This window comes from Pseudomonas sp. nanlin1, from assembly GCF_045571515.1.
Classification (GTDB): domain Bacteria; phylum Pseudomonadota; class Gammaproteobacteria; order Pseudomonadales; family Pseudomonadaceae; genus Aquipseudomonas.
Map to the genome: position 1 here is coordinate 4,858,906 of NZ_CP124218.1, position 55,162 is coordinate 4,914,067.

Below are 55,162 nucleotides of genomic sequence, written 5' to 3' on the forward strand. Positions count from 1 at the left end.
GCTCAACAGCCAACGCGCCTGCTGGCGCCAGCGTTCGAACAAGCCGTCGCAGTCAAGGCAAATCACCCCCATAACCCCATCTGCTGGGGTTGCGGGCGGTCGCGCAGTTGTTCGCGCAGAATCGGGCTGCTGCTTTCACTTTGCGGCGGGTGATAGTCGCTGGTAATGAAAAATGGCTTGGCTTTGGCCAGTACGCAGCGCATACGCGTGAGGTCTTCGTAGCGGATCCGACGCTGGCGCCTCAGTTCCACGAGCCGCTGGGTAGTACGGATGCCTATTCCGGGAATGCGCGCGATCAATGCGGGCTCGGCAAGGTTGAGGTCGAGCGGGAACACTGACCGGTTGTCCAACGCCCAAGCCAGCTTGGGGTCGATGTCCAAGGCCAGATCGCCGGGCCCCTTGAGCAGTTCGCCGGCCCGGTAGCCGTAACTGCGCAGGAGGAAATCGGCCTGGTACAGGCGGTGCTCGCGCATCAACGGGGGCGCTGCCAGGGGTACACTTTTGGGACTGTTGGGTATGGGGCTAAAAGCCGAGTAATAGACGCGCTTGAGACGAAAATTGCCATACAGCGACTCCGCACTGAGCAGGATGGTGCTGTCGTCGGTGTCGTCGGCGCCCACGATGAGTTGCGTGCTTTGCCCCGCAGGGGTGAAGCGCGGCGCCCGCGGCTCGTTCAATACCGTTTGCTGGCCGGTATAGATGGTTTGCATTGCCTGCTTGATCGATGCGACATTCTTTTCCGGCGCCAGGGCTTGCAGCCCGGCGTCGGTGGGCAACTCAATGTTCACGCTGAGGCGGTCGGCATAGCGGCCGGCTTCGGCGATCAACAGTGGATCGGCGTCCGGTATGGTCTTGAGGTGAATGTAACCGCGAAACTCGTGTTTTTCCCGCAGCAGCTTGGCGACTCGATTCAACTGCTCCATGGTGTAGTCGGCCGAGCGGATGATGCCGGAGCTCAGAAACAGCCCGCTGACACAGTTACGCCGATAGAAATCCAAAGTCAGTTCGACTACTTCTTCCGGGCTGAAACGCGCTCGTGGCACGTCGCTGGAGCGCCGATTGACGCAATACTGGCAGTCGTACAAGCAGAAGTTGGTGAGGAGGATCTTCAACAACGAAACGCAGCGGCCGTCGGGGGTATAGCTATGGCAAATGCCCATACCGTTGGTCGAGCCAAGGCCAGCCTTGCCTTGGGAGCTGCGCTTGGGCGCCCCACTACTGGCGCAGGAGGCATCATACTTGGCGGCATCGGCGAGAATGCCGAGCTTTTCGATCAACTGCATCAGGGCAACCCTATACTGTTTTTTTGTACAGTATAGAGTTAAGCTCCAGCGCTCAAGACCCGCCGTGCGAATAGAATCACCATTGGTCGGCGGTTCTTATAGCGGTGCGAAATCGCGCCGCGAAGTTGCCTTGTATTTGCCCGCGCTTACAGGCTCTGCTAGTGTCGCGCGGTTTGAACATCTGTAGAGACCGCTGCCATGGCCCGCAAGAAAGTGACCCCGGATTTCGAGCAGTCCCTCGCCCAGCTGCAGACATTGGTCGAGCGCCTGGAAAACGGCGAGCTGTCGTTGGAAGACTCCTTGACTGCCTTCGAGCAAGGCATCGGCCTGACTCGCGACTGTCAAAGCGCGCTGGCTCAGGCCGAGCAAAAGGTGCAGATACTGCTCGAGCGCGATGGCGAGCTGGCCGAGGAACCCTTGGATGTGGACTTGCCTGAATGATCGCTGCCTACCAGGCCCGCTGCCAGGCCAGGGTTGATCTGGCCCTGGAAAACCTGTTCGTCGCCCCTTCCGAAGAATTGCAGCGCCTTTACGAGGCAATGCGTTACAGCGTCATGAATGGCGGCAAACGTGTGCGCCCGCTGCTGGTGTACGCCGCCTGTCAGGCGCTGGGAGTCGAGCCAGAGCGGGCCAACGGCGCGGCCTGCGCTGTCGAGCTGATCCACGCCTATTCCCTGGTGCACGATGACCTGCCGGCCATGGACGACGATGACCTGCGCCGCGGCCAGCCGACCACCCACAAGGCTTTCGACGAAGCGTGCGCGATCCTCGCGGGCGACGGCTTGCAGAGCCTGGCTTTCAGCGCTTTGCTAGACCCTACGCTGAGCCCGCAAAGCGAAGCGATTCGCCTGCAGATGGTCCAGGTACTGGCCAAGGCCGCAGGTCCGGCGGGCATGGTGGGCGGCCAGGCGATCGACCTGGGTTCGGTGGGCAAAAAACTCGACCAGCAGGCTCTCGAGTTTATGCACAGGCATAAAACTGGGGCGCTGATCGAGGCCAGTGTGCGCCTGGGCGCCCTCGCCAGTGAGCAGGCCGAGAACGACGAACTCAAAGCCCTGCAGACCTACGCCCGTGCCGTGGGCCTGGCATTTCAGGTGCAAGACGACATACTTGACGTAGAAAGCGACACCGCAACCTTGGGTAAACGCCAGGGCGCCGACATTGCCCGAGACAAGCCTACCTACCCAGCGTTATTGGGCCTGGAAGCTGCCAAGCTGTATGCGTTGGAGCTACGCGACCAGGCCTTGCATGCCCTGCGCCCCTTCAACTCGGCGGCTGAGCCGCTGCGTGACCTGGCGCGCTTTGTGGTTGAACGACGCAGCTGAAATACCGAGGGGCGGCGGCTTTGCCCCTTCACCCGCTAGACCGATGGCCCGCCCTACTCGCTACAGCAGCTTGCGCAGCAATGAGGTAAACTGCTTTTTCTTCAAGCCTAAGATGATCGACTTCGCCTGATGCCCACGACGTTTCAAGAGATTCCCCGCGAACGCCCCCTGACGCCCCTGCTGGACAGCGCCGACACGCCAGCGGGCTTACGCCGCCTGGGTGAAGCGGAGCTGGAAACCCTGGCAGACGAACTGCGCCTGGAACTGCTCTACTCAGTCGGCCAGACAGGCGGGCACTTCGGTGCTGGGCTGGGTGTCATCGAGCTGACCATTGCCCTGCACTACGTCTTCGATACCCCCGACGACCGGCTGGTATGGGATGTCGGTCATCAGGCATACCCGCATAAAATCCTCACCGGTCGCCGCGCGCGCATGTCGACGCTGCGTCAGAAAGACGGTGTGGCCGCTTTCCCACGGCGCGCCGAGAGCGAATACGACACCTTTGGCGTAGGCCATTCCAGCACGTCCATCAGCGCTGCGTTGGGCATGGCGATTGCGGCCCGTTTACAGGGCAGCGAGCGCAAGTCCATCGCCGTGATCGGCGACGGCGCCCTGACCGCCGGCATGGCCTTCGAGGCGCTGAACCACGCGCCCGAGGTCAACGCCAATATGTTGGTGATCCTCAACGACAACGACATGTCGATCTCACGCAACGTCGGCGGGCTGTCGAATTATCTGGCGAAAATTCTTTCCAGCCGCACCTACGCAAGTATGCGCGAGGGCAGCAAGAAGGTGTTGTCGCGCCTGCCCGGGGCTTGGGAAATTGCCCGCCGCACCGAAGAGTACGCCAAAGGCATGCTGGTGCCAGGCACCCTGTTCGAGGAGCTGGGCTGGAACTACATCGGCCCCATCGACGGCCACGACTTGCCCACCCTGGTCGCGACGCTGCGCAATATGCGCGACCTGCCGGGGCCACAGTTTCTGCACGTGGTCACCAAAAAAGGCAAAGGTTTCGCACCCGCTGAAGTCGACCCCATTGGCTACCACGCCATTACCAAGCTGGAACCCTTGGACGCCCCGCCGCCCAAGCCGGCCAGCGGCCCCAAGTATTCGTCGGTGTTTGGCCAGTGGCTGTGTGACATGGCCGCGGCCGACTCGCGCTTGGTCGGCATCACGCCGGCCATGAAGGAAGGCTCGGACCTGGTCGCGTTCAGCGAGCTTTATCCAGAACGCTACTTCGATGTGGCAATCGCCGAGCAGCATGCCGTGACGTTCGCCGCGGGTATGGCGTGCGAAGGCGCCAAACCGGTGGTGGCGATCTACTCCACGTTCCTGCAGCGGGCGTATGACCAATTGATCCACGATGTCGCCGTGCAGAACCTCGATGTTCTGTTCGCCATCGACCGCGCCGGCTTGGTCGGCGAAGACGGCCCAACCCATGCCGGCAGCTATGACCTTTCGTACCTGCGCTGCATTCCGGGCATGCTGGTGATGACCCCTAGCGACGAGAACGAATTGCGCCGCCTGCTCAGCACCGGGCATTTGTACAACGGCCCTGCCGCCGTTCGCTACCCCCGCGGCACGGGCCCGAACGCCCCTATCGAAGGTGGCCTGGAGCCACTCGACATCGGTAAGGGTGTGGTACGTCGGCAGGGAACCCGGGTCGCGATCCTGGCGTTTGGCGTGCAATTGGCCGACGCTTTAGTCGTCGCAGCCGAGCTGGATGCGACGGTGGTCGACATGCGCTTCGTCAAGCCTCTGGATGAGGCGTTGGTCAGGCAATTGGCCAATGACCATGAGCTGCTGGTGACCATTGAAGAGAACGCGATCATGGGGGGCGCTGGCTCCGCAGTGAGCGAGTTCCTGGCCCGTGAAGGCGTGCTCAAGCCCATGCTGCATCTGGGCTTGCCCGACAGCTACGTCGAACATGCCAAGCCTGCGCAGATGCTGGCAGAGTGTGGTTTGGACGCCCAGGGCATTGGCGCGGCGATCCGCCAGCGGTTGGCTCGGCTCTGAGTCAGGCGGCGGCATCAAACTGCGCTGGGATGCGGTAAAGGTAAAGCAGGAACGCGCTGCACAGCGCCAGCATGCATTGCCCCAATGGGTGCAGGCCGCAGAACACCGCCAGTGCGGCCACCCACGCGGGCAAGCCGGCGCATAAAAAGCCCAGGCGCCGCACCCTTGCCAGGTTGATCCAGGCGGCCGGTTCGTCAGCAGTATCGAGAGCCTTTCCAGTAGTCGCCAGTGCCTCTTTGAAGGCTGCGAGCCGCGCCAGGCTAAGGAATATCGAGGCCACCCCGGCGACGAATAAAGGTAGCGCCAGCACCGGAATGCTAGGCTCGGTGCCGCCAAATGCCCAACTGATCACAAAGAGCGGCAGCAGGGTCAACGCCAATTGCTGCCACCAGGCAACCGCCAGCCGACGGTGTACCTGAGAGCGGGTCACGCCGGCCCGACCTCACTCTGGTGTTCGCTACCCATCATATGCCCCAGCTTGCCGGCTTTGGTCGCCAGGTAATACTTATTGTGCGGATTATGCCCGGTATGCAAAGGCACCCGCTCGGCGACCGTGATGCCCATGGCAGCCAAGGCTGCCACCTTGCGTGGGTTGTTGGTCATCAAACGCAGTGCCTTGACCCCCAGGTGCTCGAGCATGGGTAGGCAGATGCCATAGTCGCGTTGGTCCGCGGCGAATCCTAGGCGTTCGTTGGCTTCGACGGTATCAGCCCCGCCGTCCTGCAATTCATAGGCGCGAATCTTGTTCAGCAAACCAATGCCGCGCCCTTCCTGGCGCAGGTACAACAGCACGCCGCGGCCCTCACGGGCAATGGCCTGCAAGGCCGCTTCCAGTTGCGAGCCGCAGTCGCAACGCTGGCTGAACAGGGCGTCACCGGTCAGGCACTCTGAATGCATACGGCCTAACACCGGCGCGCCGTCGCCCACATCACCCAGGCTTAGCACGACATGTTCGCGGCCGGTGGCCTGGTCGAGAAAACCGTGCATGGTAAATACAGCGAAGGGTGTAGGCAGCTGAGAAGCGGCGACGAAAACGACGGGCACCGGGTGCTCCTGATTCTGTGAACGAGGCAAGGGTTGCATTGTAACAGCAGGTTCCTGCAGACGCTTAGGCTGAATTTCCAGGGATAAAGATCGTTCGGTTCGATCGTTCGATCAGGCGAACATCCAGACCAGCCCTTGCATGGCCAGCCAGGCGAACACACCCGCCAGCACGTCATCGAGCATAATCCCGACGCCACCATGCACGTGCTTGTCGATCCAACGAATCGGCCACGGCTTGAGGATGTCGAAGAACCTGAACACCAGGAACCCCACGAGCAGCCAGTACCAACCCTCAGGCACCAGCCACAGGGTGATCCACATGCCGACCATTTCGTCCCAGACGATGCCTTCATGGTCATGCACGCGCAGGTCATCGGCGACTTTTCCGCATAGCCAGAAGCCAAACAACATGGTGATGCCAAGCATCAGCCAGTAACCCCAGTCGGGCAACATCTGCCACAGCGGGATAAATGGCACTGCCACCATGGAGCCCCAGGTGCCCGGTGCCTTGGGCAGGGTGCCGGAACCAAAACCGAACGCTATGAAGTGCCAGGGATTACGCCAGACCGACGGCGGGACAAATTCCGCTGGGACCTGGTTGGGATGATCTGTCACGGTGTCTCCCGAAAATGTTGATAGCCCCGTACCGGCGGGGTGATGTCTTGGCCTCGCTCGTCGATCAGGCTGACGCCGTGACCCACTACAGCACAGCCGACCACGGTAATGGGCCAACCAGCCGCTTGCAGCGCGGATAAATGGTGTGGCGGCAGGGTAAACGCCAGCACGTAGTCGTCGCCACCGGTCAACGCAGCGTCGCGTGCCGCATCCAGCCCTAGAAAGGCGACTAATGCATTCGACAGTGGCAGGCGGGCGCGTTCAACTTGCAAGGCCAGCCCTGAGGCCAGGGCGATATGCCCACAGTCGGCCAACAGGCCGTCGGAAATATCCAACGCGGCGCTGGCTAAGCCGCGCAAGGCGCAGCCCAGCGCAAATTGGGGTGCGGGTGACCAGTAGCGGGCCAATAGCGGCTCGGCCACTTCAGCGCCAGCGCTGCGCTGGCCAAGGACCAGAGGCAAGGCACCGGCCGCGTCCCCCAAGGGACCACCCACGCACAGCAAATCCCCTGCACGTGCGCCGCCGCGGGTTAGCGCCGCGCCTGCGGGCGTGCTGCCGAATACCGTTAGGGTGATGCTGAGGGGGCCACGGGTGGTGTCGCCCCCTACCAAGCGCAATGGCCCGCCGGCCGCCATTTGCCCGAGGCCGGCACTGAAGGCTTGCAACCACGACGCCGCAAACTGCGGCAACGTGAGCGCCAGGGTAAAGCCGATGGGTGTAGCCCCCATGGCGGCCAAGTCGCTGGCCGCCACTGCCAGGCTGCGCTGCCCCAGTAGAAAAGGGTCGCAGCCAACAGGGAAGTGGACGCCTTCGACCAGGGTGTCGGTGGACACTGCCAGGTGCTCCCCGGCCCCCAGCGCCAGCAGCGCGCAATCGTCGCCGATGCCCAGCGCCACGGCACCACCGGGCTGCGCACAAGGCGCCGCAGCAAAGTAATGACGGATCAGCTCGAACTCGCCCATGGCGGCTTGGCGCTCGATCAGCGCTTGTAGGCCTTCACTTCCGCCGACCGCAAGCTAGGCGCCAGCTTGTCGAGCACACCATTGACGAATTTATGACCATCGGTGGAACCATACACCTTGGCCAACTCGATGCCTTCGTTGATCACCACACGATAGGGCACATCGACGCGCTTGAGCAGTTCGAAGGTCGACAGGCGCAGGACAGCCAATTCCACTGGGTCGAGTTCTTCCAGTGTTAGGTCCATGCAGGGCTTGAGCGCGGCGTCGATCTCGGCCTTGTTGGCCGGTACGCCGTGCAACAACTCTTTGAAATAGGCGCCATCGACGTCGCTGAAGTCGTTGTCGACGCGAAACTGCGCTTCGACTTCATTCAGTGAATGGCCGGCCATATGCCATTGGTAAAGCGCCTGAGTCGCCAATTTGCGCGCTTCGCGGCGCTTGGCGCTTTTACCCTTTGCGGCCTGCGGGTCCTGGGGGTCGCGGGGGTTGAAGCGATCGCTCTCGTCGTTGATCACTTGGCCTCCAACTGCGACAGCAGGCTGACCATTTCCAGGGCCGACAGCGCCGCTTCAGCGCCTTTGTTGCCGGCCTTGGTGCCGGAGCGTTCGATAGCCTGCTCGATGGAATCGACCGTCAGCACGCCGAAGGCGACCGGCACACCGAACTCCATAGAGACTTGGGACAAGCCCTTGGTGCATTCACCGGCTACGTATTCGAAATGCGGCGTGCCGCCACGGATGACCGCCCCCAGGGCGATAATTGCGGCGAACTCGCTCATCTGCGCGACTTTTTGCGTCACCAGCGGGATTTCGAATGCGCCAGGGGCACGGATGATGGTGATGTCGTCTTCGCTCACGCCATGGCGGACCAAGGCATCGATGGCACCGCTTACCAGGCTTTCGACGACAAAGCTGTTGAAGCGGCCTACCACTAGGGCATAGCGACCTTTGGGGGCGACGAAGTTACCTTCGATGGTCTTCAGGGTCATTCGTGTGAGTCTCATCTTAAAGAGCCAGGCCGCCCGAGAGCAGCCTTTGGGAATAATGAATCGCGAATAATGCCAGCGGATCGCCGCGTACGGCGACCCAAAAACACCGGTATTTATTCGGAGGGCACGTATTCTACAACTTCCAGATCGAATCCGGATATCGCATTGAACTTCATCGGCGAACTCATCAGGCGCATTTTGCGTACGCCCAGGTCGCGCAGGATCTGCGAGCCAGCGCCAACAATGCTGTAGGTGCTCGGCGTTTTCGGCGCTGTATGCTCAGCCGTTTCCCGAATATGCGCCAACAGCACGTCACCATCGAGGGGGTGCCCCAGTAGCAGCACCACCCCGCTACCGGCCTCGGACACCGCGCGCATCGCCGCGCGCAGGCTCCAGCGGCCAGGCTGCTTGATCATCAGTAAGTCGCGCAGCGGGTCCATGTTGTGTACCCGCACCAGGGTCGGCAGGTCACCGCGCACAGTCCCCAGGGTAAGGGCCATGTGTACGTCGCCCTCGACCGAGTCGCGGTAAGTCACCAGGTTGAACTGGCCCAGTTCGCTGTCCAACGGCTGTTCGGCGATCCGCTGAACGGTACGTTCGTGGATCATCCGGTAGTGGATCAAGTCGGCGATGGTGCCGATTTTGATGTCATGCTCAGCCGCGAAAGCTTCCAACTCGGCGCGCCGCGACATGGTGCCGTCGTCGTTCATCACTTCGCAAATCACCCCGCAGGGTTCGAAGCCGGCCATGCGCGCCAGGTCGCAGGCGGCCTCGGTGTGCCCGGCGCGCGCCAGGGTGCCGCCGGGCTGGCCCATCAGCGGAAAAATATGGCCCGGGCTGACGATGTCTTCGGCCCGAGCATCGCGGGCGGCAGCCGCCTGTACGGTACGCGCGCGGTCGGCGGCAGAAATGCCCGTGGTCACGCCCGTCGCCGCTTCGATCGACACGGTGAACTTGGTGCCGAAACCGGAACCGTTGCGTGGCGCCATCAGCGGCAGCTTGAGGGTTTCGCAGCGCTCGCGGGTCATTGGCATGCAGATCAGGCCGCGGGCGTAGCGCGCCATGAAATTGATGTGCTCGGACTGGCAGCACTCGGCGGCCATGATCAGGTCGCCCTCGTTTTCGCGGTCCTCGTCATCCATCAGGATGACCATCTTGCCCTGGCGAATGTCTTCCACCAGTTCTTCGATATTGTTGAGCGCCACGCGGCACCCTCCTTGAAATCAGGATTTAAGGTAGCCGTTCTCGGCCAGGAAACTTTCGCTGATGCCGCCCTTGGCCATCGACTCAGCGGCCTTGTCGCCCAATAACAGGCGCTCCAGGTAGCGCGCCAGCAGGTCGACCTCAAGGTTGACGGCACGGCCGACCTGATAGTCGGCCATGATGGTCTCGCTCAAGGTGTGCGGGATAATGGTCAGTTCAAACTCGGCGCCATCGACCAGGTTGACTGTCAGGCTGGTGCCATCGACGGTAATCGAGCCCTTGTGGGCGATGTATTTGGCGAGTTCTTTGGGGGCGCGAATGCGGAACTGCACGGCGCGAGCGTTTTCTTCACGGCCGACGACTTCGCCCACCCCATCAACGTGGCCGCTGACCAGGTGGCCGCCCAGGCGAGTGGTGGGGGTCAGGGCTTTTTCCAGGTTGACCCGGCTGCCCGTTTTGAGCTGGTGGAAGGCCGTGCAGTCAAGGGTCTCGCGGCTGACGTCGGCGTAAAAGCCGTTGCCTGGCAGCTCAACGGCGGTCAAGCAAACGCCATTGACGGCGATGCTGTCGCCCAGCTTGACGTCGCTGAGGTCCAGTTTGCCCGTGTCGACCTGCACCCGAACGTCGCCACCCTTGGGGGTCAGCGCACGGATGCTGCCGATGGATTCGATGATGCCGGTGAACATGGGGCCTCCTAGAGGTGCAACTTGCGCCAGGCGCAAACAATGAATTATACGCGCTGAGCGGGCGCAGGTATTGCGATGACGCGCCAATCATCGCCCACCGCGCGCATTTCGATGATTTTCAGCGCGGCCGCGTCGGCCATGTGCGCCAGCGGCCAGTCCAGCAGGGGCCGAGCGGTCGAGCCCATGAACTTGGCCGCGATAAACAGCTGGTACTCATCCACCAGGCCTTGCTGGGCAAAGGCGCCAGCCAGCCGCGGACCGGCTTCGACAAGCAATTCGTTGACGCCGCGCTCGCCCAGCTCGCGCAGTAGGCGCGGCAGGTCGACCTGGCCGCTGCCGCTGGGCAGTTCGAGCAACTGATGGCCCTGCCCCTCATAAGCGGACCGCTGTGCGCCAGCCGTGCAGCACACCGCCAAGGCCGGGCCCGCTTGAAAAAACGGGGCATCCAAGGGCACTCGCAAGCGCCCGTCGACCAGCACACGCAGCGGCTGGATACGGCTGGCCAACTCGGCGGCATCGGGCGCAAGGCCTAGTTCGCTGGGGCGGACCGTCATGCGCGCGCCGTCGGCGAGCACGCTGTCGGCTCCGGTCAGCACAGCGCTGGAACGGGCCCGCAAACGCTGAACGGCCGAGCGCGCCGCCGGCCCGGTGATCCACTGGCTTTCGCCACCGGCCATGGCGGTGCGGCCGTCCAGGCTCATGGCCAGCTTGACCCGCACGTACGGCAGGCCCTGCTCCATACGCTTGATAAAACCGACATTCAACGCCCGCGCCGCGCTTTCCAGCACACCGCACTGCACCTCAATACCGGCGGCTTGCAAACCTTGCAAACCACGGCCTGCCACCTGGGGGTTGGGGTCTTGCATGGCGGCGACGACCCGGGCGACCCCAGCGTTTAGCAACGCTTCGGCGCAGGGCGGCGTGCGCCCGTAGTGGCTGCAGGGTTCGAGCGTGACGTAGGCGGTAGCACCGCGTGCGCGCTCACCGGCCTGGCGCAAGGCGTGCACTTCAGCATGGGGGCCGCCAGCCTGGATATGCCAGCCCTCGCCGACGACCTCGCCTGACTTGACGATGACACACCCCACTCGCGGGTTAGGGTGGGTGGAGTACAAGCCCTTGCGGGCTAATTCCAGGGCGCGGCTCATGTAGTGGGCATCGAGTACCGCTTGCTCGCCAGCCATGTTCACTCCTTGGCCGGTTCGCGCGCCAGGCGGTCGATTTCGACGCGAAATTCGTCCAGGTCCTGGAAGCGGCGATACACCGAGGCGAAACGGATATAGGCGACTTCGTCGAGGTTCTGCAATTCGCCCATGACCAGCTCTCCGACCACCAGCGACTTGACTTCACGCTCGCCCGTGGCCCGTAGCTTGTGCTTGATACGCACCAGCGCCGCTTCCAGGCGCTCGATGCTGACCGGGCGTTTTTCCAGCGCCCGCTGCATGCCGGCGCGCAGTTTTTCTTCGTCGAAGGGTTGGCGGCTGCCGTCCTGTTTGATCAGGCGCGGCAATACCAGTTCGGCGGTTTCGAAGGTGGTGAAACGCTCACCACAGGCCAGACATTCGCGACGGCGACGGACTTGCTCGCCCTCGGCGACCAGTCGCGAGTCGATGACCTTGGTGTCGTTGGCACCGCAGAAGGGACAGTGCATGGTGGCAGGCAACAAAAAATGGGAGGGCCATGGTAGCGCATCCGGCTGGCAAGACAAGACAAAGGGATTACGGTATATAGACGATCTTTATCTTTCGAGTATGCCCCATGCTGTTGCGTCGCCTCGTTTTGCTCAGCCTCGTCAGCCTGCTCGCCGCGTGCAGCAGCGAAGCCACCAAGCCGCCCGCCGCTACCCCAGCCGTTGCGGTGAAGCCGGTGGCCAAGGCGCCTCAGGGCCCCGGCCCGCTGCCGGCCCACCAGCGTGAGCTGAGCGGCACCCTCCAGGGGGTGCCCGCCGGCGCCGAAGTGGAAATGGCATTATTGGTGATCGATGCCAACGGCCGCCCGCAAAAACTGCTGGCGAGCAACAAACTGACCGGTACTGGCCAGCCATTGGCGTTCCAGCTGCGCTTCAACCCTGAGGCATTTCCCGTGGGCGCACGGGTAGAGATGCGCGCACGGGCGAGCCAGTCCGGGCAATTGATTCAGCACTTGCCCGCCGTGCTGATCCAGCAGCCCACCACCCAGGCCCTGGGTGCCCTGGAAATGAACAAGGCCCCCTGATCAGCCGGCGCGGTGCCCTTTCAGGGGACTGCGCCACGCTTTATAGTCGACCTAATTTACGTTTGATCGGAAATCGTCATGAGCCAAGCCTCGCCTTATGTATTCGACGCCACTGTTGCCGACTTCGACCTGCGGGTCATCCAGGGCTCGTTTGTGCAACCGGTCCTGGTGGATTTCTGGGCCGAGTGGTGCGCCCCCTGCAAGGCGATGATGCCTGTACTACAGAAGCTTGCCGAGGAGTATCAGGGCAATCTGCTGCTGGCCAAGGTCAATTGCGACATCGAGCAGGAGGTGGTGACACGCTTTGGCATTCGAAGCCTGCCCACCGTGGTGCTGTTCAAAGACGGCCAACCGGTGGACGGTTTTGCCGGCGCCCAGCCCGAATCGCAGATCCGCACGTTCCTTGAACCCCATGTGCAAGTGCCCGCGCCTGCTGCCGTCGACCCGCTGGAGTTGGCCCAAACGATGTACCACGAGGGCTATTACGCCGAAGCCGAAGCCACCCTGCAAACGTTGCTGAGCAGCGACAACAGCAATGCGGGCGCGCTGATTCTTTACGCCCGCTGCCTGGCAGAGCGCGGCGAGTTGGGCGAAGCACAGACGATTCTGGATGCGGTTCAGGGCGACGAACACAAAACCGCCCTGGCAGGCGCCAAGGCTCAACTGACCTTTCTCGGCCAAGCCGCCAGCCTGCCTGATGCGGCCGTGTTGAAAGCGCGCCTGGCGCAGGACCCTACAGACGACGAAGCCAGTTACCAGCTCAGCATCCAGCAACTGGCCCGCCAGCAATACGAAGCGGCCCTCGAGGGTTTGCTGAAACTGTTCATGCGCAACCGCAACTATAGCGAAGGTTTGCCCCACAAGACGCTACTGCAGGTGTTCGACCTGCTGGGCAACGACCATCCATTGGTCACCGCCTACCGGCGCAAACTGTTCGCCGCGCTGTACTGACCCTACCCCAGCCAGCAATAGAGCGGCGCATCGGCACCGCTTTGCACCCTCACCTGCGGGTTATGGCGCAGGCGCACCAACAAGCGCTTGCCCGCTGCGGTGCTGCCTGCCAGGCCCTCAAGCTGGGCCAGCAGCGCCGGCCCCTCAATCTGCCCAGCGGCTTGCAAGACGCTCAGGGCCGCCTGCCACAAAGCGTCGTTTGCCCCAGACGGCTTAGCCTGAGCTTCGGCCGCGGGCTGTACCTGCAGCTGCGCACCTAATTGAGCCCAATCGCCGGCTTCCATTTCGACAGTCAGGTCCACCGGCAGCTCGCCAATGGTTCCGCGAATTCGCAACATGTGTATGACCCTCATCGACAGGCCGCTGTTGTATCAGCTGCGGGGCGGCATCGTCAAAACACGGCTTGGATGAAATCTACCGGAGAAGTAGTGAACCCAATGAAAAATTGTTATAACATTTCAATTATTCAGCCCCCGCTCAGGACCTCTCTATGCGCCGCCTTATGTTCGCCCTGCCCTTTGCCCTCCTCCCCCTGGTCGCTGCCCAAGCCCATGAGCAAGGTCATGACCACGAACACGGTAGCCTCGGCGCTCATGAACATGGGGTTGCCCGCGTGAACGCGGCGCTTGACCAGCAGACCCTTGAGCTGGAATTGCAAAGCCCGGCCATGAACCTGGTGGGTTTTGAGCACGCGGCGACCAGTGACGCCGATAAGGCCAAGGCGGCGGCGGTCCATAAGCAGTTGGAACAGCCCCAAGCCCTGTTCAACTTGCCAGCGGCTGCCGGCTGCAAATTGACGGACGTCGACCTGGACAGCCCTCTGTTTGGCGACAAACCTGACGCCGATGACCACGATCATGACCACGATCATGACGACGAAGACGGCGACGATCACGCCCAAGGCGAAGCTCACCATCATGAGCATAGCGAAATCCACGCTCAATACAGCTTCACTTGCAGCAACCCAACAGCGCTCAAGCAAGTGGACCTGAGCCCTACGTTCAAACACTTCCCGGCGACCCAGAAAATCCAGGTGCAGCTGATTTCCCCTAGCGGTCAGAAGGGCATGGACGCTACCCAAAGCAATAGCCAGCTGGCGTTCTGACCAATGGCCGCTGCGTTGATCGAACTGGCCGGCCTGGGCTTTGCCTGGCCCGGCCAGCCTGAGTTGCTGGACATCCCGGCGTTCCAACTACAAGCCGGAGAAACGCTGTTCCTCAAAGGCCCCAGCGGCAGCGGCAAGACCACCTTGCTGGGCTTGCTCGGCGGCGTGCAAAAACCGCTGCGCGGCAGTGTACGCGTACTTGGCCAGGAACTGACCGAGTTGAGTTTCGCAGCCCGTGACCGCTTTCGAGTCGAACACACCGGGTACATCTTTCAGCAATTCAACCTGCTGCCGTTCCTCTCGGTACGGGAAAACGTCGAACTGCCCTGCCGTTTTTCGAAACGGCGGGCGGAACGTGCCTGCCAACGGCACGGCAGCGTCAGCGAAGCGGCCAGGCAGTTACTGAACCACTTGGGGCTGACTGACCCGGCACTGTTGTCGCGCCGCGCCGAGCGACTTTCCATCGGCCAGCAACAGCGGGTCGCCGCCGCCAGGGCATTGATTGGCCAACCCGAGTTGGTGATCGCCGACGAGCCAACCTCTGCCTTGGACGCGGACTCACGGGAAGCTTTTATTCGGCTGTTGTTCGCAGAGTGTCGCGCGGCCGGCGCCAGCCTCTTGTTTGTCAGCCATGATCAGAGCCTGGCAGCGCTGTTCGACCGCAGCCTGTCGCTCGGCGACCTCAACCGCGCGGCCCCTGCACCTGCCCTTGAGGTGTCTTGATGTATCTGTTGCGTCTGGCCTTGGCCAGTTTGGCCAATCGCCGTTTCACCGCCTTCCTTACGGCTTTTTCCATCGCCCTGTCGGTCTGCTTGTTGCTGACGGTGGAGCGTGTGCGCACCGAGGCACGCGCCAGCTTTGCCAGCACCATCAGCGGTACCGATCTGATCGTGGGCGCCCGCTCAGGCTCGATCAACCTGCTGCTTTACTCGGTATTTCGCATCGGCAACGCCACCAATAACATCCGCTGGGACAGCTACGAGCATTACGCCAAGGCCCCGCAGGTGAAATGGGCGATTCCGATTTCCCTGGGTGACTCGCACCGGGGTTATCGGGTCATGGGTACTAACCAGAGTTACTTCGAGCATTACCAATACGGGCGCAAGCAGAACCTGCAACTGGCCGTAGGCCGTGCCTTTGCCAGCGACCCCTTCGAGGTGGTGCTGGGCGCGGAGGTCGCGGACAGCCTGCACTATAAACTTGGCGATAAACTGGTGCTGGCCCACGGCGTAGCGGCGGTCAGCCTGGTCAAGCATGACGACAAGCCCTTCACCGTGGTGGGTATCTTGCAGCGTACGGGAACGCCCGTGGATCGCACCCTGCACATCAGCCTTGGCGGGATGGAAGCGATCCATATCGACTGGCAGAACGGCGTGCCAGCCCGCGGCGCCGGGCGGGTCAGTGCCGATCAAGCGCGCAACATGGACCTGACCCCCACCGCGATCACCGCCTTCATGCTGGGCCTGAACAACAAGATCTCGACCTTCAGCCTGCAACGCGATATCAACGAGTTCCGCGGTGAACCGCTGCTGGCCATTCTCCCTGGGGTGGCGCTACAGGAACTGTGGAGCATGATGGGCACGGCCGAGCAGGCGTTGTTCATCATCTCGTTGTTCGTGGTGCTGACCGGGTTGATCGGCATGCTGACCGCGATCCTCACCAGCCTCAATGAGCGACGTCGGGAGATGGCCATCCTGCGCTCGGTGGGGGCCCGGCCTTGGCACATCGCCGGGTTATTGATCCTGGAAGCGTTCGCCCTGGCGTTGGCGGGAGTGCTGGCCGGGTTGGGCCTTCTGTACATCGGTATTGCTGCCACTCAGGGCTATATACAGGCAAACTACGGGCTGTTTCTGCCCCTGGCGCTGCCGAGCGCCTATGAATGGTCGCTGTTGGCGGTGATCCTCCTGGCGGCGCTGGCCATGGGTACCGTCCCCGCCTGGCGCGCCTATCGGCAGTCGCTGGCCGACGGTTTGTCGATCAATGTATGAGGTAAGCCCCATGTTTCGAGCGTTGCTGGCGCTGCTGATGTTCGTCAACTTATCCGCAGCCGCCGAGCCCCTGCGCGAACTGACATGGGAAGCGCTGATCCCGCCGGACGCGCCCAAACTCGCGCCGCAAATGGCCCCCATGCACGACCTGTCAAAAATGGGCACTGCCCTGGCCGAGGCGGGGCCCGCCGCCGCCCAGCAAGCGCCCCATGCCCCCGTGGTGAAGAGCCTGGACCAGCAGCAGGTGCGCCTGCCCGGGTACATCGTGCCCCTGGAAGTGAACGAGCAGGGCCGCACAGTGGAGTTCCTGCTGGTGCCCTATTACGGCGCGTGCATCCATGTACCGCCACCGCCCTCGAACCAGATCGTGCACGTCACCAGCGAATTGGGGGTGAAGGTGGAAGAGCTGTACCAGCCCTATTGGATCGAAGGGCCGATGCAGGTGAAGCCGATCAGCAGCGAACTGGCCGAAGCCGGCTACCAGATGAGTGCAGAAAAAATCTATGTTTACGAATTGCCTGATTGACTCAAACGGCTTTCATTGAGCTGAGTCAACAGCAATGACAGGCTGCCTCCTTACCATTGGCGCAATCTTTTCGACTTAGCCCAATGGAGCCCCAATGAACAAGCCTCTGCTCAGTGCGTCGCTGATTGCCCTGGCCCTCGCCAGCCCTCTGGCCCAGGCCTATCAGGCCGGTGACTTCATCATCCGCGCTGGCGCCGCCACCACTGCGCCTAATGAGCGCAGCGGCGAATTGAAGATCGACGGGGCGAAAGTGGCTGGCACCAAGGCCACTCTGGACAGTGACACGCAATTGGGTTTGGCCTTTGCTTACATGCTGACCCCACACATCGGTGTCGAACTGCTGGCAGCGACCCCGTTCCAGCACACGGTGGGCGTGAAAGGTGCAGGCCTGGACGGCAAATTGGCCGACATCAAGCAACTGCCACCGACCTTGTCCCTGCAGTACTACCCCCTGGATAGCAGCTCGCGCTTCCAGCCCTACGCCGGGGTGGGCGTGAACTACACGCTGTTTTATGACGAAGACTTGAGCAGTGCCCGTAAAGCCCAGGGCTTCAGCAACCTGGACCTGAAAAACTCGGTGGGTCTGGCGGGGCAATTGGGTTTCGACTACCTGCTGACCGATCACGTCTTGCTCAACGCAGCGGTCTGGTATGTCGACATCGACACCCAAGCGACGGTCGACGGGCCTACCGCGCTGGGGGTTAGCCGGACCAAGGTGAATGTCGAGGTTGACCCGTGGGTGTACATGGTTGGGGTGGGTTACAAATTCTGAAACCGGTGGTGGGCATTGAAGAGATCGGGGGCGAGCCCCCTCCTACGAACAGCGAATATGCCGCCAACCGTAGGAGGGGGCTCGCCCCCGAGCTGTTAACAGGCTAACCCAACAACCGCGCCAGCCCAACTTCCAACGGCGTCGGCTCACCCCGCTCGAAACGCTCCAGCAAGCGCCGGTCGCTGGCTCGGGAGTGGCGGATGTCACCCGCTCGGGCAGGCCCGTAACTAACGGCGGGTAGCTCACCCAGTACCACCTTCAGCGCCGCCAGCAACTGGTTCAGCGTCACCACGTCATTCAAACCCACGTTCACCGCCCCTGCTTCGACCTGGGATTTTTCCAGGGCCTGCAACAGCAGGCGGACCAGATCACCGACGTAGTAAAAGTCCCGTGTCTGTTCGCCATCGCCGAACACAGTGATGGGCAGCCCTTGCCGGGCGCGCTCGGTAAAGATACTGATCACGCCCGAATAGGGCGAAGAAGGGTCTTGGCGGGGGCCATAAATGTTGAAAAAGCGAAAAATGGCCGGCTCCAGGCCATGCTCGCGTTGGTAAAACTCCAGGTAATACTCACTGGCCAGTTTGTCCGAAGCATAGGGGGTCAGCGGCGCCTTGGGAGTGGCCTCGTCGATTGCCTCGCCCTGGCCATTATTGCCGTACACCGCTGCGCTAGATGCAAATAGCACGCGGCGCACGCCTGCCTGGCGCATGGCCTCGCAGACATTCAAGGTGCCGACGAAATTGCTTTGGTGAGTTTTGACCGGGTCATCCACTGAGGCCTGCACTGAGGCCACGGCGGCCAAATGCACCACTGCCTTGCAGCCGGTGACCGCTTGGCGAACCAAAGCGGCGTCGGCGACATCGCCTTCGATGCATTCAAGCCTCGGGTTGCTCAGCGCCAGGTTGCTGCGCTTGCCGGTAGAGAAATTATCCAGCACCCGCACGCTATGGCCCAGTGCCAATAACGCATCCACCAGGTGCGAACCGATAAATCCGGCACCGCCGGTGATCAGGATAGGGGCATCAGCCATGACGGTAATAGCGGTCCAATAGGCTCGGCAAACCCGCACGCCAGGCACGCGGTTTGATACCGAAAGTGTGGAGGATTTTTTTGCAAGCCAGCACCGCATGTTGTGGCTCGTCGGCCGCGTCAGGCCGAGCGGCGTGGGCTTGGGCCGTCGGTACTGTGACAGCAAGCGCATGTCGCGTGGCGGCTTCGGTGAGCACTGCCTGGCCCAACGCTAGTGGCGTAGTCGCCTCATTGCCAGCGTAGTGGTAGGTACCCCACAGAGGAGCATCGCAATCGAGCTGCTTGAGCACCGAGATGATGACCCGGGCCGCGTCGTCTACCGGCGTCGGGTTACCTCGGCGGTCATCGGCCAGTAACAGTTCCTGTGGCAGGCCCGCGCTGGTCAGGAAGCGGCCCAAGATACCGTCGACGCTGTCGTCGAGCAGCCAGCCGAAACGCAACAACACATGCTGAGGGCAAAACGCACGCACGCTTTGTTCGATGCGCCACAACGCCTGTCCACGCAGGCCGAGTGGGACGGGTTCATCTTTTTCGCTGTAAGCCGTGGCGCGCGAGCCGTCGAACACCCGGTAACTGGAGGGCTGTACCAGGGTAATCGAATGATGCTGGCACAATTCGGCGAGACGCTCGACCGAGCGCTCCTGGAGGGTCAGGCGTGACTCGCTGACGCTTTCGGCCTGGAACCAATCGAAATAGTAAGCCAGGTTCACCAGCGCATCGGGCCGGGTGTCATCGAGCAATTGGGTGAGGCTCGCCACGTCCCAGCCGGTCTCCGGTGGGCGTGGGGCAAGGAAGCCAATGTCTTCCTCTGCCCCAAGGCGAATCAGCGCTTGCCCAAGGGCATTGCCGCCGCCCAATAGCATAAGGCGCATTCGCATAGAGTCAGTAGGTCCAGTCTGGTTGAAACCGCCAATCAACGGTCGACAGCACATCAGTGCATGGCAGGGTGGTGCGTAGGACGACAACCACCACTCAAGAGCCGGATATTATTGCATTTTGCGCATTTATGCTGCGCTCATCGCCGAGAAACTCGGTAACCGTCCGTGACCGGCCGCTGCATTGTCGCGTAAAGGCCATGGCGCTAAGGGAGCCCGTGTGAGCCTAGTAAAAAAGCGTCAAGCCACTTTTGACGGCCCTAAAACGCTGAAACCCTCGCAATGCGGGGGTCTCAGGGCTAAACCTTACAAAATAGTCTCAGGTAAGTCCTAGAACGGAATATCGTCATCAAAGCTATCGAAATCCTGCGCTGGCTGCGGTGCGGCCTGTTGTGGCGCTGGGCGTGACTCGCGTTGCTGCGGCGCCGGGGACGACTGTTGTGGGCGCGGAGCCTGCTGGCGTGGCGCGGACTGCTGGTAGTTGTTGCCACCCGACTGTTGGTCGCCTTGTTGCGGACGGCCGCCGAGCAGTTGCATGGTGCCCTGCATGTCGACGACGATTTCCGTGGTATAGCGCTTGATGCCGTCTTTTTCCCATTCGCGGGTCTGCAGTTTGCCTTCGATGTAAACTTGCGAACCCTTGCGCAGGTACTCGCCGGCGATTTCTGCGACCTTGCCGAACATCGACACGCGGTGCCACTCGGTGCGCTCGACCTTCTGCCCGCTCTGCTTGTCGGTCCACTGTTCGCTGGTGGCCAGGCTCAGGTTGGTGACGGCGTTACCGTTAGGCAAGTAACGCACTTCAGGGTCCTGACCACAGGTACCGACCAATATGACTTTGTTAACCCCACGGGCCATAACATTCTCCTAGGCTTCGCAGGCCGCTGGCGCCTGATTGATCAGGTGCTCGAGGGACGTGCGATCCAAAATTTCAGTATCCAATTTGATGTAGATGGCCGCTTCCTCTGCCACCACCACTGCGTCTGTGACCCCCGGGACGGCCTTCAGGCGCTCACTCAAGCCGGCCTCGGCCATGGCCTGGGGTGACAGCGGCAGGCGCAGGCTCGTCACATACGGGGGTTCGCGCATAGTAACAGCAATGGCCAACCATAGCCCGCAGAGAGCTGCGCAGCCGAGGAAAACCACGTTCAAGCCACCATGCTGAAACAACCACCCGCCAAGGATGCCGCCCATCGCCGCGCCCAGGAATTGGCTGGTGGAATACACCCCCATCGCCGTGCCTTTGCCGCCCGCAGGTGAGACCTTGCTGATCAAGGAGGGCAACGAGGCTTCGAGCAGGTTGAAGGCGATAAAGAACACTACCGTCCCTGTGACCAGCTCGCGCAAGGTGTTGCCAAACTCCCAGAAAAACAACTCGGTCAGCATCAGCGTGGCCACCGCGCCGAGTAAGACGCGCTTCATCTTGCGCTTCTTTTCACCATAAATGATGAAGGGAATCATCCCGACAAAAGAAATCAGCAAAGCGGTGAGGTAAACCCACCAATGCTGCTCTTTAGGCAGGCCCGCACGTTCGACCAATGCCAAGGGCAATGCGACGAAGCTGGCCATCAGAATGGCGTGCAGGACGAAAATGCCGAAGTCCAGCCGCAACAGGTCGGGGTGACGCAGCGTGGCGCCCATAGCCTGGCGAGCGACGCCCGACTCACGGTGTTGCAGGGTGACTGTTGAAGTCGGCACCCAAAATGCCACAAGTACTATCCCCAGCAGCGCCAACCCCGCCGTGGCCAAAAACAGCCCGGACAAGCCGAACGCGCTGGTCAGCAGAGGCCCGACCACCATCGCTACGGCAAATGACAGGCCGATGCTCATGCCAATCATGGCCATGGCCTTGGTGCGGTGTTGCTCGCGGGTGAGGTCCGACAGCAGGGCCATGACCGCCGCTGAGATGGCCCCTGCCCCTTGTAGGATACGCCCGGCGATCACGCCCCAAATGGAATCCGCCTGAGCCGCCAGAATGCTACCCAGGGCAAAAATGACCAACCCTGCGTAGATGACCGGCCGGCGGCCGATACGGTCCGAGATCACCCCGAAAGGGATCTGCAGTACCGCCTGGGTCAGGCCGTAGGCGCCAATAGCCAAGCCGATCAGCGCCGGGGTAGCGCCGGCCAGGTCCATGCCATAGGTGGCCAGGACCGGAAGCACCATGAACATGCCAAGCATGCGGAACGCAAAGACCAGTGCAAGCCCGCTGGCAGCGCGGGTTTCGCTACCGCTCATGCGTTCGCTGGGGGAAGTGTGCATGGATAAACCTCGTGTGAACCGGCGGCGATTCTACCAGTCCCATCGATTAACGGCACATAGGGTGACGCTATGACGCGTCACCAACCTGCATAAGTGCAGAGTCGCGGCCATGAGCCGTATACTCTCATGTCTAAAGCGCCAGGTACCCCTGGCCTTCGAAGCGAGGCCGCATTGGACAAGATTCTGATTCGTGGGGCTCGAACCCACAACCTGAAAAATATCGACCTGACCCTACCCCGAGACAAGTTGATCGTGATCACCGGTCTGTCGGGGTCGGGCAAATCCTCTCTGGCGTTCGATACGTTGTATGCCGAGGGCCAGCGGCGCTACGTTGAGTCATTGTCCGCCTATGCCCGGCAGTTTCTATCGATGATGGAAAAGCCGGACGTCGACACCATCGAGGGCTTGTCGCCAGCGATTTCCATCGAACAGAAATCGACCTCGCACAACCCGCGTTCGACCGTCGGCACCATTACAGAAATCTATGATTACCTGCGCCTGCTATACGCTCGCGTGGGTACCCCGCGCTGCCCGGACCACGATATTCCGCTAGAGGCCCAGACAGTCAGCCAGATGGTCGACCTGGTACTGGCACAACCGGAAGGCAGCAAGTTGATGTTGCTGGCCCCGGTCATCCGCGAGCGCAAGGGCGAGCACCTGTCGATTTTCGAAGAGCTGCGTGCTCAAGGTTTCGTGCGCGCTCGTATCAACGGCAAGCTGCACGAGATGGACGAACTGCCCAAGCTCGATAAACAAAAGAAGCACACCATCGAGGTGGTGGTCGACCGTTTCAAGGTGCGCGACGACTTGCAGCAGCGTTTGGCCGAGTCATTCGAAACCGCCCTGAAGCTGGCTGATGGCATCGCCTTGGTTGCCTCGATGGACGATGCCAAAGCCGAAGAGATGATCTTCTCTGCGCGCTTCGCGTGCCCGGTCTGCGGCCACGCAATCAGCGAACTGGAGCCTAAGCTGTTCTCGTTCAACAACCCTGCCGGTGCCTGCCCAACCTGTGACGGCCTGGGGGTGAAGCAGTTCTTCGACATCAAGCGCCTGGTCAATGGCGAAATGACCCTGGCCGAAGGGGCCATTCGCGGCTGGGACCGGCGTAATGTTTACTACTTCCAGATGCTCGGTTCTTTGGCCAGCCATTACGGCTTTAGCCTGGAGGTGCCTTTCAAAGACCTCCCCGCCGAGCAGCAAAAGGTCATTCTGACCGGCAGCGGCAGCCACAGCGTCGACTTCCGCTACCTGAACGACCGTGGCGACATCGTCAAACGCTCTCACCCCTTCGAGGGCATCGTGCCCAACCTGGAGCGGCGCTACCGTGAGACCGAGTCCACCACCGTGCGCGAGGAACTGGCGAAGTTTCTCAGCACCCAACCTTGCCCCGACTGCCGCGGTACACGCCTGCGCCGCGAAGCCCGCCACGTATGGGTAGGCGAGAAAACCCTGCCTGCCGTTACCGGCCTGCCCATTGGCGATGCCACCGAGTACTTCGGCAGCTTGAGCCTGACCGGCCGCAAAGGCGAAATTGCCGACAAGATTCTCAAGGAAATCCGTGAGCGTCTGCAGTTCTTGGTGAACGTGGGGCTGGATTATCTGACCCTCGACCGCAGCGCTGACACCCTGTCAGGTGGCGAGGCGCAACGTATCCGCCTGGCGAGCCAGATCGGTGCGGGCTTGGTGGGGGTGATGTACATCCTCGATGAGCCCTCCATTGGCCTGCACCAGCGCGATAACGACCGCCTGCTGGGCACGCTGAACCATTTGCGTGACATCGGTAACACCGTCATCGTGGTCGAGCACGACGAAGACGCGATCCGGATGGCTGACTACGTGGTCGACATTGGCCCTGGCGCCGGTGTGCACGGTGGCCACATCGTCGCCGAAGGGACGCCCCAGGAGGTCATGGACCACCCGGACTCGCTGACCGGCAAATACCTGTCTGGCCGGGTCAAGATCGCCGTACCCGCGCAGCGTACGCCACGCAACAAAAAGCAGGTACTGACCCTCAAGGGCGCGCGCGGCAACAACTTGCGTAACGTCGACCTAGAGATTCCGCTGGGCTTATTGACCTGTGTAACCGGTGTGTCCGGCTCGGGCAAGTCGACGCTGATCAACAATACCCTTTACCCCCTGAGCGCGACGGCGCTCAATGGCGCCACGACCCTCGAAGCGGCCACCCACGACAGTATCAATGGCCTGCAGCACCTGGATAAAGTCGTCGACATTGACCAAAGCCCTATCGGTCGTACGCCGCGCTCTAACCCTGCCACCTACACTGGGCTGTTTACCCCAATACGCGAGCTATTCGCCGGGGTCCCTGAGTCGCGCTCGCGTGGTTATGGCCCAGGCCGTTTCTCGTTCAACGTTAAGGGTGGGCGATGCGAAGCCTGCCAGGGTGACGGCTTGATCAAGGTTGAAATGCACTTTCTGCCGGACATCTACGTACCTTGCGACGTGTGTAAGAGCAAACGCTATAACCGCGAAACCCTTGAGATCAAATACAAGGGCAAGAGCATTCATGAAGTGCTGGAAATGACTATCGAAGAAGCTCGCGAATTCTTCGACGCGGTGCCCGCTCTCGCGCGCAAGCTGCAAACGCTAATGGACGTTGGTTTGTCGTACATCAAGTTGGGGCAATCGGCGACTACGCTGTCAGGCGGCGAAGCCCAACGGGTGAAGTTGTCTCGGGAGCTCTCCAAGCGCGACACCGGTAAAACCTTGTACATCCTCGATGAGCCAACGACCGGCCTGCATTTTGCCGATATTCAACAACTGCTCGACGTGCTGCATCGTCTGCGTGACCACGGCAATACGGTAGTGGTGATCGAGCACAACTTGGACGTCATTAAGACAGCGGACTGGATTGTCGACCTGGGGCCGGAGGGCGGTTCGAAGGGTGGGCAAATCATCGGGTTCGGTACACCGGAACAGCTCGCCGAAATGGAGCAGTCCTATACCGGGCATTATCTAAAGCCACTGTTAGTGCGCGACAAAGCCTAAAAAAGATCGGGGCCAAGGCCCCTCGCTACTGTCGTGTAGCGAGGGGCCTTGGCCCCGATCTTCTAAAAGACGAATCAGAACTGCGATTGCAGGTAATTTTCCAACCCCATCAGTTTGATCAAGCCCAACTGCTTCTCGAGCCAGTAGGTGTGATCTTCTTCAGTGTCGGCCAACTGCACACGCAAGATCTCGCGGCTCACGAAGTCGCCGTGCTGCTCGCACAACTCGATACCCTTGCACAAGGCGGCGCGAACTTTGTATTCCAGGCGCAGGTCACTTTCCAGCATCTCGGGAACAGTGGTCCCGACGTCCAAGTCGTCGGGGCGCATACGCGGCTTGCCTTCCAGCATCAAAATCCGGCGCATCAGCGCATCAGCGTGTTGCGCCTCTTCTTCCATCTCATGGTTGATACGCTCGAACAGCTTTGCGAAGCCCCAGTCCTCGTACATCCGCGAGTGGATGAAGTATTGATCACGCGCGGCGAGCTCGCCCACCAGCAGCGTGTTGAGGTATTCGATTACGTCTGGGTGACCTTGCATCGCCCGTATCTCCCTACTTGAAAGTGGGTAGTTTGAACCAAGCACGCCGGTACGTCACGGGGTAACGCGCAAAAAAACCCTCAAAAGAGGGTAAAATTCGCTGATCGGAAGCGAAAAACCGCCCAAATGAGGGCGGTTCTGTTTATCACTTCGCTTTACCCAAGTTCAACACCTAAAGCACGGGCAATACCTTCGCCGTAAGCGGGGTCGGCTTGGTAGAAATACTGCAGCTGCCGCTGGACCACGTCCGCGCTTACACCCGCCATGGCTCCCGCGATATTACTGATCAGCAGCGCTTGCTGGTCTGCACTCATCAGGCGGAATAGCGCACCGGCGTGGCTGTAGTAATCGCTGTCCTCGCGATGATCGTGGCGATCAGCCGTCCCATTAAGGGCAAGCGCCGGCTCCGCGTACCGCGCTGCCTGCTTGGGCGCATCGCTATAGCTGTTGGGCTCATAGTTCGGCGCTGCACCACCGTTGCTGCCGAACGCCATGGAGCCATCACGCTGGTATGAGTGCACCGGGCTGTGCGGCGCATTGACTGGCAACTGCTGGTGATTGGTACCTACGCGGTAGCGGTGCGCATCGGCGTAGGCGAACACCCGGCCTTGCAGCATGCGATCCGGCGACAGACCTACACCTGGCACCATATTGCTGGGCCCGAATGTCGCCTGCTCAACCTCTGCGAAGTAATTCATCGGGTTGCGGTTCAGCTCAAGGATACCCACCTCTATCAAGGGGAATTCTTTTTGCGACCAAGTCTTGGTCACATCAAAGGGGTTCTCATAGTGGGCAGCGGCTTGCGCCTCGCTCATGATCTGAATGCACACGCGCCACTTGGGGTAGTCGCCTCGCTCGATGGCCTCGAACAGGTCGCGCTGGGCGTAATCCGGATCTGTACCGGCAAGCCGCGCTGCCTCAGCGGGTGCAAGATTCTTAATGCCCTGTAGGGTCTTATAGTGCCACTTAACCCAGTGCCTCTCCCCCTGAGCGTTGATCAAGCTGTAGGTGTGGCTACCGAAACCGTGCATGAACCGATAGCCATCAGGAATGCCCCGGTCTGAGAACAGGATCGTGACTTGGTGCAGGGATTCAGGTGAGTGCGACCAGAAGTCCCACATCATCTGCGCGCTTTTCAGGTTGCTCTGGGGCAAGCGTTTTTGCGTGTGGATAAAGTCTGGGAATTTGAGGGGATCGCGGATAAAGAACACTGGGGTATTGTTGCCGACGATGTCCCAGTTGCCTTCCTCGGTATAGAACTTCAGGGCGAAACCACGGGGATCGCGCTCAGTGTCAGCCGAACCACGCTCGCCGCCCACCGTGGAGAAGCGCAGAAACGTAGGCGTTTGCTTATCGACGCTTTCAAACAGCTTGGCGCTGGTGTACTGAGTGATGTCCCGGGTTACCGTGAAGGTGCCATACGCACCCGAGCCTTTTGCATGCACACGACGCTCCGGGATGTTTTCCCGGTTGAAGTGCGCCAGCTTCTCGATCAGGTGAAAGTCATCGAGTAACAGCGGCCCCCTAGGGCCCGCAGAGCGCGAGTTCTGGTTATCCGCAACGGGCGCACCACTGGCAGTGGTCAGGGTTTTGGTGTGGCTCATGCTGTGTCCTCTATCAGGCTGTTCTATGTGCCGGGCTGATCGGCTTGAGCGGATTATGGTTCACCCCCAAAGCTGGCTGCCAATGGGCAAATAATTAGAGCCTGATAGTTTTTGCCTAACGATTTTGCTTCACCCATAAAAAAACCGAGCACTAGGCTCGGTTTTTTTAATCAGACTGTTCGTCTTATTCGGCAGTTTCTACAACACCACCAACAGGACGATCAACCAGCTCGACATACGCCATAGGTGCGTTATCGCCAGCGCGGAAACCGCACTTGAGGATACGCAGGTAGCCGCCCTGACGGGTGGCGTAGCGCTTGCCCAGATCGTTGAACAGCTTACCGACGATTTCTTTCGAACGCGTACGGTCGAAAGCCAAACGACGGTTGGAAACGCTGTCAATCTTGGCCAGGGTGATCAGCGGCTCGGCAACGCGGCGCAGTTCCTTGGCTTTTGGCAGAGTAGTTTTGATCAGCTCGTGCTCGAACAGCGACACCGCCATGTTCTGAAACATGGCCTTGCGGTGAGAGCTAGTACGGCTCAGGTGACGTCCACTTTTACGATGACGCATGGTTCATTCCTTACCAAACACTACGTTCGGTGATTACGACGATCAGGCAGTCGCCTTGTCGTCCTTCTTAAGACTTGCAGGCGGCCAGTTGTCGAGGCGCATGCCAAGGGACAGACCACGCGAGGCCAGAACATCCTTGATTTCAGTCAAGGATTTCTTGCCCAGGTTCGGAGTCTTCAACAGTTCTACTTCGGTGCGCTGAATCAGGTCACCAATGTAGTAAATGTTCTCCGCCTTCAGGCAGTTGGCCGAACGCACGGTCAGTTCCAGATCGTCAACCGGACGAAGCAGGATCGGATCGATCTCGTCTTCCTGTTCGATGACAACGGGTTCGCTATCGCCTTTGAGGTCGACGAACGCAGCCAACTGCTGTTGCAGGATGGTTGCGGCACGACGGATAGCCTCTTCAGGGTCCAGTGTACCGTTGGTTTCCAGATCAATAACCAACTTGTCCAGGTTAGTACGCTGCTCCACACGGGCGTTTTCCACCACGTATGCAATGCGGCGCACTGGGCTGAACGAAGAGTCAAGCTGCAAGCGACCGATGCTGCGGCTTTCGTCTTCATCGCTCTGACGCGAATCGGCTGGTTCATAACCACGACCACGAGCTACGGTGAGCTTCATGTTCAAGGCGCCGTTAGACGCCAGGTTAGCGATTACGTGATCGGGGTTAACGATCTCGACATCATGATCCAGCTGAATATCGGCAGCGGTAACCACCCCCGAACCCTTCTTCGACAAGGTCAGCGTAACTTCGTCACGACCGTGCAGCTTGATAGCCAGACCTTTAAGGTTCAACAGGATTTCAATGACATCTTCCTGTACACCTTCGATGGCGCTGTACTCGTGGAGTACACCGTCAATCTCGGCCTCGACTACTGCACAGCCGGGCATTGAGGACAACAGGATGCGTCGCAGCGCGTTGCCCAGGGTATGGCCAAAACCACGCTCGAGTGGCTCGAGTGTAATTTTAGCGCGGGTTGGACTGACGACTTGCACATCAATATGGCGAGGCGTCAGGAACTCATTTACCGAAATCTGCATGGATGCACCTATTTTCTAGCCCTTACTTGGAGTAGAGCTCGACAATCAGGCTTTCGTTGATGTCGGCGGAGAGATCACTGCGAGCAGGAACGTTCTTGAAAACGCCCGACTTTTTCTCAGTGTCTACATCTACCCACTCAACACGGCCACGCTGAGCGCACAGTTCAAGGGCTTGAACGATACGCAGCTGATTCTTCGATTTCTCGCGAACCGCGACCACGTCACCCGGACGAACCTGGTAAGACGGGACGTTTACAGTTTTGCCGTTGATGCTGATCGCTTTGTGCGAAACCAGCTGACGGGATTCGGCACGGGTAGCGCCAAAGCCCATACGGTAAACAACGTTGTCCAGACGGCATTCGAGCAGCTGCAACAGGTTCTCACCGGTAGCGCCTTTCTTGCCGGCAGCTTCCTTGTAGTAACCGCTGAACTGACGCTCAAGAACGCCGTAGATACGACGGACCTTCTGCTTTTCACGCAGCTGAGTACCGTAGTCGGACTGGCGACCACGACGCTGGCCGTGGATACCTGGGGCTGCTTCGAGATTGCACTTCGATTCCAGGGCGCGAACGCCGCTTTTCAGGAACAGGTCAGTGCCTTCACGACGAGCCAGTTTGCATTTTGGACCAATGTAACGAGCCATTATCTATCGTCTCCTGATTACACGCGGCGCTTCTTCGGCGGACGGCACCCGTTATGCGGGATAGGCGTCACGTCGGTGATGCTGGCGATCTTATAGCCACAGCCGTTCAAAGCACGGACAGCGGACTCACGACCTGGACCTGGACCTTTGACGTTAACGTCGAGGTTTTTCAGGCCATATTCCAGCGCAGCTTGACCAGCACGTTCGGCGGCTACTTGAGCAGCGAACGGGGTGGACTTGCGAGAACCGCGGAAACCCGAGCCGCCGGAAGTAGCCCAGGACAGGGCGTTACCTTGGCGATCGGTAATGGTCACGATGGTGTTGTTGAAAGACGCGTGGATGTGGGCGATGCCATCAACCACTGTCTTTTTCACTTTTTTACGAGGACGAGCAGCAGGTTTTGCCATGACTAAATTCCTGTCGATTCGCTGGTGCGATTACTTGCGGATCGGCTTACGCGGACCTTTACGGGTACGCGCGTTGGTCTTGGTACGCTGACCGCGTACTGGAAGACCACGACGATGACGAAGACCGCGGTAGCAGCCCAGATCCATCAAGCGCTTGATTTTCATGTTGATTTCGCGACGCAGGTCACCTTCAGTGGTGAACTTTGCCACTTCGCCACGCAGCTGTTCAATCTGCTCGTCGCTCAGATCCTTGATCTTTGCGGCTGGGTTGACCCCAGTGTCTGCACAAATTTTCTGTGCAGTAGTGCGACCAACACCATAGATGTAGGTCAGCGAGATAACAGTGTGCTTGTTATCTGGAATGTTAACGCCTGCAATACGGGCCATTCAGTGGGACTCCAATTGACAGCTACCTACGCCCCGGAAGCCAAGAAATGGGGCGCAAGATAATATCGCTGTAATAACAAATAATCAACCCAGCAGCGCACTAGCTGCTGGGCTTGAAGCACGGACCACAATCAGCCTTGGCGCTGCTTGTGACGTGGCTCCGCGCTGCAAATTACTCGCACGACACCTTCACGGCGAATAATCTTGCAGTTGCGGCACAGCTTTTTCACCGATGCACGAACTTTCATGACCAACTCCTCGAACCTTATGGGACTCTCAGCGCAGCAGACTGCTGCCACCGTAGCCCTTCAGGTTGGCTTTCTTCATCAGGGATTCGTACTGGTGCGAAACGAGGTGCGATTGTACTTGGGACATGAAGTCCATCACAACCACCACCACGATCAGCAACGAGGTCCCGCCAAGGTAGAACGGAACGTTGGCCGCCACCACCAGGAACTGGGGCAAGAGGCACACGCACGTCATGTATAAGGCACCGAACATGGTCAAACGAGTCAGAACGCCATCAATGTAGCGCGCCGACTGCTCACCTGGACGGATACCCGGAATAAAGGCACCGGACTTCTTCAGGTTTTCCGCTACGTCTTTCGGATTGAACATCAACGCCGTATAGAAGAAGCAGAAGAAAATAATCCCTGCACTAAACAGCAGAATATTCAACGGCTGACCAGGAGCGATCGACTGCGAGATGTCCTGCAACCAGCCCATACCTTCAGACTGACCGAACCAGGCACCTAGCGAAGCCGGGAACAGCAAAATGCTGCTCGCGAAAATGGCAGGAATAACGCCTGCCATGTTCACTTTCAAAGGCAGGTGGCTCGTCTGCGCTGCGAAGACCTTGCGGCCTTGCTGACGCTTAGCGTAGTGAACGGCAATACGCCGTTGACCGCGCTCGATGAACACCACGAAACCGATGATCGCCACTGCCAGCAAACCGATTGCAACCAAAGCGAAAATGTTTATATCACCTTGCCGAGCAGACTCGAAAGACTGCCCTATCGCTCTCGGCAGACCGGCGACGATACCCGAAAAAATCAACATCGAGATACCGTTACCGACACCGCGCTCGGTGATCTGCTCACCCAACCACATCATGAACATTGCACCGGCCACAAACGTGGTCACCGCAACGAAATGGAAGCTGAAGTCAGCAGAGAACGCTACGCCCTGCCCTGCCAAGCCAATGGACATGCCAATAGCTTGAACCAGGGCGAGGACAACGGTGCCATAGCGGGTGTACTGGCTAATCTTGCGACGACCAGCTTCCCCTTCCTTCTTCAACTGCTCCAGCGTTGGGCTGACGGCGGTCATCAGTTGCATGATGATCGATGCCGAAATGTACGGCATGATCCCCAATGCAAAGATGCTCATCCGTTCCAGCGCACCGCCGGAAAACATGTTGAACAAGCTAAGAATGGTCCCCTCATTCTGTCGAAACAGGTCCGCCAGCCGATCGGGGTTGATACCAGGAACTGGGATATGCGCGCCGATCCTGTAGACGATAATCGCCAGAAACAGGAACCGCAGACGAGCCCAGAGCTCGGACAACCCGCCTTTGCTGAGCGCTGAGAGAGCACCTTGCTTAGCCATTTATTCCTCGAACTTGCCGCCAGCTGCTTCGATAGCCGCACGCGCACCTTTGGTGGCGGCGATACCCTTGATGGTGACCGCGCGAGTAACTTCGCCCGACAGCATGATTTTCACACGCTGTACGTTCTGGTTAATCACGTTGGCATCTTTCAAGGACTGCACAGTGACGATGTCGCCTTCCACTTTGGCCAACTCGGACAGACGCACTTCGGCGCGATCCATGGCTTTCAAGGAAACGAAACCGAACTTCGGCAGACGACGATGCAACGGCTGTTGACCGCCTTCAAAGCCCGGAGCGATAGTGCCACCGGAGCGGGAGGTTTGACCTTTGTGGCCGCGGCCACCAGTCTTACCCAAACCGCTACCGATACCACGGCCCGGACGATGCTTTTCACGACGGGAACCCGGCGCTGGACTCAGATCATTGAGTTTCATCGATTAACCCTCGACTCGCAGCATGTAGTAAGCCTTGTTGATCATCCCGCGATTCTCGGGAGTATCCTGGACTTCTACAGTGTGACCGATGCGACGCAGACCCAAACCCTTCACGCACAGTTTGTGGTTAGGGATGCGGCCGGTCATGCTTTTGATCAGCGTAACTTTGACGGTAGCCATGATCAGACGATCTCCTCAACGCTCTTGCCGCGCTTGGCAGCAATGGACGACGGGGACTGCATCGACTTCAAGCCTTTGAAAGTGGCATGGACCACGTTCACGGGGTTGGTCGAACCATAGCACTTGGCCAATACGTTCTGGACACCTGCAACTTCCAGGACCGCACGCATGGCACCGCCGGCGATGATACCGGTACCTTCAGAGGCTGGCTGCATGTAAACCTTGGAAGCGCCGTGGGCGGATTTCATGGCGTACTGCAGAGTAGTCCCGTTCAGGTCCACTTGAATCATGTTGCGACGTGCAGCTTCCATAGCTTTCTGGATAGCAGCAGGCACTTCACGAGATTTGCCACGGCCGAAACCGACGCGGCCTTTACCATCACCTACCACGGTCAACGCAGTGAAAGTGAAGATGCGACCGCCTTTAACGGTCTTGGCAACGCGGTTAACCTGAACCAGCTTCTCGATGTAGCCTTCGTCGCGCTTTTGGTCGTTATTTGACATAACTTAGAACTCCAGCCCAGCTTCACGAGCAGCATCAGCCAGCGCTTTAACGCGGCCATGGTACTTGAAGCCAGAGCGGTCGAAAGCCACCTGCGAGACGCCAGCGGCCTTAGCACGCGTAGCGACCAGCTGGCCAACCTTAGTGGCCGCGTCAACGTTGCCAGTGGCAGCGTCACGCAGTTCTTTATCCAAAGTCGAGGCGCTTGCCAAGACTTTGCTGCCGTCGGCCGAGATGACCTGGGCATAGATGTGCTGCGACGAGCGGAACACGCAGAGACGCACGACTTCGAGTTCGTGCATTTTCAGGCGTGCTTTGCGAGCGCGACGCAGTCGAGTAACTTTTTTGTCGGTCATTTGCTATGCCCTACTTCTTCTTGGCTTCTTTACGGCGGACGACTTCGTCTGCGTAACGTACACCTTTGCCTTTGTAAGGCTCTGGCGGACGGAAATCGCGGATTTCAGCGGCCACTTGACCCACCAGCTGCTTGTCGATGCCCTTGATCAGGATATCGGTCTGGCTAGGAGTCTCAGCGGTGATGCCTTCCGGCAGTTCGTAGTCCACCGGGTGCGAGAAGCCGAGCGCCAGATTCAGCACTGTGCCTTTTGCTTGTGCTTTGTAACCAACACCGACCAGCTGGAGCTTACGCTCGAAGCCTTGGCTTACGCCCTGGACCATGTTGTTAACCAAAGCGCGGGTGGTACCGGCCATTGCACGGGTTTGCTGATCGCCGTTTTTAGCAGCGAAACGCAGTTCGCCAGCTTCTTCAACGATTTCAACAGACGAGTGAACGTTCAGTTCGAGAGTGCCCTTGGCACCCTTCACCGAAAGCTGTTGACCGACGAATTTGATTTCGACTCCGGCCGGCAGCTTTACGGGGTTCTTAGCGACGCGTGACATGCTTATCCCCCCTTAGAACACTGTGCAAAGAACTTCGCCGCCGACACCGGCAGCGCGCGCAGCACGATCCGTCATCACACCTTTGTTGGTGGAGACGATGGACACGCCGAGACCGCCACGAACTTTGGGCAGATCTTCAACGGATTTGTACTGACGCAGACCTGGACGGCTTACGCGCTTCACTTCTTCGATGACTGGACGGCCTTCGAAGTACTTCAGCTCGATGGAAAGCGACGGTTTTGCTTCGCTGCTTACCTGATAACCCGCAATATAACCTTCGTCCTTCAGAACTTTGGCCACAGCAACCTTCAACGTGGAAGATGGCATGCTTACGACGGACTTTTCAGCCATCTGGGCATTACGGATTCGAGTTAGCATGTCCGCTAACGGGTCCTGCATACTCATGGGCTAGACGCTCCTGATACAAAAATAATTAGCCTTACGGCTACAACGTCGCCGAGCATTGCTCCGGTCCAAAAACCCGGGCTCAGGCGAGCCGGCAATTCTAGACGTACGGCCCAAATGAATCAAGCCCCATGAGGGGCTTGATTCATTTGCGAGGCCACCGGTGGTCGGCTGAAGATTCAGCCGATCATTCGGAACCTGCTTTAGGGCTTACCAGCTGGCTTTCACCAGACCTGGTACGTCACCGCGCATGGCAGCTTCACGCAGTTTGTTACGGCCAAGGCCGAACTTGCGGTAAACGCCGTGTGGACGACCAGTGATGCGGCAGCGGTTACGCATGCGCGAGGCGCTAGCGTCACGTGGCTGCTTCTGCAGAGCAACAGAAGCGTTCCAACGATCTTCGTCACTTGCGTTCAGATTCACGATGATAGCTTTGAGCTCAGCACGCTTCTTGGCGTATTTCGCGACGGTCAGCTGACGCTTCAGCTCGCGATTTTTCATACTCTTCTTGGCCATTTTCCTACTCCAATCAGTTGCGGAACGGGAATTTGAAAGCACGCAACAGGGCGCGACCTTCATCATCCGAACGTGCAGTGGTGGTCAGAGTAATGTCCAGACCGCGCAGAGCATCGATTTTATCGTAATCGATTTCCGGGAAAATGATCTGCTCTTTCACGCCCATGCTGTAGTTACCACGACCATCGAAGGACTTGGCATTCAGGCCGCGGAAGTCGCGAACCCGAGGCAGGGAGATCGCCAGCAGGCGGTCCAGGAATTCGTACATACGATCACGACGCAGCGTAACCTTAACACCGATCGGCCAGCCCTCACGGACCTTGAAGCCCGCGATGGATTTACGAGCGTAGGTCACAACGGCTTTCTGACCGGTGATTTTTTCCATGTCGGCAACAGCGTGCTCGATGACTTTTTTGTCACCGATCGCTTCGCCCAAACCCATGTTCAGGGTGATCTTGGTAACGCGCGGAACTTCCATCACGTTGGCAAGCTTAAGTTCTTCCTTAAGCTTGGGAGCGATTTCCTTCCGATAAATCTCTTTGAGTCGTGCCATGGTCTTCTACCTAGCAGTGTTCAAGCATCAACCGCTTTTTGGGTCGACTTGAAGACACGAATTTTCTTGCCATCTTCTACTTTGAAACCAACGCGATCAGCTTTGTTGGTTTCGCCATTGAAAATAGCGACGTTAGAAGCGTGCAGAGGCGCTTCTTTCTCGACGATACCGCCCTGGACGCCCGACATCGGGTTAGGCTTGGTATGACGCTTCACCAGGTTGACACCACCAACGACCAGACGGTCGTCAGCGAGCACCTTCAGCACCTTACCGCGCTTACCTTTGTCTTTGCCGGCGATCACGATGATCTCGTCGTCACGACGAATCTTTTGCATGTCGGATCTCCTTACAGCACTTCTGGGGCGAGCGAGACGATCTTCATGAACTTCTCGTTGCGAAGTTCACGGGTCACTGGCCCAAAGATACGGGTGCCGATAGGCTCTTGCTTGTTGTTCAACAGAACAGCAGCGTTGCCATCAAAGCGGATAATGGAGCCGTCAGCGCGACGAACACCGTGGCGAGTGCGGACTACAACAGCAGTCATCACTTGGCCTTTCTTCACCTTGCCGCGAGGAATAGCTTCCTTCACGGTCACTTTGATGATGTCACCGATACCTGCGTAACGACGATGCGAGCCACCCAGCACCTTGATGCACATAACACGACGAGCGCCGCTGTTATCGGCCACATCAAGCATGGATTGAGTCTGAATCATATAATTTCTCCGACCCTTAGCCCTTAGACTTCCACAGCGCGTTCGAGAACATCAACCAGAGCCCAGGACTTAGTCTTGGCCATCGGACGAGTTTCACGAATAGTGACCTTGTCGCCGATGTGGCATTGGTTGGTTTCGTCGTGCGCGTGCAGCTTAGTCGAACGCTTAACGTATTTACCGTAGATCGGGTGCTTAACGCGACGCTCGATCAGAACGGTGATGGTCTTGTCCATTTTGTCGCTGACAACACGGCCAGTCAGCGTACGGACGGTTTTTTCGGCTTCAGCCATGATTACTTACCTGCCTGCTGGTTGAGCACAGTCTTCACGCGAGCGATGTCACGCTTCACTTGCGAGAGCAGGTGAGACTGCCCCAACTGGCCAGTTGCCTTCTGCATACGCAGATTGAACTGGTCGCGCAGCAAGCCGAGCAATTGCTCGTTCAGTTGCTGTGCTGATTTTTCACGAAGTTCGTTCGCTTTCATCACATCACCGTCCGCTTAACAAAGGAGGTGGCGAGAGGCAGCTTCGCAGCTGCCAAGGCGAAAGCCTCACGCGCCAACTCTTCGGAAACACCCTCGATCTCATACAGGACTTTACCTGGCTGGATCTGGGCAACCCAGTACTCAACGGAACCCTTACCTTTACCCATCCGCACTTCAAGAGGCTTCTTGGTGACCGGCTTGTCCGGGAATACACGGATCCAGATCTTGCCGCCACGCTTAACGTGACGGGTCAAGGCACGACGTGCCGACTCAATCTGGCGAGCGGTGAGACGACCGCGAGCAACAGCTTTCAAGGCGAATTCGCCGAAGCTGACTTTGCTCCCGCGCAGTGCCAAGCCACGGTTGTGGCCAGTCATCTGCTTGCGGAACTTCGTACGCTTTGGTTGCAACATTTGGCGTACCCCTTACTTAGCAGCTTTTTTACGAGGCGCAGGTGCTTGTGGTTTCAGTTCTTCTTGGCGACCACCAATTACTTCGCCTTTGAAAATCCAAACCTTCACACCGATCACACCATAAGTGGTGTGAGCTTCGTAGTTGGCATAGTCGATGTCGGCACGCAGGGTGTGCAGTGGCACACGCCCTTCGCGATACCATTCAGTACGTGCGATTTCAGCACCGCCGAGACGACCGCTCACTTGGATCTTGATGCCTTTGGCACCAATGCGCATGGCGTTCTGTACAGCGCGTTTCATCGCGCGACGGAACATGACACGACGCTCCAGCTGCTGAGCTACGCTCTGCGCAACCAGCATACCGTCGAGTTCCGGCTTACGGATCTCTTCGATATTGATGTGCACAGGCACACCCATTTGCTTGGTCAGGTCCTGACGCAGCTTCTCAACATCTTCACCTTTCTTCCCGATAACGATACCTGGACGAGCGGTGTGGATGGTGATCCGTGCAGTTTGTGCCGGACGATGGATATCGATACGGCTTACGGACGCGCTTTTTAATTTGTCTTGGAGATACTCACGCACCTTCAGATCTGCGAACAAGTAGTCCGCATAAGTCCGACCGTCTGCGTACCAGACGGAGGTGTGCTCCTTGACGATTCCCAGGCGAATGCCAATGGGATGTACTTTCTGACCCATCTGATCGACTCCGTTACTTGTCCGCAACCTTGACAGTGATATGGCAAGACCGCTTGACGATGCGATCAGCGCGGCCTTTGGCACGCGGCATGATTCGCTTCAGCGAACGCCCTTCGTTGACGAAAACGGTGGAAACCTTGAGGTCGTCCACGTCTGCGCCTTCGTTATGCTCGGCGTTGGCAACGGCCGACTCCAGCACTTTCTTGATGATTTCCGCGGCTTTCTTACTGCTAAAAGCCAGCAGGTTGAGCGCTTCGCCCACCTTCTTCCCGCGGATCTGGTCGGCGACCAAGCGGGCTTTCTGGGCGGAGATTCGAGCGCCCGACAACTTAGCGGCTACTTCCATTTCCTAACCCCTTAACGCTTGGCTTTCTTGTCTGCCACGTGCCCACGATAAGTGCGGGTACCGGCAAACTCGCCTAGTTTGTGACCGACCATGTCTTCGTTCACGAGAACTGGGACATGTTGACGACCGTTATGTACTGCGATGGTCAAACCGACCATTTGTGGCAGGATCATCGAACGACGCGACCAGGTTTTCACCGGCTTGCGATCATTCTTTTCCGCCGCCACTTCGATCTTCTTCAGTAGGTGAAGATCAATAAAAGGACCTTTTTTCAGAGAACGTGGCACTGTCGTATCCCTCTATTTACTTGCGACGACGGACGATCATTTTGTCGGTACGCTTATTACCACGAGTCTTCGCGCCCTTAGTCGGGAAGCCCCATGGCGATACCGGATGACGACCACCAGAGGTACGACCTTCACCACCACCATGTGGGTGGTCAACCGGGTTCATGGCAACACCACGAACGGTTGGGCGAACGCCACGCCAGCGCTTAGCACCAGCTTTACCCAAGGAACGCAGGCTGTGCTCGGAGTTCGAGACCTCGCCCAACGTTGCACGGCACTCAGCCAGCACTTTACGCATTTCACCGGAACGCAGACGCAGGGTCACGTAGACACCTTCGCGAGCGATCAGCTGAGCCGAAGCACCAGCGGAACGTGCGATCTGAGCACCCTTACCTGGCTTCAACTCGATGCCGTGTACGGTGCTACCTACCGGAATGTTGCGCAATTGCAGCGAGTTGCCTGGCTTGATCGGCGCCAAGGCACCGGCAATCAGTTGGTCGCCAGCACTCACACCTTTAGGGGCGAGGATGTAGCGACGCTCGCCGTCTGCGTACAGAACCAGAGCAATGTGAGCAGTACGGTTAGGATCGTATTCGATACGCTCAACAGTGGCAGCGATGCCATCTTTGTCGTTGCGACGGAAATCGACCAAACGGTAATGCTGCTTATGACCACCACCGATGTGACGAGTGGTAATACGGCCATTGTTGTTACGACCACCAGACTTCGATTTTTTCTCGAGCAGCGGTGCGTGAGGAGCGCCTTTATGCAGCTCCTGGTTGACCACCTTGACCACGTGACGGCGGCCAGGGGAAGTCGGTTTGCATTTAACGATTGCCATGATGCACCCCTTCCTTACTCAGCACTGCTGCTGAAATCGAGATCTTGGCCTGGCTGAAGGGAGATAACTGCCTTCTTCCAGTCATTACGCTTGCCCAGACCGCGAGCAGTGCGCTTGGTTTTACCCAGAACATTCAGGGTAGTCACGCGCTCTACTTTCACGCTGAACAGGCTTTCGACGGCCTTCTTGATTTCCAGCTTGGTTGCATCAGTGGCAACCTTGAAAACGAACTGACCTTTCTTGTCTGCCAGAACCGTAGCCTTTTCGGAAACGTGCGGGCCAAGCAGAACTTTAAATACGCGTTCCTGGTTCATCCCAGCAGCTCCTCGAATTTCTTCACGGCCGACACAGTGATCAACACTTTGTCGTAGGCGATCAGACTAACTGGATCGGAACCTTGCACGTCACGAACATCAACGTGTGGCAGGTTACGAGCAGCCAGGTACAGGTTCTCGTCAACGGAGTCCGATACGATCAGGACGTCGGTGAGACCCATGCCGTTCAGCTTGCCCAGCAGGTCTTTGGTTTTCGGCGCATCAACGGCGAAATCCTGAACCACGACCAGACGATCAGTACGTACCAGCTCAGCAAGGATGGAGCGCAGAGCTGCGCGATACATCTTCTTGTTCAGCTTTTGCGAGTGATCCTGTGGACGAGCTGCGAAAGTGGTACCACCGCCACGCCAGATTGGGCTACGGATAGTACCGGCACGAGCGCGGCCAGTACCTTTCTGACGCCATGGGCGCTTACCGCCACCGGAAACGTCGGAACGGGTCTTCTGCTGCTTGCTGCCCTGACGGCCGCCGGCCATGTAGGCCACGACTGCTTGGTGTACCAGCGTCTCGTTGAACTCGCCACCGAAAGTCAGTTCGGAAACTTCGATCGCTTGAGCGTCATTTACATTTAATTGCATTTCGCTTCCCCTTAACCGCGAGCCTTGGCTGCTGCACGCACAACCAGGTTGCCGCCAGTTGCGCCAGGAACAGCGCCCTTAACCAGCAGCAGATTGCGTTCAGCGTCGACGCGTACAATTTCCAGGGACTGCACGGTCACGCGCTCAGCGCCCATATGACCGGACATTTTTTTGCCCTTGAATACACGACCAGGAGTCTGGCACTGGCCGATGGAGCCAGGGACACGGTGGGAAACGGAGTTACCGTGGGTGTTATCTTGACCGCGGAAGTTCCAACGCTTGATGGTACCGGCAAAGCCTTTACCCTTGGACTGACCGGTAACATCTACCAGTTGGCCCGCTGCGAAGATTTCTGCATTGATCAAGTCGCCAGCCTGGTATTCGCCGTCTTCGAGACGGAATTCCCAGACACCGCGACCAGCGGCAACGTTCGCTTTTGCGAAGTGACCGGCCTGAGCGGCTGTCACACGCGAAGCACGACGCTCGCCAACAGTGACTTGCACTGCCAGGTAGCCATCGGTCTCAACAGTTTTAAACTGGGTGACGCGATTCGGCTCGATCTCAATGACCGTAACCGGAATGGAGACACCTTCTTCGGTAAAAATGCGGGTCATACCGCATTTACGACCGACTACACCAATAGTCATGTTGTAAACCTCATGAGTGTACGGGGCTTTCACCCGCTATGGCCGCCCATTTCAGAGCGTTACACGACTAAGACCCAAGTCTTAGCCGAGGCTGATCTGCACTTCTACGCCTGCCGCAAGATCGAGCTTCATCAGCGCATCAACGGTTTTATCCGTTGGCTGGACGATGTCCAGTACACGCTTATGAGTACGGATCTCGTACTGGTCACGCGCGTCTTTGTTGACGTGCGGGGAGACCAGAACGGTGAACCGCTCTTTACGGGTAGGCAGTGGAATTGGACCACGCACCTGAGCACCAGTACGTTTCGCGGTTTCCACGATTTCCTGGGTGGATTGGTCGATCAGGCGATGGTCAAAAGCCTTCAACCTGATACGGATTTGCTGATTTTGCATTGGATTTCAGACTCCGGCTGCTATTCCCACCGAGCGCAATACGCCCGTTAAAAGGAGGCGCAATTCTATAGACGCTCCCACTGAGTGTCAACCCAATAAAAAAGCCCCTGCTTAGCAGGGGCTCTTCAAAGCATCGACGCTATCTCAAAAAGAGACTTATTCGATGATTTTGGCTACGACGCCAGCGCCGACGGTACGACCGCCTTCACGGATAGCGAAACGCAGACCGTCTTCCATCGCGATGGTTTTGATCAGGGTAACAACCATTTTGATGTTGTCGCCTGGCATAACCATTTCAACGCCTTCCGGCAGTTCGCAGTTACCGGTCACGTCAGTGGTCCGGAAGTAGAACTGTGGACGGTAGCCTTTAAAGAACGGCGTGTGACGACCGCCTTCTTCTTTGCTCAGCACGTACACTTCAGCTTCGAACTTGGTGTGCGGCTTAACCGAACCTGGCTTGACCAGTACCTGGCCACGCTCAACGTCGTCACGCTTGGTGCCGCGCAGCAGCACGCCGCAGTTCTCGCCAGCACGACCTTCGTCGAGCAGTTTACGGAACATTTCAACGCCGGTGCAGGTGGTGACGGTGGTGTCACGCAGACCTACGATTTCCAGCGGATCTTGAACCTTGACGATACCGCGCTCGATACGACCGGTAACTACAGTACCGCGACCGGAGATCGAGAATACGTCTTCGATTGGCATCAGGAACGGCTTGTCGATCACACGGACTGGGTCTGGAATGTAGCTGTCCAGGGTCTCAACCAGTTTACGAACGGCAGTGGTGCCCATTTCGTTGTCATCTTGGCCGTTCAGAGCCATCAGCGCCGAACCGATGATGATCGGGGTATCGTCGCCTGGGAAGTCGTAAGTGCTCAGCAGGTCGCGCACTTCCATCTCAACCAGTTCCAGCAGCTCAGCGTCGTCAACCATGTCAGCCTTGTTCAGGAAGACAACGATGTACGGAACGCCTACCTGGCGGGACAACAGGATGTGCTCACGGGTTTGTGGCATCGGACCATCAGCGGCCGAGCAAACCAGAATAGCGCCGTCCATCTGCGCAGCACCGGTGATCATGTTCTTCACATAGTCAGCGTGACCTGGGCAGTCAACGTGAGCGTAGTGACGGATCAGCGAGTTGTATTCAACGTGCGCGGTGTTGATGGTGATACCACGAGCTTTTTCTTCCGGAGCGCTGTCGATCTTGTCGAAAGCAACAACGGCAGAACCGAATACTTCGGAGCAAACGCGAGTCAGTGCTGCAGTCAGCGTGGTTTTACCGTGGTCAACGTGACCAATGGTGCCAACGTTGACGTGCGGTAGGGAACGATCAAATTTTTCTTTAGCCACGACAATTAACTCCTAGCCTAAAGGGGCTCAATCAGCCTTGTTTTTTAGATACAGTTTCAGCGATGTGCGCCGGAGCTGTGTTGTATTTTTTGAATTCCATAGAGTAGCTGGCACGCCCTTGGGACATGGAGCGAACGTCGGTCGCATAACCGAACATCTCACCCAGCGGAACCTCGGCACGAATAACTTTGCCGGACACCGTGTCTTCCATACCCAGGATCATGCCGCGACGACGGTTAAGGTCGCCCATCACGTCACCCATATAGTCTTCAGGCGTAACAACTTCCACCGCCATGATCGGCTCAAGCAACTCACCACCGCCCTTCTGGGCCAGTTGCTTGGTCGCCATGGAAGCAGCCACCTTAAACGCCATCTCGTTGGAGTCGACGTCGTGGTAGGAACCATCGAACACGGTAGCCTTCAGGCCGATCAGCGGATAGCCGGCAACAACGCCGTTCTTCATCTGCTCTTCGATACCCTTCTGGATAGCCGGGATGTATTCCTTAGGAACCACACCACCTACTACTTCGTTCACGAATTGCAGACCTTCCTGACCTTCATCAGCAGGGGCAAAACGGATCCAGCAGTGACCAAACTGACCACGACCACCGGACTGACGAACGAACTTACCTTCGATTTCACAGTTCTTCGTGATGCGCTCACGATACGAAACCTGAGGCTTACCAATGTTGGCTTCGACGTTGAACTCACGACGCATCCGGTCAACCAGGATGTCCAAGTGAAGCTCGCCCATGCCGGAGATGATCGTTTGACCCGTCTCCTCATCGGTTTTGACACGGAAAGACGGGTCTTCCTGAGCGAGCTTGCCCAGTGCGATACCCATTTTTTCCTGGTCATCCTTGGTCTTTGGCTCAACGGCAACCGAAATAACCGGCTCCGGGAAGTCCATGCGAACCAGGATGATTGGCTTGTCAGCGCTGCACAAGGTTTCACCAGTGGTGACGTCCTTCATGCCGATCAGGGCCGCGATGTCACCAGCGCGTACTTCCTTGATCTCTTCACGGGCGTTAGCGTGCATTTGCACCATACGACCGACGCGCTCTTTCTTGCCTTTAACCGAGTTGATCACGCCGTCGCCAGAGGCCAACACGCCCGAGTAAACGCGCACGAAGGTCAAAGTACCCACGAATGGGTCGGTTGCGATCTTGAACGCCAGGGCCGAGAACGGCTCGCTGTCGTCAGCATGACGCTCCATCTGGACTTCTTCATCATCAGGATCGGAACCCTTGATGGCAGGAATGTCGGTTGGAGCCGGCAGGTAATCGATCACGGCGTCGAGAACCAGGGGAACGCCCTTGTTCTTGAACGAAGAACCACAAACAGCCAAGACGATCTCGCCAGCGATAGTACGCTGACGCAGAGCGGCCTTGATTTCCGCGTTGGTGAGTTCTTCACCTTCGAGGTATTTGTTCATGAGGTCTTCGTTGGCTTCTGCCGCCGCTTCGACCATGTTGCTGCGCCACTCATCAGCCAGTTCCTGCAATTCAGCAGGGATAGGCTCACGACGAGGGACCATGCCTTTGTCACCGTCGTTCCAGTACACAGCTTCCATGGTCATCAGATCGATCTGACCCTGGAAATTGTCTTCGGAACCGATAGCCAGTTGAATAGGCACTGGAGTGTGACCCAGACGCTGTTTGATCTGGCCGATCACACGCAGGAAGTTGGCACCAGCACGGTCCATCTTGTTGACGTAAACAAGACGCGGAACACCGTACTTGTTGGCTTGACGCCATACGGTTTCGGACTGAGGCTCAACACCCGAGGTGCCGCAGAACACAACGACCGCGCCGTCGAGTACACGCAACGAACGCTCAACTTCAATGGTGAAGTCTACGTGGCCCGGGGTGTCAATGACGTTGAAACGGTATTGGTCTTTGTGCTGCTTCTCGGAACCCTGCCAGAAGGCGGTAATGGCAGCAGAAGTAATGGTAATACCACGCTCCTGCTCCTGAACCATCCAGTCTGTGGTCGCGGCGCCGTCATGCACCTCGCCCATCTTGTGGCTTTTGCCGGTGTAAAAAAGGACGCGTTCAGTGGTGGTGGTTTTACCCGCGTCCACGTGAGCCACGATACCGATGTTACGGTAGCGATTAATCGGTGTAGTACGAGCCATAAAGCCCTCGCAAAATTAGTGACGCTGGATTTAGAAGCGGTAGTGCGAGAACGCTTTGTTGGCTTCAGCCATACGGTGAACGTCTTCACGCTTCTTAACGGCAGCACCTTTGCCTTCGGCAGCGTCCAACAGCTCGCCGGCCAAACGCAGGGCCATAGACTTTTCACCGCGCTTACGCGCGAAGTCTACCAACCAGCGCATTGCCAGGGCGTTACGACGGGACGGACGAACTTCGACAGGAACCTGGTAAGTAGCACCGCCTACACGGCGCGACTTCACTTCGACCAGCGGAGCGATGGCGTCGAGAGCTTTCTCGAAGATTTCCAGGGGATCGCTGTTCTTACGTTCTTTAACCTTTTCCAGCGCGCCATAAACGATACGCTCGGCAACGGCTTTTTTACCGCTTTCCATCACGTGGTTCATGAACTTGGCCAGAATTTGGCTTCCGTATTTTGGATCGTCAAGCACTTCGCGCTTGGCTGCTACGCGTCTTCTTGGCATGGATAAGCCCTCAAACGGTCTTCAGGTTCGCTCGGCATGGGTGCCCTAGGGCCCCGCCGACCTTACTCTTATCGACTCAGAAAAATAGATAATTCAGTTTTTTACAAAAAGCCAAAACTATTTAGGCTTCTTGGTACCGTACTTCGAACGACCTTGGTTACGACCTTTAACGCCGGAGGTATCCAGGGAGCCGCGAACGGTGTGGTAACGAACACCTGGCAAGTCTTTTACACGACCGCCGCGGATCAGTACCACGCTGTGCTCTTGCAGGTTGTGGCCTTCACCGCCGATGTACGAGGAAACCTCGAAACCGTTGGTCAGGCGCACACGGCATACTTTACGCAGTGCCGAGTTAGGTTTTTTCGGCGTGGTGGTGTACACACGGGTGCACACGCCACGACGTTGCGGGCAGTTCTGCAGCGCAGGTACGTCGGATTTCTCGACGATACGCTTACGCGGCTGACGTACCAGCTGGTTGATAGTTGCCATCTACTAGCTCCACTGTTGTCTTGCGACGCTATTGTCTTGCAAGAAAGCAAAAATGGCAGGAACGAATCCCGCCAAATTTAGGGGTACAAGAGTCTAAAGAGGATCTTGCCCCCAGTCAAGACGAAGCCCCGGCTTCCTCGGCAAAGGTCACCGCGAAAAATATCTCGCGATAACCTTATTAGAGGCTACCAGGGCCAAGTCAGCACTACCGCTGGTCTCAATTACCGCTTGAGTTCAGCGCTTCGGTCAGAGCCGCTTCTACTTCACTGGCGCTGACGCGAGTAGGTTTGTCGAGTTCACGGCGACGCTTACGCTCGCTGTGGTACGCCAGACCAGTACCGGCCGGGATCAAACGACCCACGACCACGTTCTCTTTCAGGCCGCGCAGGTAGTCACGCTTGCCGGTGACGGCTGCTTCGGTCAGAACTCGGGTGGTTTCCTGGAAGGAAGCCGCCGAGATGAACGATTCAGTCGACAACGACGCCTTGGTGATACCCAACAGCACACGAGTGAACTTGGAGACGAACTTCTCGTCAGCACTCAGACGCTCGTTTTCACCCAGTACATGGGTCAACTCCATCTGGTCACCCTTGATGAAGCTGGAATCGCCAGACTCGGAGATCTCAACCTTACGCAGCATCTGACGCAAAATAGTCTCGATGTGCTTGTCGTTGATCTTCACGCCTTGCAGACGGTAAACGTCCTGGATCTCGTTGACGATGTACTTCGCCAGTGCGCTCACACCCAGCAAACGCAGGATGTCGTGCGGGTCGCTCGGACCGTCGGAGATAACTTCGCCGCGGTTCACTTGTTCGCCTTCGAAGACGTTCAGGTGACGCCACTTCGGAATCAACTCTTCGTACGGATCGCTACCATCGTTCGGCGTAATGACCAGGCGGCGCTTGCCTTTGGTTTCTTTACCGAAGGCAATGGTACCGCTGACTTCAGCCAGAATAGAGGCTTCTTTCGGACGACGCGCTTCGAACAAGTCAGCCACTCGTGGCAAACCACCGGTGATGTCACGAGTTTTCGACGTTTCTTGCGGGATACGGGCGATAACATCACCTACACCCACCTGCACGCCATCCGCTACACCCACCAAGGCGTTTGCCGGCAGGAAGTACTGGGCCGGTACGTCGGTACCTGGCAACAGCAGATCCTTGCCATCGACACCCACCATCTTCACCGCTGGGCGAATTTCTTTACCCGCAGCCGGACGATCTTTGGCATCCAGTACTTCGATGTTGGTCAGGCCGGTCAGTTCGTCTGTTTGACGCTTGATCGTGATGCCTTCTTCCATGCCCACGTAGGTCACGGTACCTTTCATCTCGGTAACGATTGGGTGAGTGTGCGGGTCCCACTTGGCTACGATAGAGCCAGCATCGACCTTGTCGCCTTCCTTCACCGAAATCACTGCACCGTAAGGCAGTTTGTAGCGTTCGCGCTCACGACCGAACTCGTCGGCAATCGCCAACTCACCCGAACGGGACACGGCAACCAGGTTACCGTCGAGACGCTCAACGTGCTTCAGGTTGTGCAGGCGAACCATACCGCCGTTCTTCACCTGGACGCTGTCGGCTGCGGAGGTCCGGCTTGCCGCACCACCGATGTGGAACGTACGCATGGTCAGCTGGGTACCCGGCTCACCAATGGACTGGGCAGCGATAACGCCGACCGCTTCACCGATGTTCACCTGGTGACCACGAGCCAAATCACGGCCGTAGCACTTGGCACAAATGCCGTAGCGGGTTTCACAGCTGATCGGCGAGCGAACAATCACTTCGTCGATGCTGTTGAGTTCGATGAACTCGACCCACTTCTCGTCCACCAGCGTACCGGCCGGAACGATGACTTCGTCGGAGCCAGGCTTGAACACGTCACGGGCAATAACACGGCCCAGTACACGTTCACCCAATGGCTCAACCACGTCACCGCCTTCAATATGCGGCGTCATGAGCAAGCCTTGCTCGGTGCCGCAATCGACTTCGGTCACGACCAAGTCTTGTGCAACGTCCACCAGACGGCGAGTCAGGTAACCGGAGTTAGCCGTCTTCAAGGCGGTATCCGCAAGACCCTTACGAGCACCGTGAGTCGAGATGAAGTACTGCAGTACGCTCAGACCTTCACGGAAGTTCGCCGTAATCGGCGTTTCAATGATCGAGCCATCCGGCTTGGCCATCAAACCACGCATACCGGCCAGCTGACGAATCTGAGCAGCCGAACCCCGAGCACCAGAGTCAGCCATCATGTACATGGAGTTGAAAGACTCCTGATCGACTTCAACGCCATGGCGGTCGATAACCTTCTCTTTCGAGAGGTTAGACATCATTGCCTTGGACACTTCGTCGTTAGCTTTCGACCAAAGGTCGATCACCTTGTTGTACTTCTCGCCCTGAGTCACCAAGCCAGACGCGTACTGGCTCTCGATCTCTTTCACTTCGTCGGTAGCGGCACCGATGATGCGGGCTTTTTCGTCAGGGATAACGAAGTCGTTAACACCGATGGAAACGCCAGAAATGGTCGAGTAAGCGAAACCGGTGTACATCAACTGGTCAGCGAAAATAACGGTCTCTTTCAAACCCACCACGCGGTAGCACTGGTTGATCAGTTTGGAGATCGCCTTTTTCTTCATCGGCTGGTTGACGACGTCGTAGGACAGGCCTGGTGGAACGACCTGGAACAACAACGCACGGCCAACGGTGGTGTCGACGATACGGGTATTCTTGACGCTGCCGCCATCACGATCATTGACGGTTTCGTTGATACGAACCTTGATCTTAGCGTGCAGGGCTGCTTCGCCGGCGCGGAACACGCGGTCGACTTCCTGCAGGTCGGCGAAGATACGACCTTCACCTTTGGCGTTGATCGCCTCACGGGTCATGTAGTACAGACCCAATACAACGTCCTGCGACGGCACGATGATTGGCTCACCGTTGGCTGGCGACAGGATGTTGTTGGTCGACATCATCAGCGCACGGGCTTCGAGCTGGGCTTCCAGGGTCAGCGGTACATGGACCGCCATCTGGTCGCCGTCGAAGTCAGCGTTGTACGCGGCGCAGACCAATGGGTGCAGCTGAATAGCTTTACCTTCGATCAACACCGGTTCAAACGCCTGGATACCCAGACGGTGAAGTGTCGGTGCGCGGTTGAGCAGTACGGGGTGTTCGCGAATGACTTCGGCGAGAACGTCCCAAACTTCCGGCAATTCCCGCTCGACCATCTTCTTGGCCGCTTTGATGGTGGTCGCAAGACCGCGCATTTCCAGCTTGCCGAAGATGAACGGCTTGAACAGTTCGAGTGCCATTTTCTTAGGCAGACCGCACTGATGCAGGCGCAGGGTCGGACCTACGGTGATAACCGAACGACCCGAGTAGTCAACACGCTTACCGAGCAAGTTCTGACGGAAACGACCTTGCTTACCCTTGATCATGTCAGCCAAGGATTTCAGAGGACGCTTGTTCGAACCGGTAATAGCGCGACCGCGGCGACCGTTGTCGAGCAACGCATCGACCGCTTCCTGCAGCATGCGCTTTTCGTTGCGCACGATGATGTCAGGGGCCGACAGGTCCAGCAGACGCTTCAGACGGTTGTTACGGTTGATTACACGACGATACAGATCGTTGAGATCGGAAGTCGCGAAACGGCCACCGTCCAGGGGAACCAGTGGACGCAGATCTGGCGGCAGAACCGGCAGAACGGTCAACACCATCCACTCAGGCAGGTTGCCGGAGCCTTGGAAGGCTTCCATCAACTTCAGACGCTTGGACAGCTTCTTGATCTTGGTTTCCGAGTTGGTCTGCGGAATCTCTTCGCGCAGGCGACCAATTTCGTGCTCCAGGTCAATAGCGTGCAGCAGCTCACGGACTGCTTCGGCACCCATACGGGCATCGAAATCGTCACCGAACTCTTCCAACGCTTCAAAATACTGTTCGTCGTTGAGCAGCTGGCCCTTTTCAAGGGTAGTCATGCCTGGGTCGATAACGACGTAGCTCTCGAAGTAGAGAACGCGTTCGATATCACGCAGGGTCATGTCCATCAGCAAGCCGATACGGGACGGCAGCGACTTCAGGAACCAGATGTGGGCAACCGGCGAAGCCAGCTCGATGTGGGCCATACGCTCACGACGAACTTTGGCCAAGGCGACTTCAACGCCACACTTCTCGCAGATCACGCCACGATGCTTCAAGCGCTTGTACTTACCGCACAGGCACTCGTAGTCTTTAACCGGGCCAAAGATCTTGGCGCAGAACAGGCCGTCACGTTCGGGTTTGAACGTACGGTAGTTAATGGTTTCCGGCTTTTTAACTTCACCGAACGACCACGAACGGATCATCTCCGGCGAGGCCAAACCGATGCGGATGGCGTCGAACTCTTCGACTTGACCCTGGTTTTTCAGCAAATTCAGTAGGTCTTTCAAGGCCTTTCCTCCTGGCGGAGCAAGGAGCGAGCTGTATCAGCCCCGCTCCCGATTCGCGTCACGTGTTATTCGGTTTCCAGATCGATATCGATGCCGAGAGAGCGAATCTCTTTGATCAACACGTTGAAGGACTCGGGCATGCCCGGCTCCATACGGTGATCGCCGTCCACGATGTTCTTGTACATCTTGGTACGACCGTTTACATCGTCCGACTTCACGGTGAGCATTTCTTGCAGGGTGTAGGCCGCGCCGTACGCTTCCAGCGCCCAGACTTCCATCTCCCCGAAACGCTGACCACCGAACTGCGCCTTACCACCCAGCGGCTGCTGAGTAACCAGGCTGTAAGAACCGGTGGAACGGGCGTGCATCTTGTCGTCCACCAAGTGGTTCAGTTTCAGCATGTACATGTAGCCCACGGTGACCGGACGCTCGAACTTGTTACCGGTACGACCATCGAACAGCTGCATCTGGCCGCTTTCTGGCATATCTGCCAACTTCAGCATGGCCTTGATTTCGCTTTCCTTGGCGCCGTCGAACACCGGGGTGGCCATTGGAACGCCGCCCTTGAGGTTCTTGGCCAGGTCGAGGATTTCCTGGTCGGTGAAGTCTTCCAGTTTTTCCTGACGACCGCCGATCTCGTTATAGATCTCGGTGAGGAAGCTACGTAGCTCGGCCACCTTACGCTGTTCTTCCAGCATGCGGTTGATCTTCTCGCCCAAGCCTTTGGCCGCGAGGCCCAGGTGAGTTTCGAGGATCTGCCCAACGTTCATACGCGAAGGTACGCCCAGTGGGTTGAGGACCACGTCCACCGGCGTACCGTTGGCGTCGTGCGGCATGTCTTCGACCGGCATGATCACAGAGACCACACCTTTGTTACCGTGACGACCAGCCATCTTGTCGCCCGGTTGAATGCGACGACGGATAGCCAGGTAAACCTTGACGATCTTCAGCACGCCTGGAGCCAGGTCATCGCCCTGCTGCAGTTTGCGCTTCTTGTCTTCGAACTTGTCGTCCAGCAGGCGACGGCGATCAACGATGTAGGCCTGAGCCTTCTCGAGTTGCTCGTTGAGCGCGTCTTCGGCCATGCGCAGTTTGAACCACTGGCCATGCTCGAGGCTGCCCAAAACTTCAGCAGTAATTTCGGTGCCTTTCTTCAGGCCCGCGCCGCCTTCAACGATCTGCCCCATCAGGGCCGAGCTCAAACGCTCGAAGGTCGCGCCTTCGACGATACGGAACTCTTCGTTAAGGTCCTTGCGGATCTCGTCCAGCTGGCTCTTCTCGATCGACAGCGCACGAGCGTCACGCTCAACGCCATCACGGGTGAAGACCTGAACGTCGATGACCGTACCTTTGGTGCCAGTTGGCACGCGCAGGGAGGTGTCTTTAACGTCGCTGGCTTTTTCACCGAAGATTGCGCGCAGCAGTTTTTCTTCTGGTGTCAGTTGGGTCTCGCCTTTAGGCGTGACTTTACCAACCAGAATGTCACCGGCGCCGACTTCGGCACCTACGTACACGATACCGGCTTCGTCCAGCTTGTTCAGCGCGGCTTCACCTACGTTAGGGATATCCGCGGTGATTTCCTCTGGCCCCAGCTTGGTGTCACGAGCCACACAGGTCAGTTCCTGAATGTGGATCGTGGTGAAGCGGTCTTCCTGAACCACACGCTCGGACAGGCAGATGGAGTCTTCGAAGTTGAAGCCGTTCCACGCCATGAACGCGATGCGCATGTTCTGACCCAGCGCCAGTTCACCCATGTCGGTGGACGGACCATCAGCCATGATGTCGCTGCGCTCGACCCGATCACCTTTACTCACCAGCGGGCGCTGGTTAATGCAGGTGTTCTGGTTGGAACGGGTGTATTTGGTCAGGTTGTAGATATCTACACCCGCCTCACCGGTTTCAACTTCGTCATCGGCTACGCGAACAACGATACGGCTGGCATCGACGGAGTCGATCACACCACCGCGGCGAGCCACGACGCAAACGCCGGAGTCACGGGCAACGTTGCGCTCCATACCGGTACCTACCAGCGGCTTGTCAGCACGCAGGGTGGGTACAGCTTGACGCTGCATGTTAGAACCCATCAACGCACGGTTGGCGTCGTCGTGCTCAAGGAACGGGATCAGCGACGCGGCGACAGAAACAACCTGCTTCGGCGACACGTCCATCAAGGTGACATCTTCTGGCGCCTTGACGGTGAACTCGTTCAAGTGACGAACAGCAACCAGCTCGTCGACCAGTTGGTTCTTGTCGTTCATCGCGGCCGAGGCCTGGGCGATCACGTGATCGGCCTCTTCAATGGCAGACAGGAACACGATCTCATCGGTCACCAGGGCATCTTTCACCACACGGTACGGGCTTTCCAAGAAGCCATACTGGTTGGTACGTGCGTAGGCAGCCAAGGAGTTGATCAGACCAATGTTCGGACCTTCAGGGGTCTCGATCGGGCAGACACGACCGTAATGCGTCGGGTGAACGTCACGAACTTCGAAGCCAGCGCGCTCACGGGTCAAACCGCCCGGGCCGAGTGCGGAGACACGACGCTTGTGGGTAATTTCCGACAGCGGGTTGTTCTGGTCCATGAACTGGGAGAGCTGGCTGGAGCCGAAGAACTCTTTAACCGCGGCTGCAACTGGCTTAGCGTTGATCAGATCCTGAGGCATCAGGCCTTCGCTTTCCGCCATCGACAGCCGCTCTTTGACCGCACGCTCAACGCGTACCAGGCCAACACGGAATTGGTTCTCGGCCATTTCGCCAACGCAGCGAACACGACGGTTACCCAGGTGATCGATATCGTCGACAATGCCTTTACCGTTACGGATGTCGACCAAAGTCTTCAACACGGCAACGATGTCTTCTTTGCTCAGTACACCTGAACCTTCGATTTCGGTACGACCGATACGACGGTTGAACTTCATCCGGCCGACCGCAGACAGGTCATAACGCTCAGGGCTGAAGAACAGGTTGTTGAACAAGGTTTCGGCGGCGTCCTTGGTAGGTGGCTCACCAGGACGCATCATCCGGTAGATCTCGACCAAAGCTTCCAGCTGGTTGCTGGTAGAGTCGATTTTCAAGGTGTCGGACACGAACGGACCGCAGTCGATGTCGTTGGTGTACAACGTTTCGATGCGGACAACCTGCGCTTTGGCAATTTTGCCCAGCAGCTCGGTAGTCAGTTCGGTATTGCACTCGCACAGGATCTCGCCAGTGGCCGGGTGCACGATGGCCTTGGCGGTGGTGCGACCAATGACGTAGTCCAGCGGCACTTCCAAAAGCTTGGTGCCGGCCTTCTCGATCTGGTTGATGTGGCGGGCAGTAATACGGCGGCCCTGCTCAACAATAACCTTGCCGGTGCCGTCGACGATATCCAGTACTGCGATTTCACCGCGCAGGCGCTGCGGCACCAACTCCAGGCTGAGCATTTCGCCCTGCACATGGAAGATGTTGGTGGTGTAGAAGGCATCGAGGACTTCCTCGGTGCTATAGCCCAAGGCGCGCAACAGTACCGAGGCTGGCAGCTTACGACGACGGTCGATCCGGACGAATACACAGTCTTTCGGATCGAACTCGAAGTCCAGCCACGAACCGCGGTAAGGAATGATGCGAGCGGAGTACAGCAGCTTGCCCGAGCTGTGGGTCTTGCCACGGTCGTGGTCGAAGAACACGCCTGGCGAGCGGTGCAGCTGGGAAACGATTACACGCTCGGTACCGTTGATGACAAAGGTACCGTTCTCAGTCATCAGGGGGATTTCACCCATGTAGACTTCTTGCTCTTTGATGTCTTTGATCGCTTTGTTCGACGACTCTTTGTCGAAGATGATCAGGCGCACTTTTACCCGCAAAGGTACGGCGTACGTCACGCCTCGCAACACGCACTCTTTGACATCAAAAGCCGGTTCGCCCAGGCGATAACCAACGTACTCCAAAGCCGCATTGCCGGAGTAGCTGATGATCGGGAAAACGGATTTGAAGGCCGCATGCAGACCGACATCACGGAACTTGTCCTTGGTCGCGCCCGCCTGCAAGAATTCGCGATACGAATCCAGCTGGATAGCCAAGAGGTACGGTACGTCCATGACGTCCGGCAACTTGCTAAAGTCCTTGCGGATACGTTTTTTCTCAGTGTATGAGTAAGCCATCAGCGTTCCCCAGCTTGGTCACCTGCTTGTGGCCCCTCCCGACGGGAGCAGCCAGAAAATCGTGCAACCCCCGTGGGTTGCGCCGCCACTATTGGCGGGTGAAGCACGTTACGGGCGTCAACCTGATCGACTGCCAGTAACGGAAAAAGGCCGGTGGCATAAGCCACCAGCCATCAGCCTTTCGCTTGACGCTTGGGCTGGAGACGCAAGGTCGAAACTTACTTAACTTCGACTTTAGCGCCTGCTTCTTCCAGGGCTTTCTTGAGCTTGTCGGCTTCGTCTTTCGACACGCCTTCTTTCACAACTCCCAGATCGTCAACAACGGCTTTGGCTTCTTTCAGGCCCAGGCCGGTGGCTTCACGTACAGCCTTGATGACGTTAACTTTCTTCTCGCCCGACTCAACCAGTTTAACGGTGAATTCGGTTTGTTCTTCAACCACGGCAGCAGCGGCAGCTGGGCCAGCGGAAGCAGCAGCAGCGCTGACGCCGAACTTCTCTTCCATAGCCTTGATCAGCTCAACGATTTCCAGAACGGATTTCTCGCCGATTGCTTCGATGATTTGGTCGTTAGACAGAGCCATGACTCTAATTCCTGTATTGGGGGATAGCCTGTTGGGCCATCGAAATAAACAAAAAAGCGCGAGGTGAGGGAGCGTGCGGCCTTAGGCTGCAGCAGCTTCCTTGGCATCGCGAAGTGCCGCCAGAGTACGAGCCAGCTTGCTGGTAGCGCCTTGAATCACGCTCATCAGCTGCGAAATGGCTTCGTCACGGGTCGGCAAGGTTGCCAGCACGTCGATTTGGTTAGCTGCGAGGTACTTGCCCTCGAACGCAGCTGCCTTGATCTCGAACTTGTCCTGACTCTTGGCAAACTCTTTGAACAGACGAGCAGCAGCGCCCGGGTGTTCGTGCGAGAATGCGATCAGAGTCGGGCCGGTGAACACGTCGTTGAGGACACTGTATTCAGTGTCAGCAACAGCGCGCTTGAGCAGGGTGTTACGTACAACACGTACGTAAACGCCAGCTTCACGAGCCTCTTTACGGAGTCCGGTCATAGCGCCTACTGTCACACCACGGGCATCAGCCACGACAGCGGACAGAGCGGCTTTGGCAGCCTCGTTGACTTCAGCGACGATGGCCTTCTTGTCTTCGAGTTTAATTGCCACGGGTAAAACTCCTGCTTGTTACCGTTTCATCTGGCCAAAGCCAGATGTCATGTTGGTGTCTGATTCGGTAAGGAACCGGGAGCACCAT

The 55,162-nt window shown here is 58.2% G+C and carries 66 protein-coding genes (1 of these 66 cut by a window edge); 11 read left to right on the top strand and 55 right to left on the bottom strand.

What is annotated here, in order from left to right:
* On the bottom strand, nt 1–72 hold the 5' end (the start) of the coding sequence (locus QCL65_RS22455) for a TIGR03915 family putative DNA repair protein (RefSeq protein ID WP_407312738.1). Its footprint begins 777 nt before the window's first position; only the first 72 of its 849 coding nucleotides appear in the window; its start codon is at nt 70–72; its stop codon lies beyond the left edge, outside the window.
* Nucleotides 63–1,283, bottom strand: a complete 1,221-nt coding sequence (locus QCL65_RS22460; protein ID WP_407312740.1) for a putative DNA modification/repair radical SAM protein — start codon at nt 1,281–1,283, stop codon at nt 63–65. The genes QCL65_RS22455 and QCL65_RS22460 overlap by 10 nt, the downstream gene beginning before the upstream one ends.
* A gap of 198 nt (nt 1,284–1,481) precedes the next feature.
* Between QCL65_RS22460 and QCL65_RS22465 the strand changes: the two genes are divergently transcribed.
* The 3 genes from QCL65_RS22465 to dxs all read left to right on the top strand — a co-directional run bounded on the left by QCL65_RS22465 (nt 1,482) and on the right by dxs (nt 4,624).
* Nucleotides 1,482–1,724, top strand: coding sequence for an exodeoxyribonuclease VII small subunit (locus QCL65_RS22465; protein ID WP_407312742.1), 243 nt, complete (start codon nt 1,482–1,484; stop codon nt 1,722–1,724).
* Nucleotides 1,721–2,608, top strand: a complete 888-nt coding sequence (gene ispA, locus QCL65_RS22470; RefSeq protein ID WP_407312744.1) for a (2E,6E)-farnesyl diphosphate synthase — start codon at nt 1,721–1,723, stop codon at nt 2,606–2,608. Before QCL65_RS22465 ends, ispA begins: the two co-directional genes overlap by 4 nt.
* Before the next feature lie 129 nt (nt 2,609–2,737).
* Nucleotides 2,738–4,624, top strand: coding sequence for a 1-deoxy-D-xylulose-5-phosphate synthase (dxs, locus tag QCL65_RS22475; RefSeq protein ID WP_407312746.1), 1,887 nt, complete (start codon nt 2,738–2,740; stop codon nt 4,622–4,624).
* A gap of 1 nt (nt 4,625) precedes the next feature.
* Here dxs and QCL65_RS22480 read toward each other — a convergent pair whose 3' ends face one another.
* The 10 genes from QCL65_RS22480 to nrdR all read right to left on the bottom strand — a co-directional run bounded on the left by QCL65_RS22480 (nt 4,626) and on the right by nrdR (nt 11,770).
* Nucleotides 4,626–5,054 carry an MFS transporter gene (locus QCL65_RS22480; protein ID WP_407312748.1) on the bottom strand — a complete coding sequence of 143 codons (429 nt, stop codon included), beginning with the start codon at nt 5,052–5,054 and terminating at the stop codon, nt 4,626–4,628.
* Nucleotides 5,051–5,668 carry a GTP cyclohydrolase II gene (gene ribA / locus QCL65_RS22485; RefSeq protein WP_407312750.1) on the bottom strand — a complete coding sequence of 206 codons (618 nt, stop codon included), beginning with the start codon at nt 5,666–5,668 and terminating at the stop codon, nt 5,051–5,053. Before ribA ends, QCL65_RS22480 begins: the two co-directional genes overlap by 4 nt.
* A gap of 111 nt (nt 5,669–5,779) precedes the next feature.
* A complete protein-coding gene (locus QCL65_RS22490) occupies nt 5,780–6,283 on the bottom strand; it encodes a phosphatidylglycerophosphatase A (RefSeq protein WP_407312752.1) in 504 nt (167 codons plus the stop codon).
* Entirely contained in the window at nt 6,280–7,245 is a 966-nt protein-coding gene (thiL, locus tag QCL65_RS22495) for a thiamine-phosphate kinase (protein WP_407312754.1), read from the bottom strand. Before thiL ends, QCL65_RS22490 begins: the two co-directional genes overlap by 4 nt.
* Before the next feature lie 17 nt (nt 7,246–7,262).
* A complete protein-coding gene (nusB, locus tag QCL65_RS22500; RefSeq protein WP_407312756.1) occupies nt 7,263–7,760 on the bottom strand; it encodes a transcription antitermination factor NusB in 498 nt (165 codons plus the stop codon).
* Nucleotides 7,757–8,233: a 6,7-dimethyl-8-ribityllumazine synthase gene (gene ribE / locus QCL65_RS22505; protein ID WP_407312758.1), complete on the bottom strand. Its 477-nt coding sequence runs from the start codon at nt 8,231–8,233 to the stop codon at nt 7,757–7,759. The genes nusB and ribE overlap by 4 nt, the downstream gene beginning before the upstream one ends.
* Before the next feature lie 113 nt (nt 8,234–8,346).
* Nucleotides 8,347–9,438, bottom strand: a complete 1,092-nt coding sequence (ribBA, locus tag QCL65_RS22510; protein WP_407312760.1) for a bifunctional 3,4-dihydroxy-2-butanone-4-phosphate synthase/GTP cyclohydrolase II — start codon at nt 9,436–9,438, stop codon at nt 8,347–8,349.
* 18 nt (nt 9,439–9,456) lie between these two features.
* Nucleotides 9,457–10,122, bottom strand: a complete 666-nt coding sequence (locus tag QCL65_RS22515) for a riboflavin synthase (protein WP_407312762.1) — start codon at nt 10,120–10,122, stop codon at nt 9,457–9,459.
* A gap of 44 nt (nt 10,123–10,166) precedes the next feature.
* A complete protein-coding gene (ribD, locus tag QCL65_RS22520; RefSeq protein WP_407312764.1) occupies nt 10,167–11,303 on the bottom strand; it encodes a bifunctional diaminohydroxyphosphoribosylaminopyrimidine deaminase/5-amino-6-(5-phosphoribosylamino)uracil reductase RibD in 1,137 nt (378 codons plus the stop codon).
* A gap of 2 nt (nt 11,304–11,305) precedes the next feature.
* Entirely contained in the window at nt 11,306–11,770 is a 465-nt protein-coding gene (gene nrdR / locus QCL65_RS22525; protein ID WP_407312766.1) for a transcriptional regulator NrdR, read from the bottom strand.
* 107 nt (nt 11,771–11,877) lie between these two features.
* Between nrdR and QCL65_RS22530 the strand changes: the two genes are divergently transcribed.
* Entirely contained in the window at nt 11,878–12,333 is a 456-nt protein-coding gene (locus tag QCL65_RS22530) for a YbaY family lipoprotein (RefSeq protein WP_407312768.1), read from the top strand.
* 78 nt (nt 12,334–12,411) lie between these two features.
* Nucleotides 12,412–13,284 (top strand): thioredoxin, encoded by an 873-nt coding sequence (trxA, locus tag QCL65_RS22535; protein ID WP_407312770.1) that lies wholly within the window; start codon nt 12,412–12,414, stop codon nt 13,282–13,284.
* 2 nt (nt 13,285–13,286) lie between these two features.
* Here trxA and QCL65_RS22540 read toward each other — a convergent pair whose 3' ends face one another.
* Complete coding sequence (locus QCL65_RS22540) at nt 13,287–13,622, bottom strand: hypothetical protein (RefSeq protein WP_407312772.1); 336 nt, start codon at nt 13,620–13,622, stop codon at nt 13,287–13,289.
* 152 nt (nt 13,623–13,774) lie between these two features.
* On the opposite strand from QCL65_RS22540, the gene QCL65_RS22545 reads away from it, so the two are divergent.
* From QCL65_RS22545 to QCL65_RS22565, 5 genes are all read left to right on the top strand, one after another.
* Nucleotides 13,775–14,389, top strand: a complete 615-nt coding sequence (locus QCL65_RS22545; RefSeq protein ID WP_407312774.1) for a DUF2796 domain-containing protein — start codon at nt 13,775–13,777, stop codon at nt 14,387–14,389.
* Nucleotides 14,390–14,392: 3 nt separating this feature from the next.
* Nucleotides 14,393–15,112 (top strand): ABC transporter ATP-binding protein, encoded by a 720-nt coding sequence (locus QCL65_RS22550; RefSeq protein ID WP_407312776.1) that lies wholly within the window; start codon nt 14,393–14,395, stop codon nt 15,110–15,112.
* A complete protein-coding gene (locus QCL65_RS22555) occupies nt 15,112–16,377 on the top strand; it encodes an ABC transporter permease (RefSeq protein ID WP_407312778.1) in 1,266 nt (421 codons plus the stop codon). The genes QCL65_RS22550 and QCL65_RS22555 overlap by 1 nt, the downstream gene beginning before the upstream one ends.
* Nucleotides 16,378–16,387: 10 nt before the next feature.
* Nucleotides 16,388–16,903 (top strand): DUF3299 domain-containing protein, encoded by a 516-nt coding sequence (locus tag QCL65_RS22560; protein ID WP_407312780.1) that lies wholly within the window; start codon nt 16,388–16,390, stop codon nt 16,901–16,903.
* Between the two features lie 94 nt (nt 16,904–16,997).
* The gene (locus tag QCL65_RS22565; protein WP_407312782.1) at nt 16,998–17,675 is read left to right on the top strand and encodes an OmpW/AlkL family protein; all 678 of its coding nucleotides are present in this window, start codon (nt 16,998–17,000) and stop codon (nt 17,673–17,675) included.
* Nucleotides 17,676–17,778: 103 nt separating this feature from the next.
* Here the strand turns inward: QCL65_RS22565 and QCL65_RS22570 are convergent, their stop codons facing one another.
* From QCL65_RS22570 to QCL65_RS22585, 4 genes are all read right to left on the bottom strand, one after another.
* Complete coding sequence (locus tag QCL65_RS22570; RefSeq protein WP_407312784.1) at nt 17,779–18,705, bottom strand: NAD-dependent epimerase/dehydratase family protein; 927 nt, start codon at nt 18,703–18,705, stop codon at nt 17,779–17,781.
* A complete protein-coding gene (locus QCL65_RS22575; protein WP_407312786.1) occupies nt 18,698–19,582 on the bottom strand; it encodes a sugar nucleotide-binding protein in 885 nt (294 codons plus the stop codon). The genes QCL65_RS22570 and QCL65_RS22575 overlap by 8 nt, the downstream gene beginning before the upstream one ends.
* Before the next feature lie 327 nt (nt 19,583–19,909).
* The gene (locus QCL65_RS22580; RefSeq protein ID WP_407312788.1) at nt 19,910–20,437 is read right to left on the bottom strand and encodes a single-stranded DNA-binding protein; all 528 of its coding nucleotides are present in this window, start codon (nt 20,435–20,437) and stop codon (nt 19,910–19,912) included.
* Nucleotides 20,438–20,446: 9 nt separating this feature from the next.
* Nucleotides 20,447–21,841 carry an MFS transporter gene (locus tag QCL65_RS22585; RefSeq protein ID WP_407312790.1) on the bottom strand — a complete coding sequence of 465 codons (1,395 nt, stop codon included), beginning with the start codon at nt 21,839–21,841 and terminating at the stop codon, nt 20,447–20,449.
* A gap of 171 nt (nt 21,842–22,012) precedes the next feature.
* On the opposite strand from QCL65_RS22585, the gene uvrA reads away from it, so the two are divergent.
* Entirely contained in the window at nt 22,013–24,847 is a 2,835-nt protein-coding gene (gene uvrA, locus QCL65_RS22590; RefSeq protein WP_407312792.1) for an excinuclease ABC subunit UvrA, read from the top strand.
* Nucleotides 24,848–24,921: 74 nt separating this feature from the next.
* Here the strand turns inward: uvrA and bfr are convergent, their stop codons facing one another.
* The 38 genes from bfr to rplJ form a co-directional block, all read right to left on the bottom strand.
* Complete coding sequence (gene bfr, locus QCL65_RS22595) at nt 24,922–25,386, bottom strand: bacterioferritin (protein WP_407312794.1); 465 nt, start codon at nt 25,384–25,386, stop codon at nt 24,922–24,924.
* A gap of 155 nt (nt 25,387–25,541) precedes the next feature.
* Nucleotides 25,542–26,990: a catalase gene (locus tag QCL65_RS22600; protein ID WP_407312796.1), complete on the bottom strand. Its 1,449-nt coding sequence runs from the start codon at nt 26,988–26,990 to the stop codon at nt 25,542–25,544.
* A 184-nt stretch (nt 26,991–27,174) separates the two neighbouring features.
* On the bottom strand, nt 27,175–27,561 hold the full coding sequence (gene rplQ, locus QCL65_RS22605; RefSeq protein ID WP_407312798.1) for a 50S ribosomal protein L17: 387 nt from the start codon (nt 27,559–27,561) through the stop codon (nt 27,175–27,177).
* Nucleotides 27,562–27,603: 42 nt separating this feature from the next.
* Nucleotides 27,604–28,605, bottom strand: a complete 1,002-nt coding sequence (locus tag QCL65_RS22610) for a DNA-directed RNA polymerase subunit alpha (protein WP_003176403.1) — start codon at nt 28,603–28,605, stop codon at nt 27,604–27,606.
* 22 nt (nt 28,606–28,627) lie between these two features.
* Nucleotides 28,628–29,248 carry a 30S ribosomal protein S4 gene (gene rpsD, locus QCL65_RS22615; protein WP_407312801.1) on the bottom strand — a complete coding sequence of 207 codons (621 nt, stop codon included), beginning with the start codon at nt 29,246–29,248 and terminating at the stop codon, nt 28,628–28,630.
* A 17-nt stretch (nt 29,249–29,265) separates the two neighbouring features.
* Complete coding sequence (gene rpsK / locus QCL65_RS22620; protein ID WP_002555466.1) at nt 29,266–29,655, bottom strand: 30S ribosomal protein S11; 390 nt, start codon at nt 29,653–29,655, stop codon at nt 29,266–29,268.
* A 30-nt stretch (nt 29,656–29,685) separates the two neighbouring features.
* Complete coding sequence (rpsM, locus tag QCL65_RS22625) at nt 29,686–30,042, bottom strand: 30S ribosomal protein S13 (RefSeq protein ID WP_008374135.1); 357 nt, start codon at nt 30,040–30,042, stop codon at nt 29,686–29,688.
* A gap of 131 nt (nt 30,043–30,173) precedes the next feature.
* Entirely contained in the window at nt 30,174–30,290 is a 117-nt protein-coding gene (gene rpmJ / locus QCL65_RS22630) for a 50S ribosomal protein L36 (RefSeq protein WP_002555468.1), read from the bottom strand.
* 28 nt (nt 30,291–30,318) lie between these two features.
* Nucleotides 30,319–31,650, bottom strand: a complete 1,332-nt coding sequence (secY, locus tag QCL65_RS22635) for a preprotein translocase subunit SecY (RefSeq protein WP_407312819.1) — start codon at nt 31,648–31,650, stop codon at nt 30,319–30,321.
* Nucleotides 31,651–32,085, bottom strand: a complete 435-nt coding sequence (rplO, locus tag QCL65_RS22640) for a 50S ribosomal protein L15 (protein WP_007924183.1) — start codon at nt 32,083–32,085, stop codon at nt 31,651–31,653. It lies immediately after the preceding gene.
* 3 nt (nt 32,086–32,088) lie between these two features.
* Complete coding sequence (gene rpmD / locus QCL65_RS22645; protein ID WP_003176408.1) at nt 32,089–32,265, bottom strand: 50S ribosomal protein L30; 177 nt, start codon at nt 32,263–32,265, stop codon at nt 32,089–32,091.
* Nucleotides 32,266–32,267: 2 nt separating this feature from the next.
* Nucleotides 32,268–32,768, bottom strand: coding sequence for a 30S ribosomal protein S5 (rpsE, locus tag QCL65_RS22650; RefSeq protein ID WP_407312822.1), 501 nt, complete (start codon nt 32,766–32,768; stop codon nt 32,268–32,270).
* Between the two features lie 3 nt (nt 32,769–32,771).
* Entirely contained in the window at nt 32,772–33,122 is a 351-nt protein-coding gene (rplR, locus tag QCL65_RS22655) for a 50S ribosomal protein L18 (protein WP_407312824.1), read from the bottom strand.
* Between the two features lie 10 nt (nt 33,123–33,132).
* On the bottom strand, nt 33,133–33,666 hold the full coding sequence (gene rplF / locus QCL65_RS22660; protein WP_407312826.1) for a 50S ribosomal protein L6: 534 nt from the start codon (nt 33,664–33,666) through the stop codon (nt 33,133–33,135).
* A gap of 12 nt (nt 33,667–33,678) precedes the next feature.
* Nucleotides 33,679–34,071, bottom strand: coding sequence for a 30S ribosomal protein S8 (gene rpsH / locus QCL65_RS22665; protein WP_407312828.1), 393 nt, complete (start codon nt 34,069–34,071; stop codon nt 33,679–33,681).
* Between the two features lie 210 nt (nt 34,072–34,281).
* A complete protein-coding gene (rpsN, locus tag QCL65_RS22670) occupies nt 34,282–34,587 on the bottom strand; it encodes a 30S ribosomal protein S14 (protein WP_249679520.1) in 306 nt (101 codons plus the stop codon).
* Between the two features lie 13 nt (nt 34,588–34,600).
* Nucleotides 34,601–35,140, bottom strand: a complete 540-nt coding sequence (gene rplE / locus QCL65_RS22675) for a 50S ribosomal protein L5 (RefSeq protein WP_027982008.1) — start codon at nt 35,138–35,140, stop codon at nt 34,601–34,603.
* Nucleotides 35,141–35,160: 20 nt separating this feature from the next.
* Nucleotides 35,161–35,475, bottom strand: coding sequence for a 50S ribosomal protein L24 (gene rplX / locus QCL65_RS22680; protein WP_333407582.1), 315 nt, complete (start codon nt 35,473–35,475; stop codon nt 35,161–35,163).
* A gap of 11 nt (nt 35,476–35,486) precedes the next feature.
* Nucleotides 35,487–35,855, bottom strand: coding sequence for a 50S ribosomal protein L14 (rplN, locus tag QCL65_RS22685; RefSeq protein WP_011063774.1), 369 nt, complete (start codon nt 35,853–35,855; stop codon nt 35,487–35,489).
* 23 nt (nt 35,856–35,878) lie between these two features.
* Nucleotides 35,879–36,145 carry a 30S ribosomal protein S17 gene (gene rpsQ / locus QCL65_RS22690; RefSeq protein WP_003194644.1) on the bottom strand — a complete coding sequence of 89 codons (267 nt, stop codon included), beginning with the start codon at nt 36,143–36,145 and terminating at the stop codon, nt 35,879–35,881.
* 2 nt (nt 36,146–36,147) lie between these two features.
* Nucleotides 36,148–36,339 carry a 50S ribosomal protein L29 gene (gene rpmC / locus QCL65_RS22695; RefSeq protein WP_002555481.1) on the bottom strand — a complete coding sequence of 64 codons (192 nt, stop codon included), beginning with the start codon at nt 36,337–36,339 and terminating at the stop codon, nt 36,148–36,150.
* The gene (gene rplP, locus QCL65_RS22700) at nt 36,339–36,752 is read right to left on the bottom strand and encodes a 50S ribosomal protein L16 (protein WP_009397508.1); all 414 of its coding nucleotides are present in this window, start codon (nt 36,750–36,752) and stop codon (nt 36,339–36,341) included. The genes rpmC and rplP overlap by 1 nt, the downstream gene beginning before the upstream one ends.
* A gap of 12 nt (nt 36,753–36,764) precedes the next feature.
* Nucleotides 36,765–37,451, bottom strand: a complete 687-nt coding sequence (gene rpsC / locus QCL65_RS22705) for a 30S ribosomal protein S3 (protein ID WP_003176422.1) — start codon at nt 37,449–37,451, stop codon at nt 36,765–36,767.
* Nucleotides 37,452–37,464: 13 nt separating this feature from the next.
* A complete protein-coding gene (rplV, locus tag QCL65_RS22710) occupies nt 37,465–37,797 on the bottom strand; it encodes a 50S ribosomal protein L22 (protein WP_003210077.1) in 333 nt (110 codons plus the stop codon).
* Between the two features lie 11 nt (nt 37,798–37,808).
* Nucleotides 37,809–38,084, bottom strand: coding sequence for a 30S ribosomal protein S19 (rpsS, locus tag QCL65_RS22715; RefSeq protein WP_002555486.1), 276 nt, complete (start codon nt 38,082–38,084; stop codon nt 37,809–37,811).
* A gap of 16 nt (nt 38,085–38,100) precedes the next feature.
* Complete coding sequence (rplB, locus tag QCL65_RS22720; RefSeq protein WP_407312838.1) at nt 38,101–38,925, bottom strand: 50S ribosomal protein L2; 825 nt, start codon at nt 38,923–38,925, stop codon at nt 38,101–38,103.
* Nucleotides 38,926–38,939: 14 nt separating this feature from the next.
* Nucleotides 38,940–39,239, bottom strand: coding sequence for a 50S ribosomal protein L23 (rplW, locus tag QCL65_RS22725; protein ID WP_008374165.1), 300 nt, complete (start codon nt 39,237–39,239; stop codon nt 38,940–38,942).
* Nucleotides 39,236–39,838 (bottom strand): 50S ribosomal protein L4, encoded by a 603-nt coding sequence (gene rplD, locus QCL65_RS22730; RefSeq protein WP_407312840.1) that lies wholly within the window; start codon nt 39,836–39,838, stop codon nt 39,236–39,238. The genes rplW and rplD overlap by 4 nt, the downstream gene beginning before the upstream one ends.
* Before the next feature lie 11 nt (nt 39,839–39,849).
* Nucleotides 39,850–40,485: a 50S ribosomal protein L3 gene (gene rplC / locus QCL65_RS22735; protein ID WP_407312842.1), complete on the bottom strand. Its 636-nt coding sequence runs from the start codon at nt 40,483–40,485 to the stop codon at nt 39,850–39,852.
* Nucleotides 40,486–40,566: 81 nt separating this feature from the next.
* Nucleotides 40,567–40,878, bottom strand: coding sequence for a 30S ribosomal protein S10 (rpsJ, locus tag QCL65_RS22740; protein ID WP_003186070.1), 312 nt, complete (start codon nt 40,876–40,878; stop codon nt 40,567–40,569).
* Between the two features lie 156 nt (nt 40,879–41,034).
* Nucleotides 41,035–42,228 (bottom strand): elongation factor Tu, encoded by a 1,194-nt coding sequence (tuf, locus tag QCL65_RS22745; protein WP_052909674.1) that lies wholly within the window; start codon nt 42,226–42,228, stop codon nt 41,035–41,037.
* A 31-nt stretch (nt 42,229–42,259) separates the two neighbouring features.
* A complete protein-coding gene (gene fusA / locus QCL65_RS22750) occupies nt 42,260–44,365 on the bottom strand; it encodes an elongation factor G (protein WP_407312845.1) in 2,106 nt (701 codons plus the stop codon).
* Between the two features lie 30 nt (nt 44,366–44,395).
* Nucleotides 44,396–44,866, bottom strand: coding sequence for a 30S ribosomal protein S7 (gene rpsG, locus QCL65_RS22755; protein ID WP_002555493.1), 471 nt, complete (start codon nt 44,864–44,866; stop codon nt 44,396–44,398).
* 117 nt (nt 44,867–44,983) lie between these two features.
* Nucleotides 44,984–45,355, bottom strand: a complete 372-nt coding sequence (gene rpsL, locus QCL65_RS22760) for a 30S ribosomal protein S12 (RefSeq protein WP_002555494.1) — start codon at nt 45,353–45,355, stop codon at nt 44,984–44,986.
* 217 nt (nt 45,356–45,572) lie between these two features.
* The gene (rpoC, locus tag QCL65_RS22765; RefSeq protein ID WP_407312850.1) at nt 45,573–49,772 is read right to left on the bottom strand and encodes a DNA-directed RNA polymerase subunit beta'; all 4,200 of its coding nucleotides are present in this window, start codon (nt 49,770–49,772) and stop codon (nt 45,573–45,575) included.
* A 65-nt stretch (nt 49,773–49,837) separates the two neighbouring features.
* A complete protein-coding gene (gene rpoB, locus QCL65_RS22770; RefSeq protein WP_407312852.1) occupies nt 49,838–53,911 on the bottom strand; it encodes a DNA-directed RNA polymerase subunit beta in 4,074 nt (1,357 codons plus the stop codon).
* Nucleotides 53,912–54,129: 218 nt separating this feature from the next.
* The gene (rplL, locus tag QCL65_RS22775) at nt 54,130–54,492 is read right to left on the bottom strand and encodes a 50S ribosomal protein L7/L12 (protein ID WP_407312854.1); all 363 of its coding nucleotides are present in this window, start codon (nt 54,490–54,492) and stop codon (nt 54,130–54,132) included.
* An 81-nt stretch (nt 54,493–54,573) separates the two neighbouring features.
* Entirely contained in the window at nt 54,574–55,074 is a 501-nt protein-coding gene (rplJ, locus tag QCL65_RS22780; protein ID WP_407312856.1) for a 50S ribosomal protein L10, read from the bottom strand.
* Between the last annotated feature and the right edge of the window lie 88 nt (nt 55,075–55,162).

Coding starts and splice junctions, on each gene's coding strand:
- QCL65_RS22460 (WP_407312740.1), bottom strand. CDS start 1,283: ATGCAGTTGATCGAAAAGCTCGGCATTCTCGCCGATGCCGCCAAGTAT.
- QCL65_RS22465 (WP_407312742.1), top strand. CDS start 1,482: ATGGCCCGCAAGAAAGTGACCCCGGATTTCGAGCAGTCCCTCGCCCAG.
- ispA (WP_407312744.1), top strand. CDS start 1,721: ATGATCGCTGCCTACCAGGCCCGCTGCCAGGCCAGGGTTGATCTGGCC.
- dxs (WP_407312746.1), top strand. CDS start 2,738: ATGCCCACGACGTTTCAAGAGATTCCCCGCGAACGCCCCCTGACGCCC.
- thiL (WP_407312754.1), bottom strand. CDS start 7,245: ATGGGCGAGTTCGAGCTGATCCGTCATTACTTTGCTGCGGCGCCTTGT.
- ribE (WP_407312758.1), bottom strand. CDS start 8,233: ATGACCCTGAAGACCATCGAAGGTAACTTCGTCGCCCCCAAAGGTCGC.
- QCL65_RS22515 (WP_407312762.1), bottom strand. CDS start 10,122: ATGTTCACCGGCATCATCGAATCCATCGGCAGCATCCGTGCGCTGACC.
- ribD (WP_407312764.1), bottom strand. CDS start 11,303: ATGGCTGGCGAGCAAGCGGTACTCGATGCCCACTACATGAGCCGCGCC.
- nrdR (WP_407312766.1), bottom strand. CDS start 11,770: ATGCACTGTCCCTTCTGCGGTGCCAACGACACCAAGGTCATCGACTCG.
- QCL65_RS22530 (WP_407312768.1), top strand. CDS start 11,878: ATGCTGTTGCGTCGCCTCGTTTTGCTCAGCCTCGTCAGCCTGCTCGCC.
- trxA (WP_407312770.1), top strand. CDS start 12,412: ATGAGCCAAGCCTCGCCTTATGTATTCGACGCCACTGTTGCCGACTTC.
- QCL65_RS22540 (WP_407312772.1), bottom strand. CDS start 13,622: ATGTTGCGAATTCGCGGAACCATTGGCGAGCTGCCGGTGGACCTGACT.
- QCL65_RS22545 (WP_407312774.1), top strand. CDS start 13,775: ATGCGCCGCCTTATGTTCGCCCTGCCCTTTGCCCTCCTCCCCCTGGTC.
- QCL65_RS22550 (WP_407312776.1), top strand. CDS start 14,393: ATGGCCGCTGCGTTGATCGAACTGGCCGGCCTGGGCTTTGCCTGGCCC.
- QCL65_RS22555 (WP_407312778.1), top strand. CDS start 15,112: ATGTATCTGTTGCGTCTGGCCTTGGCCAGTTTGGCCAATCGCCGTTTC.
- QCL65_RS22560 (WP_407312780.1), top strand. CDS start 16,388: ATGTTTCGAGCGTTGCTGGCGCTGCTGATGTTCGTCAACTTATCCGCA.
- QCL65_RS22565 (WP_407312782.1), top strand. CDS start 16,998: ATGAACAAGCCTCTGCTCAGTGCGTCGCTGATTGCCCTGGCCCTCGCC.
- QCL65_RS22570 (WP_407312784.1), bottom strand. CDS start 18,705: ATGGCTGATGCCCCTATCCTGATCACCGGCGGTGCCGGATTTATCGGT.
- QCL65_RS22575 (WP_407312786.1), bottom strand. CDS start 19,582: ATGCGAATGCGCCTTATGCTATTGGGCGGCGGCAATGCCCTTGGGCAA.
- QCL65_RS22580 (WP_407312788.1), bottom strand. CDS start 20,437: ATGGCCCGTGGGGTTAACAAAGTCATATTGGTCGGTACCTGTGGTCAG.
- QCL65_RS22585 (WP_407312790.1), bottom strand. CDS start 21,841: ATGCACACTTCCCCCAGCGAACGCATGAGCGGTAGCGAAACCCGCGCT.
- bfr (WP_407312794.1), bottom strand. CDS start 25,386: ATGCAAGGTCACCCAGACGTAATCGAATACCTCAACACGCTGCTGGTG.
- QCL65_RS22600 (WP_407312796.1), bottom strand. CDS start 26,990: ATGAGCCACACCAAAACCCTGACCACTGCCAGTGGTGCGCCCGTTGCG.
- rplQ (WP_407312798.1), bottom strand. CDS start 27,561: ATGCGTCATCGTAAAAGTGGACGTCACCTGAGCCGTACTAGCTCTCAC.
- QCL65_RS22610 (WP_003176403.1), bottom strand. CDS start 28,605: ATGCAGATTTCGGTAAATGAGTTCCTGACGCCTCGCCATATTGATGTG.
- rpsD (WP_407312801.1), bottom strand. CDS start 29,248: ATGGCTCGTTACATTGGTCCAAAATGCAAACTGGCTCGTCGTGAAGGC.
- rpsK (WP_002555466.1), bottom strand. CDS start 29,655: ATGGCAAAACCTGCTGCTCGTCCTCGTAAAAAAGTGAAAAAGACAGTG.
- rpsM (WP_008374135.1), bottom strand. CDS start 30,042: ATGGCCCGTATTGCAGGCGTTAACATTCCAGATAACAAGCACACTGTT.
- rpmJ (WP_002555468.1), bottom strand. CDS start 30,290: ATGAAAGTTCGTGCATCGGTGAAAAAGCTGTGCCGCAACTGCAAGATT.
- secY (WP_407312819.1), bottom strand. CDS start 31,650: ATGGCTAAGCAAGGTGCTCTCTCAGCGCTCAGCAAAGGCGGGTTGTCC.
- rplO (WP_007924183.1), bottom strand. CDS start 32,085: ATGAAACTCAATGATCTGAGTCCAGCGCCGGGTTCCCGTCGTGAAAAG.
- rpmD (WP_003176408.1), bottom strand. CDS start 32,265: ATGGCTACCGTCAAAGTTACGCTGATCAAAAGCATGACCGGCCGCATC.
- rpsE (WP_407312822.1), bottom strand. CDS start 32,768: ATGTCAAATAACGACCAAAAGCGCGACGAAGGCTACATCGAGAAGCTG.
- rplR (WP_407312824.1), bottom strand. CDS start 33,122: ATGACCGACAAAAAAGTTACTCGACTGCGTCGCGCTCGCAAAGCACGC.
- rplF (WP_407312826.1), bottom strand. CDS start 33,666: ATGTCACGCGTCGCTAAGAACCCCGTAAAGCTGCCGGCCGGAGTCGAA.
- rpsH (WP_407312828.1), bottom strand. CDS start 34,071: ATGAGTATGCAGGACCCGTTAGCGGACATGCTAACTCGAATCCGTAAT.
- rpsN (WP_249679520.1), bottom strand. CDS start 34,587: ATGGCCAAGAAGAGTATGAAAAATCGCGAGCTGAAGCGTCAGCTGACC.
- rplE (WP_027982008.1), bottom strand. CDS start 35,140: ATGGCACGACTCAAAGAGATTTATCGGAAGGAAATCGCTCCCAAGCTT.
- rplX (WP_333407582.1), bottom strand. CDS start 35,475: ATGCAAAAGATTCGTCGTGACGACGAGATCATCGTGATCGCCGGCAAA.
- rplN (WP_011063774.1), bottom strand. CDS start 35,855: ATGATTCAGACTCAATCCATGCTTGATGTGGCCGATAACAGCGGCGCT.
- rpsQ (WP_003194644.1), bottom strand. CDS start 36,145: ATGGCTGAAGCCGAAAAAACCGTCCGTACGCTGACTGGCCGTGTTGTC.
- rpmC (WP_002555481.1), bottom strand. CDS start 36,339: ATGAAAGCGAACGAACTTCGTGAAAAATCAGCACAGCAACTGAACGAG.
- rplP (WP_009397508.1), bottom strand. CDS start 36,752: ATGTTGCAACCAAAGCGTACGAAGTTCCGCAAGCAGATGACTGGCCAC.
- rpsC (WP_003176422.1), bottom strand. CDS start 37,451: ATGGGTCAGAAAGTACATCCCATTGGCATTCGCCTGGGAATCGTCAAG.
- rplV (WP_003210077.1), bottom strand. CDS start 37,797: ATGGAAGTAGCCGCTAAGTTGTCGGGCGCTCGAATCTCCGCCCAGAAA.
- rplB (WP_407312838.1), bottom strand. CDS start 38,925: ATGGCAATCGTTAAATGCAAACCGACTTCCCCTGGCCGCCGTCACGTG.
- rplW (WP_008374165.1), bottom strand. CDS start 39,239: ATGAACCAGGAACGCGTATTTAAAGTTCTGCTTGGCCCGCACGTTTCC.
- rplD (WP_407312840.1), bottom strand. CDS start 39,838: ATGCAATTAAATGTAAATGACGCTCAAGCGATCGAAGTTTCCGAACTG.
- rplC (WP_407312842.1), bottom strand. CDS start 40,485: ATGACTATTGGTGTAGTCGGTCGTAAATGCGGTATGACCCGCATTTTT.
- rpsJ (WP_003186070.1), bottom strand. CDS start 40,878: ATGCAAAATCAGCAAATCCGTATCAGGTTGAAGGCTTTTGACCATCGC.
- fusA (WP_407312845.1), bottom strand. CDS start 44,365: ATGGCTCGTACTACACCGATTAATCGCTACCGTAACATCGGTATCGTG.
- rpsG (WP_002555493.1), bottom strand. CDS start 44,866: ATGCCAAGAAGACGCGTAGCAGCCAAGCGCGAAGTGCTTGACGATCCA.
- rpsL (WP_002555494.1), bottom strand. CDS start 45,355: ATGGCAACTATCAACCAGCTGGTACGTCAGCCGCGTAAGCGTATCGTC.
- rpoB (WP_407312852.1), bottom strand. CDS start 53,911: ATGGCTTACTCATACACTGAGAAAAAACGTATCCGCAAGGACTTTAGC.
- rplL (WP_407312854.1), bottom strand. CDS start 54,492: ATGGCTCTGTCTAACGACCAAATCATCGAAGCAATCGGCGAGAAATCC.